Origin of the sequence: uncultured Thiohalocapsa sp. (assembly GCF_913063425.1) — a bacterium.
In the GTDB taxonomy this organism is placed as follows: domain Bacteria; phylum Pseudomonadota; class Gammaproteobacteria; order Chromatiales; family Chromatiaceae; genus Thiohalocapsa.
The window spans coordinates 171908-229578 of the sequence record NZ_CAJXYK010000001.1 but is presented as its reverse complement, the minus strand read 5'-3'; the positions used below and the strand labels follow the sequence as shown (position 1 = coordinate 229578).

Sequence of the window (57671 nt, the reverse complement as noted above, 5' to 3'; positions counted from 1 at the left end):
GGCCGACGCCGAAATCGTCGCGGAGCATCCGCGCCACCGCCGGCAGCCGCACCAGCATGCGTGCGCACCAGATGGCCGCGGCCTCGCGCTCACGCCGGGCGCGCTCGCGCCAGCCGGCGACATAGTCGGTGAGGTCAGGGTCGGCCGGATCGGCCGCGGGAGTGCGATCAGTGTGCATCATGGCTGCAAGCACGGCACAAGGCAGATCGGAAAACCGCAAGGTGGGTGAGCGAAGCGCTCATGGAAACACGCCGCTTGAACGTAACGGCTTCAACCCAGCCGCTTCGCAGCCGCTTGGTCCAACGCCCCATTGCGGAGGCTGAGAGCGGAGTGGTCCGCACAGCGGACCCTACCCCTTGGCGATGATGAAGCCCCCTGCGGCCATCAGGAGACCGCCGGCGGTTTTTTCTGGCGGCGCTCGCAAGCGCAAGGCCTTTTGCCATGGCCGCGAGCTTCGTTGCCGAGAGCGCGTAGATCAGCTTGACGCCGCCGACGGCTGCAATGGTTGTCACGACGATGACTGCGACGTCCAGCATCCGCAGCGCGGCCAGGTCGAGCAGCATCGGGAAGAGGCTCGCGTAGAAGAGGATGGCCTTGACATCGCCGAGCGTCAGCGCGAAGCCGGCGAGAAAGCTGGCCGTGAGGCTGCCCGTTCCCCGGCCGCTGAAGGCCGATTCTGTCGTCTTGTGCCCGGTCCTGAACAGCGAGACGCCGAGCCAGATCAGGTAGGCGGCGCCGAGGTACTTGAGCGCCATGAACAGGCTGCCCATGGCTTCGGCCGCCGCGGACAGGCCGAGGACGGTCAGCAGGATGAAGACCAGATCGCCGAGCACAATGCCCGCGGCGACCGCGGCGCCGTCAGCAATCCATGCTGTGGCCGAACGGGTGACGACCAATGCCACGCTGGCGCTCGGCGAGGCCGCGAGCAGCGCGAGGATGCCGAACAGCATCAAGGTCTCGATGATGCCCATCTTCGTGCGCGGAACACTGCGGGTAAGCTGCTGCCGGTGGCGGTCAGATCCGCTGGCGGTCCGGCTGCCAGGCGGCCTCCAGCTGCTTGAGCACGTCGCGGCGGCTGATGATGCCGATGAGCTTGCCCTGCTCCGTGACGGGCAGGCGGCGGAAGTGGCTGGTGGCGAAGCGCTCGGCGATCTCGGTGATGGGGGTGTGGGCTTCGACGGTGACGACGTCGGTCTTCATGAAGTTGGAGACCCGCCCGCCGTCCTCGCTGAAGTAGCCGGCGTCTAGGGCGACGTGCATGCAGTCGCGCTCGGTGAGGATACCGACGAGATTGCCCACCTGGTCCAGCACCGGGGCGCCGGAGATGCGCTCCTCCACCAGGATGCGGACGGCCTCGAGCACGTCCATCTCCGGGTGCAGGGTGATCAGGTGCCGTGACATGGCCTCTTTGGCGGTCTTGGATTCGAGCACGGGCGTGTCCTCAGGGCTGTGGGTGCGGGGCTGCAAGCTTAGACGCTGCTCGGGCGGTGTGCACGGGGTGGGCTGGGGAGCTGGGTCAGGAGTTGGTGCAACGCGGCCGGCATGGTGGAGGTTTCTCCAGGGAAAGAGGCGAGATCGCTTTGGTCAGCTGATTGCGGGTTGCGTGCGGTTCGCGGGTTTGACGCGGTGTGCCCGGAATGGAGCCGGGCAGCCGGCGGCCGACTGGAAGTCGGCGCCCCCAGGAGTGGGTCGACTGGGAGTCGGCGCCCCCAGGAGTGGGCCGACTGGGAGTCGGCGCTTCCGGTGCGCCTCAGTTGCGCTGGCTCGGGCAGGACCGGCCCGGGATGCGGCAGGCGCCGCCGCAGTCGGACTCGACGCCGGGAATCTGGTTCAGGCCGCCGCAGCTGCCGGTGATGCCGGGGCGACCGGCGAGGACCTTGAGGGCGAGGCCGGCGACGGCGAGGGGAAAGATGACCAGGGTGAAGAGGAGCTCGTGCATGGGCGTGGTGCTCTCGCCGGCTGTGACTGGATGTATTGGATCGACGGGTCTGATGGGCTGCGCCGCGGCGGCTGATGAAAGCCGGTCTACGGCAGCATCGACGGGCTCGGTTGCCACGCTTTGCCCACCTTACCCCGGTTCGCCACGGCTGCTGATCGAAGCCGGTGTACCGCAGCATCCACGCGAACGGTGGGCACGCTTCGCTTTGCCTACCCTGCGGCTCGGCCGACGTTACACCAGCGGCGCCGGGTCAGCCGCCGAAGTTGTCCAGCAGGATGTTGTCGTCCTCGACCCCCAGGCTGTGCAGCATGCCGATGACGGAGGCGGTCATCATGGGCGGGCCGCAGAGGTAGTACTCACAGTCTTCGGGGGTCGGATGATCCTTGAGATACTTCTCGAACAGCACCTTGTGGATGAAGCCCGTCTCGCCCTGCCAGTTGTCCTCCGGCTGCGGGTCGGAGAGCGCGATGTGCCATTCGAAGTTGTCGTGACCGCGGGCAAGCTCATCGAAGTCTTCCTGGTAGAAGATCTCGCGCTTGCTGCGGGCGCCGTACCAGAAGGTCATGGGCCGTTTGCTGTCGAGCCGTTTCAGCTGGTCGAAGATGTGGCTGCGCATGGGCGCCATGCCGGCACCGCCGCCGACGAAGATCATTTCCGCATCCGTCTCCTTGGCGAAGAACTCGCCGAAGGGGCCGGCGATGGTGACGGTGTCGCCGGGCTCGAGGCCGAAGATGTAGCTGGACATGATCCCCGGCGGCATCTCGGGGTGATCCGGCGGCGGGGTGGCGATACGCACATTGAGCATGATGATGCCCGCCTCGCCCGGATAGTTGGCCATGGAATAGGCCCGGGTAACGCGGTGCCTGGTGCCGGCCTCGAACCGCCAGAGGTCATACTTGTCCCAGTCGCCACGCAGGTGCTCGGGAATCTCGAAATCGCTGAACTTGAGGTGATACGGCGGGCATTCGATCTGGATGTAGCCGCCGGCGCGAAAGGCGACGTCTTCGCCCTTCGGCAGTTCCAGGATCAGCTCCTTGATGAAGGTGGATACGCTGCGGTTGGAGCGCACCCGGCATTCCCATTTGCGGATGCCGAACAGCTCCCGGGGAAGCTCGATGCGCAGGTCCTCTTTGATGGCCACCTGGCAGGAGAGCCGGTAGCCCTCCGCCGCCTCGCGACGGTTGATGAGGCTGGACTCGGTGGGCAGCAGCTTGCCGCCGCCTTCCAGCACCCTGACCCGACACTGACCACAGGTGCCGCCGCCGCCGCAGGCGGAGGGCACGAACAGCCCCGCCTCTGCGAGCGCGCCCAGCAGCTTCTGCCCGGCGCCGCTCGCGATGTCCCGTTCACCGTTGATGTCGATATGCACATCGCCCGAGGGCACCAGCAGGTTGCGGGCACCGAGGATGACCGTCACCAGCATCAGCACGACGGCGGTGAAGATCAGAATACCGAAGGAGAGCGTGAGCATGGATGGGTCTCCGCTGGCGCCCGCCGTCAACCGGGCGTGCTGTGGGTCTGTGTGCCGAATGCTGTTGTCGCCCACCGATTCACGGCCGCCGGAAATCGACCGCGCCGGCGGAAGGCCTGAAACACCCCTGCGTCATGATGGAGGTGACATGCATGCTCCAGAGCCCGGGCATGTCCCGGGCCATCCACCAGATACGCGTAGAACTGCACCGAAACGCGCTCGTACTCCGCCGGCACTGGCATCTGTTTACTCTCCCGTGCAGTCGACCGCTGCAATGCTCCCGTGTCGCCGGCGCCGCGTCAGATGCTGATGCCGGAGAACGACATGAAGGCCATGGCCATCAGCCCGGTGGTGATGAAGGTGATGCCGAGCCCCTGGAGCCCATCAGGCACGTCGCTGTACTTGAGCTTCTCGCGGATGCCCGCCAGCAGCACCAGCGCCAGCGCCCAGCCGAGCCCGGTGCCGAAGCCGTAGACGGTGCTCTCCGGCAGGTTGTAACCGCGCTCCACCATGAACAGCGAGCCGCCGAGGATGGCGCAGTTGACCGTGATGAGCGGCAGGAAGATGCCGAGCGCCTGGTACAGGGCGGGGAAGTACCGGTCCAGCGTCATCTCCAGGATCTGCACCATGGCGGCGATGACGCCGATGTAGGTGATGAGCCCGAGAAAGGACAGATCAAGATCGCTCAGGCCGAGCCAGCCGAGCGCCCCCTCCGCGAGCAGGTACTGGTGGATGACGGCATTCACCGGCACCGTGATGGTCTGCACCACGATCACCGCGAGCCCGAGGCCCAGCGCCGTCGTGATGCGCTTGGACACGGCGAGGAAGGTGCACATGCCGAGAAAGAAGGCGAGCGCCAGGTTCTCGACGAACACCGCCTTGAACAGCAGGGACAGGTAGTGCTCCATGAAAACAGCGTCCTCAGAGCAAGGCCGGCCGGGTGCGCGCTGCTGCGGCGGGCGCTGCCGGAGCCGGCGGGGGCATCGCGCTCGCGCTCATCCGGCCTCGGTGCGATGCACGATGTGGATGCGGTACTCGGGCTTCTCGATCTGCTGCGGGCGCCAGGTGCGGATGGCCCAGATCATGAGCCCGATGATGAAGAAGGCACCCGGGGCCAGCAGCATCAGGCCATTGGGCTCGTACCAGCCGCCGTCTTCCAGCAATGGCAGCACCTGCACACCGAGTAACGTCCCGGAGCCGAGCAGCTCGCGAATGGCGGCGACGGTGATGAGTATGGCGCTGTAGCCCAGGCCATGGCCGAGTGCGTCCAGGAAGCTCGGCCAGGGCGGATTCTTGGACGCGAAGGCCTCGGCGCGGCCGAGCACGATGCAGTTGGTGATGATGAGCCCGACGAACACCGATAACTGCTTGGAGAGCTCATAGGCGAAGGCCTGGAGCACCTGATCCACCACGATGACCAGCGAGGCGATGATGGTCATCTGGATGATGATGCGGATGCTGCTCGGCATGTGCTCCCGGATCAGGCTGATGATCACCGAGGCACCGACGATCACCGCCGTCAGCGCAATGCTCATGGTAATGGCGGGCCCCAGCTTGGTGGTCACCGCCAGCGCCGAGCAGATGCCGAGAATCTGCAGCGTGATGGGGTTGTTGTCGACGATGGGCTCGACGAGGAGTTTGGTGTCGGTGCCGTTCATGGTCGAATCCAGATCATGTTTCAGTGATCAACGGCGAGCGAGAGGACGGGCCGAGGCGTGCAGAAGTGCACTTCCATGCCAGCGCGGGCCGCAACTGCACTCCTGCACTCCTGCACTCCTGCACTCCTGCACTCCTGCACTCTCCACTTTCCCGCAGCTACCGCCCCAATTCATCCAACCGCGCCAGGAACGGTCCATATCCCTGCTCCCCGAGCCAGAAATCCATCAGGCTCTCGACGCCGTTGCTGGTGAGGGTCGCGCCCGACAGGCCGTCCACCTTGTACTCGGCATTGGGCGCGCTCGGGTCCACGCTGCCCTTGACCACCTCGATGACGGGCTCGCCGTCGGGGCCGATGACGGTCTTGCCGGGCCACTGGCCGAGCCACTTGGGGCTCGCCACCTCGCTGCCGAGGCCGGCGGTCTCGCGCTGCTCGTAGAAGGTGAGGCCCTTGGCGGTGCGACCGTCCGGTGCCAGCGCCAGCAGACCGTGCATGGTGGACCAGAGTCCCTGGCCGTAGACGGGCAGCACGATGGTTTGGAGCGCGCCGTCCTCACGCACCAGGTAGACGGGCATGCGATTCGGGCGGCGGCGGATGCCGCCGGGGTCGTATCCCAGGGCCAGGCTCTGCGCCGGGTCCTGCGCCGCCTCCCGGTAGGAATAGGTCGCCGCTGCGCCACCGTCGATAAGCTCGCCCGTATCCAGGTCCACGAGGACCGTCTCGATCTGCTCGAAGGCCTGCTCCAGACTCACGCCCGGGTCATCCAGCCCCGCCACCTTCACCACCTCCCGCCTCAGCTCCAGCGCAGCATTGCGCTCCTGCAGCGGGCGCAGGGTGACGGCCGTCGCCGACACCACCACCGAGCAGGCCAGGCACAGGGCTACGGCCACGGCCAGGGTCTTGCGCGGATCATCGTTGGGCAGGGCAAACACCGCCCGCAGCCGGCTGATCACAGCGTTGCTCATGCCAGGTCCCTCCGCCGCCGGCGCCGCACATTTGCCTGCACCACGAACCAGTCAATCAGCGGCGCGAACAGATTGCCGAACAGGATCGCCAGCATCACGCCCTCCGGATAGGCCGGGTTCAGCACCCGGATCAGCACGGTCATGAAGCCGATGAGGAAGCCGTAGATCCACTTGCCCGTCTCCGTCATGGACGCAGACACAGGGTCCGTGGCCATGAACACCAGGCCGAAGGCGACGCCCCCGAGCACCATGTGCCAATGCCAGGGCAGGCCGAAGGCGGGATTGGTCTCGCTGCCGAGGCCGTTGAACATGAGCGCCGTGGCGACGACGCCCAGGAACACCCCGGCCATGATCCGCCAGGAGGCGACACCGGTGAACAGCATGAAGGCGGCGCCGACGATGATGAACAGCGTGGAGGTGGCGCCGATGGAGCCCTGGATGGTGCCGAAGAAGGCACTCCACCAGGTGACGCCGGCGGCCTGGATGGCCTCCACACCGCCTTCCGCCGCCAGCATCAAGGGCGTAGCCCCGCTGAAGCCGTCCACCGCGGTCCAGACCCCGTCGCCCGAGATCTCGGCGGGGTAGGCGAAGAACAGGAAGGCCCGACCGGTGAGGGCGGGATTCAGAAAATTCTTGCCGGTGCCGCCGAAGACCTCCTTGCCGATGACCACGCCGAAGGACATGCCGAGCGCCACCTGCCAGAGCGGAATGTCAGGCGGCAGGGTCAGCGCGAAGAGGATGGAGGTCACAAGGAACCCTTCGTTCACCTCGTGATTGCGTACGGTGGCGAAGAGCACCTCCCAGAAGCCGCCGGCGGCCATGGTGACGGCGTAGATGGGCACGAAGTACACCGCGCCGTGCAGGAAGTTGTCCCACAGGCTCGCCGGGTCATAGCCACCGGCGCCGAGCAGCCAGAGCACCGCGCCGCGCCAGCCCGGGACCTCTTCCACGCCCATGGCCGCCATGGCCTGATTGGCCTGGAGCCCGATGTTGAACATGCCGAACAGCGTGGCGGGGATCACCGCGATCCAGACGAAGATCATCACCCGCTTCAGATCGATGCCGTCGCGCACGTGCGGCGCGCGGGCGGTGACCGTGGACGGCGTATAGAGGAAGGTGTCCATCAGCTCGAACACGGCGCCGAAGCGCTCCCAGCGCCCGCCGGGCTGAAAGTGCCGCTCCTGGCGGTCGAGAAACTTGCGTAGGCGCTGGCTCATGGTGGCAGAGACCCTGGCGTCAGAAACCGCTGTGTTTCAGTTCAGTGCAAAGGGGGCGAAGGGCCAAACAGGGGGCCAAAGGGGGGCCAAAGGGGGGCACAGGCACTCCGGCAGCGGGCGGAGCGCCGGGTCACTCGTGCTCGTGCCGGATCTGCTCCAGGTTGCGGCGCAGCGCCGGGCCGTAGTCGTGCTTGCCGCAGTCGACGAAGCTCAGCAGCGCCAGGTCCTCTTCATCCAGCTCCAGGGCGCCCAGGGCCTCGGCGGTCTCGATGTCGTTCACCAGCAGCGCCCGCAGCAGCTGGGTGGGCAGCAGATCCAGCGGCATGACCCGCTCGTAGGCACCCACGGGCACCATGGCGCGCGGGCTGCCGTGCAGGGAGGTGCCGAGGTCCAGGTCACCGTCGCCGCGGCGCGACCAGAACAGGTTGAGCGCGGAGTAGCGCCCGCGCCCGGGCATGATCCAGCCCAGCAGCGCCCGCTCGCGGTCCTCCGGCAGCACCGTCACCTGGTTGTGGAAGCGCCCCAGGTAGGCGCTGGTGCCCACGGCCTGGCGACCGCTGAGGGCCGAGCCCGAGATCACGCGGGCCTCGTGCGTGCCCTTGAGCTCGCCGCGGATCAGGTCATTGGTGCTGGCGCCGGCACGGGTACGCAGCACCCGAGGGTTGGCCACCATGGGACCGGCAAGGGAGATGATCCGCGTCGGGTCGAGGCGACCGGTGCGGAACAGCCGGCCCACGGCGATGACGTCCTGCCAGCCGATGTGCCATACCTGGTGCGCGAGGCTCGCCGGGCGCAGAAAATGGATATGCGTACCGGGCAGGCCGGCGGGGTGCGGCCCGGCGAACGCCGCAAGGTGCAGGTTCGCCACCGCGGGCAGATCGACCCCGGCATTGGGGCGCGTGCAGACATGCACCGGGCCGTCCGTCAGCTTGGCGAGCACCCGCAGGCCGTCGCCGAAGGCCGCGGCGGCAGTGCCGATGAAGGGCGTTGGGTCGGGCGCCAGCGGCTGCGTGTCCATGGCCGTGACGAAGAGCGCGTCCGGCTCCCGCCCAGGGTCGGCGATCATGCTGAAGGGACGGGTGCGCAGCGCGAGCCAGGCACCCGACGCGGTGAGGTTCTCGATGACCTGATCGCGGCTCAGGCCGTCCAGCTCATCGGCGCCGTAGGCGTTGAAGGTTTCCTGGTCGGCCCCGTCCGGGTCGTGCTCCGGGTCGTCCAGGCGGATGACGATGGTCTCCAGCACCCGCCGCGGGCCGCGGTGGATGGCCTCCACAACGCCGCTGCCGGGCGCCGTGCCCACCACCTGGCGGTAGGCCTTGCGGCGGGTGAGCGGCTGGCCGAGCCGCACCCGGTCGCCCTCCTCCACTTCCAATGTCGGCAGCCGTTTGGGGCCGCGCACGTCGAGGCCCACGTAGGCGACGTGGCCCACCGGCTGCGCCGGCTCCACGGCCGCCGCATCCGTGACGGGCGCGGGGGCACCACTGAGCGGAACATCGAGCCCCTTGCGGAGCCGGAAACCTTGGACTGGCGGCACAGCTGCCGCCGGAGTCTGCCCGGTACTACGTACAACCACCGTCAAAGTCCGACTGCATGACCGCAACACTGGCACTGTGCGCGGTTGGTATGGGGACATCGCGGTGAGCGACGCGGTGTCCGACACAACCGGCTCAGCACCTATTTGGACGGAACATAGCACAGCCGCCCGGGCAAAAGCGCGCGCACAAAACCCTGCGGAAAGCAGTGCTGAAGGGACGTGCCCAGCGCCCGGGTGGCCCGGGGGGCGCCGACAGCGGAGAGGTCGGCGGTGGCAAAAAACTGGGGCCGAGATCGTCAGCGTGCGGCGCGCCGCGGTTGGGAACGGCTAGCCCCCGGGGTCTGCGTCAGCGTCGATGCACGCCTGCATGTGCGCGCGGTGGGGTGCAAAGCCCTGGCGCTGCCAGAAGGCCATGGCGGCAGCATTGGCCACCATCACGCTGATCTCCAGCCGCTGCGCGCCGAGGGCTGCGAGGTCTGTCCGCAGCGTCTCAAGCAACCGGCGCGCCAGGCCGCGACGGCGCTGCGACTCCAGAACGTAAAGGCTGTCGATGACGGCGTAGCCCGCAAAGTCGGCGGGGGAGCACAGGCCACGCCGACGCCGCACGAGGCGCCGAAGCGCACGCCGCAGCACAAGCCCCAGCCGGACACGTGCGCGCACACCCCGGACCCGTGCGCCTGCTGCAGGCGGCGCGCGCAGGCGTCCCTGGACATAGCCCAGGATGGCGCCGTCCTGCTCCGCGACATAGATGCGCTGGCCGGGCGTGCGCAGCTGCGCGCTGGCCCAGGCGCTCCAGTCGACCCCCGATGCGAGCGGATAGCCACCCAAGCGCTCCTGCAAGGCCGCCTCGGCGGCGAGCATCGGCGCGAGCGCCGCTGCATCGCCGGGCCCGGCGCGGCGGATCACCACTGCGTCGTCAATACCGTTCACGACAGACGAGCGTCGCACCGGCACTCACCGCCGCGCCCCGCTGAAGCCCCCGGGACCCCGCCCGGTCGCCGCCACAGGGCGCATACCCGACCGTTCGCCTGGACACAGCAACGGCCCGTAACCCCACCGTTGCGGCGACTGGAGCACGCCGGAAACAATCGGGTAACGGCAACGAACCAACAAGGTGTTTCGCCAATGGCACTGACCCTCCAGACACGGCTCAAGGCCAATCCCGACGTCCTGGTCACCGAGCTCACGGACGAGGACGGCCGACCCGAGGCCGTGCTGTTGAACCTCGCGACCCACCAGTATTTCAGCCTCAACGCCAGCGGCATCCCGGTTTGGCACACCTGCCAGGCACAGGGGCCGCTTGCCGATGCGGTGTCGGCATTGACGGCCCGTTTCGAGGTGTCCCAGGAGCACGCCGAGGCCTCGGTGCTGCGCATGGCGGAGGCGCTCACCGCCGCGGCGCTGGCCGGACCGGTGGAGGATGCCCAAGCCTGAGCTGCGCGCATCCGGACACAGCCATCGGAGCCCGTCGACCGCTGTCGCCCGCACCTGTGTCCGCCACCCCCGGCCGTCGTGCCCCGATGGCGCCATCCACTCCCATTTCGACCATGCATCGGCTGATCACACAGCGGCGGCAGGGCACGCAACGGCCGACGCCGCATGCAGGGCCTCTGGCACGCCTGGGCAGGCGGCTCCGTCACTTCACCGGGCCAGGGGACGTCGCCACGTTTCTGGCGATGGGATTGGCGCTCGCCACCATGGGTCGCCGGCTCGCGCGGCATCCGCTCCCGGCGCTGCTGGACCGCGCCGGGGCGCCCACCGCACCAACAGACCACATGGTGCCAAGCCCCGCCGCATTGGCACGCGCGACCCGTCTGGCCCGTTATGCGGATTTCTGGCTCCGGAGCCTGCGCACGCACAACCCCTGTCTGCGCCGCTCGCTGGTGCTGTTCCCGCGCCTGCGCCGGGCCGGACTGCCGGTGGTGTTCTGTCTCGGCGTGCGCAATGACCGGCCCCTGAGCCCGGAGGAGCAGGTCACGGGCCACGCCTGGCTGGAGCTCGACGGGCGCGCCCTGTTCGAGCCGGAGGGGGTCGCGCACTATGTGCCCACCTTCCGTTATCCGGCCTCGGCGGTGTCCCCATCGAAGCGCAGGCCATGGGCCGCGAGCAACGACTCCAGCGCGGCGCCCTCGCCGAAGATGTCAGGCCCCGCATCCAGCCGGTAGGCCGGCGCCGTGCGGACCAAGGCGCCCAGCGCGGCCATCTGGGCACGCGCGTGCGCCCCGCCGCCCGCCGCGACCACGCCCCCGCTCGCCGGCAGCAGCGCCACCAATGCCGCCGCCGGCGACAGGCGCGCGAGTCGGCTGGCGCCGGCGACGACGCGGGGGAACAGCAGCGCCGCGGGCCGGCAGCTGTCCACCCGGCGCCCCGGCAGCAGTGCCTCCGGGTCGGCAAAGGCCTTGCCGGCTGCGGGTTTCGCCACGGCCCAGGACAGCCGCTCGCCGAGCACCGGATCGAAGGCAAAGCCCCGCGCGAGCCCGCTGAGGCGCGGCGCAGCCTCGTCGTGCAGCAGGATCAGGTCGTCCGCAAGCCAGCCCCAGCCGTGCTGGATCAGGCTGAGCGCGGCGCTGCTCTTGCCGCTGCCGGACTCACCGGCCAGCACCAGCCCGCGGCCCGCGCGGACCACGGCGCTCGCATGCAGCGCATAACGCCCCCGCGGGCGCAGGAGCCACGCCAGCGTGAGCAGCCAGGCCTCCTGCTGGAGCTTGAGCGGCGCCCGCCACCAGGTCTCGGCGAGGGCGAGCTCGGCGGCGCCGGTGGCCGGGTCGATGCGGCAGCGGGCGTGCGGCAGGTCCAGGCCCACAAGACCGTCGGGCAGTGCCTGCGGCCGGACGAAAATGAGGCCGTTGGCCGCCGGGGGCGGCGCCGTCGGCTCATCCCGCGGCGCCAGCGCAGCGATGCGCACACAAAGGGCAGGCGCGCCTCCCACGGGCGCCGGTGACAGGAGCAGAGCGCCCTCCAGCCAGGCCGTGACCTGCCGGGCCAGCGCAGCCGAGAGCGCGTCGATGCGCAGGGGCACACCCGCCACCGCCCCCGACCAGGACGCCTCCGCCGACCGAGCCGGCCCAGCGCGGGTGGCTGCGGCGAGCGCGGTCATTCCGGCTGTGTGATGTCGTACTTGCGCGGGTCGAACCGGAACTTCACCAGCGGGGGGCCGCCGTCCGCGGACGGGACCAGCTGTACTTCCGGCTCGTCCTCTCCGGACGCGGACGCAGCGCCCGGCTCGTCCGCGGTCTGCGGGGCGGCCGCGGTATCGCCGCTCGGGGCGGCCGCTGCCGGCTCCTCGGTCTGCGGCAAGGCTGTCTTGGCCGCTCGCCCGTCATCGCGGATGCTGATGTGCAGCACGTCGGGGACCACGAAGACCGCAGCGCTCGTGACGGCGGCGTCTCCGTCAGGTTCCGCCAGCACCACGAAGGCGACCTGGCCCGGCGTACCGAGCGCCCCGACCACCTCGTCCAGACTCACCGGCGCGAAGCCTGCCCCCGGCGGCACCAGGCGCGCGAGCTGCGAGCCGAGGGCCATGGCGTCATCCCGGGTGGGCGCACGGCGGAGGTCCAGCACAATAGCCGCCTTCCCCGGGTTGGCCGGGGTCCCCTGCGCCCGGGGTGCGTCACCGCCATTGGCAGCAGCAGGCCCTGCCACCACATGGATGCGACGGATGCGCACCTGCGCCGGGTCATCCGACCGCTCGGTGAGCAGGACGTAGGCGAGCCCCGCATGGCTGCGCAGCACCGAAGCGATGCGCCGCACCGACGTAAGGGCATGCGCGGGCGCGTCCGGCTGCTCCGGGTCCCGGCGATACTCGGCTGCCGCCAGCAGGGGCGCGAGATCCTGTGCCAATGCCTCCATGACGGCGCTTTGCCCGGCGCTCTCTGAGTCGAGCTCCCAGGCCCCGGCCGCCTCGGGCGCGGTGCCGGCCCACAGGGGCAGCGGCGCCAGCAGCATGGCGCAGGCCGCCGGCAGCAGACGGCGCAGCGCGGCGGGGCAGCGCCGCCGCGTCGGCGCCCGGTCCGAGAGCACCGGCGGTATGTCCGCCGTTCGCCCCTGGGCTGAACGTGTTGATGGCTTCATCCGTTCGACTCCGGCAGGCAAGTCCCCACTGCCTGTGCCGCGCCCACAAAGGCCCGGGGGGCGTGGGGCTCCGCAGCACCGGTGAGCGCTGCGAACCAGGGATGGTCCGGTTGCGCCCGGATCCAGTCCACGGCACCCACGTGCTTGGCGCAGTACCAGCAGGGAAAGTGATCGTCATCGCGCCAGTCGCCGTCGGCGGCGTGGGCGCGCTTCTGCGCTTTGAAGGCCTGGCGCCGTGCCGCGAGCGCCGCCAGGGCCTCGGCAAGGTCCATGCTGTGCAGGTCCGCCACGGTGGCCGCATCCGCGCCCTGAAAGCCCGACAGGTGGCAACAGAGCCCGAGCCGGCCCTGCCAGTCCAGGTTGAGCTCCAGATCCTGCAGCGGCGCACAGGGAAACAGGGCTTCGCGCCAGCCCCCGGGCGTGAAGCCCACGGGAAAGTCGCTGGCGGCCTGCAGTGCGTGCAGCTCCGCGTCCAGCGCCTTACGCGCCTCCGGCCCCATTTCCAGGTCGCGCGATGCCGGGTTCGGGTCGCTCATCAGGTGGCCGAAGCGCAGGCCGAGCGCGCCCAAGCCTTTTGCCAGCGCCACGGCCGCCTCGATCTCGCCGCGATTGTGGCGGGTCAGGGTCATGTTGAAGCTGAAGGGCAGGCCCCGAAGCACACAAGCACTGGCCGCCTGCAGCACCCGCCGATAGGAGCCGCGCCCCCGCAGGGCGTCGTGCGTGGCCTCCCGTGCGCCGTCCAGGCTGAAGGTGATCATGCCGAGCCGCGCGCGATGGCGCTGGAGTGTCTCCAGGTGCTTGGGCAGCGACCAGCCGTTGGTGACCATGGACCAATCGAGCCCAGCGCCGGCGGTGAGCCCGACGATGTCGGCAAAGCGACTGTGCAGCGTCGGCTCTCCTCCCGTGAACGAGAGATGGCCGATGCCGTTGGCTCGGGCCTGCGGCACCAGCCGCTCCAGGAGACCGAGCGGCAGTTCCGCACGGCCGCCGTGCCGACCGGACGGGCAGTGACCGCAGCGCAGGTTGCAGCGGTCCGTCAGCTCGACGACGAGCTTGACCGCCCGGCCCGCCGTGAGCGCCGGCCGCGTTTCCCGTGGTGCGACCTCGCCCGTCCGGTCGTTTGAACGCATGGGCTTTACAGCGGACCCGGGGGCGGCGGGAACTGGTCGACGTTGCTGAAGCTCCCGAAGGCGCCGGCAGTGACGTCGCGGAGGTCGCCGCGCGGCACCAGTTGCGGCTCGGCGAAGGTAAGGCGAGGCTCCTCGAAGGCCAATTTGGCTCCGGGCAGCGTCACGGCGCCGTCGGCTGACGGCGTTGCGTCGGTGGCATGGCTCTTGGTCATGGGTGACATCCTCTCAAACAGAGATTCACAGGAATTCCGGTGCCTGTGCCGGACGCTCAGGGCGAGCCCGGCCGCAGGCGCAACAGGGTCGCAATACGCCTGGTCCCGCCGCCCGGATTACGGGCAGGTGCAGTCGTAGTGGACGGTCAGCTCGTCGGGCAGCGGGTCGGTCTCGTACACGACACGCAAGGTATCGCCGCATGCGAGGAACGACGGCAGGGGATTGTATGAGGCGGGTACGGGCTCAACGGCCGTGATTCTCACCGACGGCTCCACCTCGATGTCGTAGTTATTGGCAGTCGCGGGGAAGGGTGCGTTGTGAGCGTCGATGTCAGCAGCGCCACCGCAGACGTCCACTTCCCCCTGTTCCGGCAGGAAGGTGACAGGCACCGTGGCCTGCCCAACCGGGTCGCGCCAGAAGTCGACGAAGAAGTAGAAGTTGTTGACCGTGGCCAGACCAATCACGAAGTCGACATCGACACACTCACCAACTGCCAGCGCCAGGTCGAGGTACTGACCATCAGCCGGAAAATCGACAATGGAGCCCACCCCAGCCGGATCTCCAGGCGCGCCGCCGGGACGACGGTTGAGCACGATGTTACCGCCGGTGATGTCTGCGGTACGGGATTCCAGACCGACACCCTGTGGGACGGCAACGTTATTAGGCCCGTTGCACACCACTGCTGTAAAAAAGAAACGCCCTGCGGGAAAGCCCGCACTCGCATTGGGCCTCGGATCGTAGAACTGGTCTTCCACCGTGGGCAGCGGCGGCATGAGCTGGTTGTTGACGAGCTCGCCGGTTTGCCCGAATGCTGCTGGTGCGCTGACACCAGCCACGGCCAGAAGCACGGCCCGGCTGATTCGCGAATCCACTGAGACTGGACACATGGCGTGATGATCTCCGTATGAACGACAAAATTGAAATGCCGAATCAAGCCGAGCCGTCGCGCACCCTCGCGCAGGTCATGGCTGCCGCTTGGCCTGCGCAGCCGCCCAGGCTGGCTATCTTAATACGCAGTGCAACATGCCAAGGCGGTGCTGTTGATCGGGGCCGACCCGATCAACACAGACGGTATTTCCTGGTAATATCGAAAGCGACGGTGTCGCGCGGGACGCACAGACCTGGACGGTGCGGTTACAAAGGCTGGGGGACTGCCGGAAGCGGCCTTAAGGGCAGTCACAGTCATAGGACACCGTGACGGCGTCGGGCAGCGCAGCGTTGTCGTAGACCGGCAGCGCCAAGCGCTCGTTCACGGTGCCGCACCCGATCGGCAGCGAATTACCAAACCAAAAACCAATGGGTGCCGGATCCAATCCGCCCTGCTCGATACGCACCGTGGCGTTTTCGATCGGGCGCGTGGCGAGGTAATAGATGTCCGGGCGGTCGGGGTTGCCGCGGTAGATGTCGATGCCCGCGGTGCCGTTGCAGACGCTCACGACACCCTCGTTCGGCGCGTCAGTGACCGGCACCAGGGCCTGGCCCAGGGGGTCCCGCCAGAAATCGACATAGAAGGAGAAGGGTGCGGTGGAGCTGAGTCCGATCAGATACGGAACCAGCACGCATTCGCCTGCGCCAAGGGAGAGGTCCGCGTAGCCCCCGTCGGCGGGGAAGTCGAGGATGGAGCCCGCGCCCGCCGGGTCACCGTCCACCGCGCCCGGGATCCTGTTCAGCAGCACGTTGCCGCCGGTCAGAGACTCGGTGCGCGATTCCAGGCCGGCCCCCTGGGCACCGGAGCCCTGGTTGTCGTTATTGCAGACCTGGGCCAGGAAATAGAAGCGCCCCGCGGGCCCGTCCGGTACCGGTGTGGGATCGAATGCCTGGCTCCCAATGACCGGTGGCGGCGGCATCAGGTCGGCGTTGACCAGGACCCCGGTCTGCGCCCCCACGCCAGGTGCGGCGAGACAGGCGACACTGAAGGCAAGCATTGCCGGGACGTGCTGCCGCGTCGTTGCTGACCACATGGCTTTGAACACTCCGTCGGGTCGGTGAAACAGGGCCTCACTGCCGCGGTCGCCGGCGGCTGCGCCGAGCACGCCTTGCGTGAGCGACGCGGTGCCCATGACACGGGCTAGTCCAACACGGAGCCTCTTTACTGTAGATCGGGGCAGACCCGATTTACACACACAGTGTTTCCCCGGGGCAGGCGCACTTCAGTGCGCCGACAGCAAGTGCCCGCCGGCGTCAGGTGTGGCGTCAGGTTTTCCGGGGCGGTGCGCGAGGGCTCGGGCGGAGAGGGGAACGCCGCGATCAGGTGCAGCACGGAGGCGCGGTCTGGTGCGGGCGGTCGCGGCCGGAGCGGTGTCCGACCGGGGCAAGCGCAGGCCTCAGCCGGCCTGCGCCGCGCCCGCACACCACTCATCCAGGGTGACGTTGACTGCGTCCAGGTCGGCAGCGAGCCGGGGCAACAGGCGCTCGGCCTCATCCAGGCGACCGTCGCGACCTGCTCTCTCCATGTCGGCCGCGAGCTGCTGCAGCGCCTCGGCGCCGATATTGCCGGCAGAGCCCTTGATTGAGTGGGCCCGGGTACGCACCGCTTCGGCATCGCCCGCGGGGATGGCGTCCGCCAGCTCCGCGTAGAGACCCCTGGAGCTCTCGACGAAGATGCCGGCGATCTCGCGGGCGATCTCCTCATCGTTATCGAGGCGCTCGACCATGGCCGCGATGCTGAACCGACCCTCGGCGGCTGCATCCGGCAGCGTCGCCGTCTCGGCTGGGGCGAATGGCGCGGGCGCTGCGAATGCAGGCTCCTGCGGCGGCTCGGGCGGGGCCGCGGGCGGCGGTGCGTCCGCGGCAGGCGCCCCCGGGGGATCGCCCGCGGACCGGGCAGCCGGGGCAGACCTTTCAGCACCGGCGGCGCTGGTTTGCTGCGGATCATCCGCCAGCAGGAAGGCCGCGAGGGTCCGGCCCAGGGTGTCGCGCTGCACCGGCTTGGTGACGAAGTCGTCCATGCCGGCCTCGATGCAGCGGTCCCGGTCGGCGGTGGAGGCATGCGCGGTCATGGCGATGATGGGCAGCCGGCGGCCGGTGCCCACCTCCAGGGCACGGAAGCGGCGGGTGGCCTCCAGTCCGTCCATGTCGGGCATCTGCACGTCCATGAGCACCAGGTCGTAGGGGATGAGCTGCAGCGCCTTGAGCGCCTCGCGGCCGTTGGCGACGGCGTCCGCGCGGTAGCCGAGCCGCTTCAGCATGGACAGCGCCACCTTCTGGTTGGTGGGATTGTCCTCGGCCACCAGCACGCGCAGCGGCAGGCCGGTCTCCGGTGCTTCCGCCGGGCTGGCGGCGGCGGCCGCCAGCTCGCCCGGGCGCTCGAACAGGCGCACCAGGAGCCGGTGCAGGACGTTGCGCTTCACGGGCTTGGTGAAGAAGGCGTCGAAGCCCGCCTGCTCCAGGGCCCGACCGTCGCCGCGCTGATCCCGGGACGAGAGCATCACCAGCTTTGGCTCGCCGTACTCGCCGCTGCGGCGGATCTCGCGGCCCAGGGTGAGACCGTCCACCACCGGCATCATCATGTCGAGCACGACGATGTCGTAGGCCCGGCTGGCGTCGCTGGCGGCGCCCAGACGCTGCTTGGCCTCGTCCGCCGAGCTGGCCTGATCGATGACGCAGCCGAAGGCCGTGAGGTATTCGTACAGCACGCGCAGGTCGGTGGCGTTGTCGTCCACGATGAGCACGCGCTTGCCCATCAGCACGTCGTCCGGAGCCGACACGGCCGCCTGCGCCCGCGGGTCCAGCAGGAAGGGGATCTCGCACCAGAACACCGAGCCACGCCCGGACGTGCTGTCGCAGCCGATGCGCCCGCCCATGAGCTCCACCAGCTGCTTGGAGATGGCGAGCCCGAGGCCGGTGCCGCCGAAGCGGCGCGTGGTGGTGGCGTCCACCTGGTAGAAGGATTGGAACAGCTTCGCCTGGCGCGCCTCGTCGATGCCGATGCCGGTGTCCGCCACCTCGAAGCGCAGCAGGCAGTGGCTGTCGTCCTCACCCGCATCCAAACGCTGCACGCCCACCGACACCTCGCCGTGCTCGGTGAACTTGATGGCGTTGCCGGTGAGATTCACCAGCACCTGGCGCAGCCGGCCTGCGTCGCCGCGCAGGCGCACCGGTATACCCTCCGGCAGCAGGCAGTTGAACTGGAGCCCCTTCTCGAAGGCCTTGAGCGCGAGCATGTCCGCGACTTCTTCGACGGTGGCGCGCAGGTCGAAGCCGGTGACCTCCAGCTCCATGCGCTTGGCCTCGATCTTGGAGAAGTCCAGGATGTCGTTGATGACGTCCAGCAGCGCCTCGCCGGAGTTGTGGATGGTCTCGACATAGTCGCGCTGCATGGCATTGAGGTCGCTGTCACGCAGCAGCCCGGTCATGCCGATGACGCCCACCATGGGCGTGCGGATCTCGTGGCTCATGTTGGCCAGGAAATCGCTCTTGGCCTGGCTCGCCGCCTCCGCCGCCTCCTTGGCGCGGCGCATGGCATCGGCGGCCTCGCGCCGCTCGGTGATGTCGCGGATGCTGCAGCGCAGGCCCATGTTGGTGCCGTCCGCGTCGAAGATGGGCTGACCGGAGATGACCGCCCAGGACAGGCTGCCGTCGCGGTGCAGGAGCCGGAACTCGTGCTCGCCGCCGTCGGCATCGAGCAGGCGCTGCACCTGCGCGCGGAAGGCATCCCGGTCGTCCGGATGCACCATGGGCAGCGGGTAGTCCGGCATGGCGAGACACTGCTCGACGGTATAGCCACTGACCCGCTGCACCGCCGGATTCACCCACAGCAGCTTGCCGTCCGGGTCGGTCCAGTCCTCCCAGTCGTAGGTATAGTTGGCGATGGCGCGGAACTCGCGCTCGCTGCGCCGCAGGGCCTCTTCAGCGCGGCGGCGCTCCGCCACCTCGCGATTCAGGGCAGCGTTCTTGGCCTCGATCTGGCGCTCGCGCAGGGCCGCCTCCGTGAGCCGCGCCTGCAGCGCCGCGGCGCCGAGATTGGCGCGGAAGACGATGGCCACACCGGCCAGCACCAGCGCCGCCAGCACGGCAATGGCCGACACCTGCACCCAGGGGTTGAGACCGCTGGCGACGGCATCCACCCGGTTCAGCTCGATGAGCTGGAACGGGGTGCCGGCCACGGGCACGGCAGAAACGAACACCGACAGGCCGGACTCCGGCAGCGTCAGGCGCAACGGCTCGGACAGATCCGGGATGGCTGCACCCGGGGCCGACTCCAGGTGGGCCAGCACCTCACGCCAGAGCGCGGAATCCTCGCCCCCCACGAGCCGGCGACCGGCATCGCCGCCCTCCACCAGCGCGAAGGCAAGGGCCTGCCCGGAGCCGCCCGCGTCCAGCAGGGCCGAGTGCAGCAGCCCTGGGTCGATCCAGGCCACGAGCTGCCCGGCATACTCGCCCTTGAACCGATACGGCACGGAGACCACGACCGCCGCCCCCGCCTCCAGCGTGCGCACCAGGCCGCCGCGCTCGTTGGGCCGCAGGCAGGCGCGCAGGTCGGGCTTGCCGGGCGCACCGTCCGAGCGCTCGCTCTGCGCGTCCACCAGCGCGGTGCCGGTGTCGTCCACCAGCACCAGGCGCTGGTAGATGGGCTCCCCGGCGACGCGCTTGCGGTCCATCAGGTCCGAGAACAGCTGCTCGATGGGGATCAGGCTCTGGTTGAGCCCGAAGCGCCCGCTCATGCCGAGCGCCAGATTCTCGAAATAGACCGATACCTCGCGCGCCCGGGCGAGGTTTTCCAGATCGCTCAGCTTCTCTTCAAAGAAGTACTCGATGGCCGTGCTGCGGCTCTCCGCCGCCTGGCGGATGCGGTCCACCAGGATCTCCTGAAGCCGTATGGCGTTGCGGTAGTTGTCCACCAGCAGATAGCCCATGAGGCCCACCAGCGCCAGGGCGGTGAGGACGGTCCAGAGGGCAAGCTGGCGCGGCTGTGCCGTATTCGCGGTGGCGTCGGTCATCGGCTCGCTGTGCTGTTTCGGGTGGCGCGGTGTTGGGCTTGGCGAGGAGTGCGGGCGCCGGGTGCGCACGACGGATGCGGGCTATGGGTGCGGGCGACAGGCGCGGGGACCCTGGCGATGTGCAGCCGGCGCTCCGCCCGGGTCGGATGCGGGATGCGACGCCGGCGTCGGGGCCCGGCGGCATGCGCCCGGAACCTGCGCACATTGTCCGATGCGCAGCGCCCCGCGAACGATGAACAGCGTCATAGTCCGCAGGGTCCGTGCAGCTCAGCCGGCTTACGCAGTCGCCGCCCGGCCGGCGTCAGTTGCCGGCGGCGATGAACTCGGGGAAGTAGTCCGCCACGAACGGGTAGTACTTCAGCGCCAGCGCATCGAAGCGCCCATCCGCCTTGAGCTCGGCCAGGTAGGTGTTGAAGGCATCGCGCAGGGCCGTGTCGTCACGCCGAAAGGCCGGTGCCATGTCCTGGGGCTCGCTCACCGGACCGATGACCTTGATCTGCCCCGGCCACTTCTGCAGCGCCACCAGGGCGTCCGGCACGTCCAGCAGCGTGAACTCGGACTCGTTGGCGAGCAGCGCCGGGGCGAGCTCGTTCAGCGTGCCGTCGAACAGCGAGATCTCGGCGCCGGTCTTCTCCATGTCGTACAGGGATGGGTCCAGGCAGGTATCCAGCTTACCGAGCAGTGTCTTGCCGTCCAGCACCGACTTGGTCTGCACGATGTCCTCCACCAGGCTGTTGGTGGGGCGGATTGGAGATACCGGCGAGTCCGCGCGGGACATGAGCCATACCTGCGTCGGGAAGGTGGGCTCGGCGAAGGCGACCACCTTCTCGCGCCACGGAATCACGGTCATGCCGTTGGCGATGACGTCGCCCCTGATGGGCACCTCGCCGATGATCTCGACCTCGCCCCCTTCCGCCCTGACCTCCTTGCCGGTCAAATCCCCGATGGCGCTGGACCAATCGGTCTGAACGTATTCATAATCCACGCCGAGCCATTCGGCGAAGCCCTGGATCAGCTCCACGTCCATGCCGTCTCCGGCACCGGTGACGAAGTTGGCGTAGGGGATGCCGAGGTGGCGCAGGACCCCGCGCTCCTGCACCGCCTCCAGGCTGCTGTCCGTCGCCGCCGGGGCCGGCCCGCACAGCAGCAGAGCCAGCGCCACCAGCGCAGCACGGGCCGCCGCGCCGGCCATCGGCAGCCGCGAGCGCCGCCGCGATTGCATGCATATCTTCATCCGATACCTCCAGCCAAATGCGTGTTGTTGCGAAATGTGCGGTCTTGTTGGGAGCCGCTCGTCACAGGCCGCAGCGACCAGGACACAGATCCGGGCCGGTGCTTGGCATTGTAGCGGAACAAGACGCCACGAAAGCCCGACAGACGGTGTTATTGGCCATTGTCAATCCGTTCAAGAGTGATTGCATTGTGCGGGCATTGAGTCTGCTCCTGCTGGCCTGCGCCGTCAGCGCATGCGCACCATCCCAGCAGCGTGTACTGCCGCCGGATGTGGACCAGCCGCCGCCCATGCTGCGCCCGGAGGCATTCAAGGCGCCGCCGCAACAGATGACGCGCCGCCTCACCACCGAGGAACAGCTCGCAGAGCTGCGCCGGCTGGAGGCGGAGACCCGCGTCGCCCCCACGCTCGGCAAGGGCGATATCCTGAGCGTTTCCGTGTACGACGAGCCGGACTTGAGCGTCACCGGCGTGCCCATCCGCCCGGACGGCAGGATCTCCTTTCCGCTCATCGGCGATGTGCAGGCCGCCGGCCGCAGCGTGGATGCGCTCGCGGACGCCATCACCGAGCGCCTCGCGCGCTTTGTCATCGCGCCGCGCGTGTCCGTCATCGTCACGGAGCTGAACAGCCTCAACTACACCATCAACGGCGAGGTCACTAAGCCCGGCGTCTACCCGCTGGTGACGGATGTGAGCCTGACCCAGGCCGTGGCCCGCGCCGGCGGCTTCAAGAAGGGCCAGTTCCGCTCCAGCTCCGTGGAGGTGGCGGACCTCTCCACCGCCTTCATCGCCCGGCAGGGTCAGGTGCTGCCGGTGGACTTCACGCGGCTCTTCCGCCAGGGGGACCTGCGCTTCGACATCGAGCTCCAGGACGGCGACTACATCAGCATCCCCTCTGGGCTGTCGAAGGAAGTCTACATCGTCGGCGAGGTGAACAAGCCCGCCCAGTTCGCCTTCCGCGAGGCCATGCCCATGTCCCGCTCCCTGGCGCTCGCCGAGGGCTTCACACGCGAGGCGGACCTGAGCCGGGTGCACATCGTGCGTGGTGCGCTGAGCAACCCGCAGCTCATCGTCGTCAATTTCAGGGACGTTCTGAATGGACGTGCGCAAGACGTGCAGCTGGAGCCGAACGACATCGTCTACGTGCCGCCCACCTATCTGTCGCAGTGGGCACAGATGCTGAACCAGATCGTGCCCACCATCACCGCGATCCAGACCGGCATCATCCTCAGCAACTCCGTCGGCAGCAGCGACGACGGCTGAGCATGGGCCTCACGCCCCGCCGCCGACTCGGGCCCGGCCCCGCGCTGCTCGTCGCGGTCGCCACATGGGGCGCGACGCTGCCGCCGGCGGCCGCGGACCCCGACGCCCGGCTGGGTGTCACGACGCCGCTGGGCCTGGATGTGGAGCAGGCCGCGGTGATGCAGGTGAGCCTGCCCGGGCAGGGTCCCGTCCGCGCCGTGACACTCCCCTCCCAGCGGGCCGTGACACTGCTGCTCACGGCGTCCGCGGACGCGCCGGCCGAGCTCGCCGCAGCGGCCATCCGCCTGCTCCGCCCCGACGGCAGCCGCGATGCGCCGAGCCGCATCGGCCGGGACCGCCAGGTCATCGGCTTCGATGCCGAGGCCCGGGCCATCGTCGGCACCCGGGTGCACCTGCTGTTCGACACGCCGCTGGGCACAGCGGCCGGCCACCGGCTGCTGCTGCCCGGGGACATGCCCGACATCCCGCTGCGCTGGCGAGCGGACCGGGTCACCGGCAGCATTCAGGCGAATCAGGTGGGCTATGCGCCTCACGCCCGCAAGCTCGCCTTCGCCGGCAACTGGCTCGGCAGCGCGGGCCCCATGCCGGTGGCCGCCAGCCGCTTCGAGGTGGTAGATGCGGACAGCGGGCGCCCCGTGCTCACAGGCCGGGCCGAATCCATCGCCGAGCACGACCCCTGGAGCGGCAACGGCCTGCTGCTGCTCGACTTCTCGGACCTGCGCGCACCCGGGCGCTATCGCATCCGGATGCCGGGGCTTGGCGTCTCGGACCCCTTCCGCATCGCGCCGGAGGTCTATGCACCGCTGTACCGCAAGGTGCTCCGGGTCTTCTTCCACAATCGCAACGGCATGCCCATCACCGCGCAGCATGCGGACCCGGGCCATGCCCGGCCCGAGGGCGGCGTGCCGGCGGCACTGGACGGCGTGCTGCACCCGTCTGTGCAGACCTCCAGGCTCGGCTGCGGCAGCCGCGGCTGCGGCCCGCGGCGGGTCACCGGCGGCTGGTTCGACGCCGGCGACTATGGGCAGTACGTCCCCAACGCCGCGCCCGTGTGGTACTACGTGGGCGCGGCGCTGGACCTCGCCCCGGCGCGCTTCGCGGACGGCGACCTCGGCCTGCCCGAGAGCGGCAACGGCGTGCCGGACGTGCTCGACGAGCTGGACTGGGGCATGCGCTGGCTGCTCGGCATGCAGGACACCGACGGCGGCGTGCACTTCCGCCTCGCAAGCCGGCGCTGGGACACGTCCCTGCCGCACCGGCTCACCGCGCCGCGGCTCATCGGCGTGCGCACCACCCATGCGACGGCATCATTCGCCGCCGCCGCGGCCATCTACGCCCGGCTCATGGCACCGCACGACGCGGCCCGGTCGCGCGCAGTGCTCGCCGCGGCCGAGGCCGCCCGGGACTTCATCGAGACCCACCCGCAGTGGCCGCCCGAGGGCGAGCGTTACCGCAACCCCGAGGGCATGCACGCGGGCGAGTACCAGGACGCGTCGGCCACAGACAACCGCCTCTGGGCCGCCGCCGAGCTGCTGCGCACCACCGGCGAGGATCGCTACCGGCGCGCCTACGCCCGGTTGGCGGACGGCGTCGAGATCGACCCCACCAACCCCGTCTCCTACGAACGGCAGACCATGGCGGCCTTCTGGGCCTACCTGATGGTGGACGGCACAAAGGACACGGATCTGGCGCAGCAGGCCCGCAGCGCGGTGCTGGAGGCCGGCCGCTGGCGGGCGCGCATGGCGGCACAGCACCCCTACCGCGCCCCGGTGCACCATTTCATCGCCTTCACCGGCTGGGGCAGCTTCGCCCTGTCCACCCGCGCCACACTGCCGTTGCTGCAGGCCTATGCCCTCTCGGGCGACGCGAGCCTGCTGGAGTGGGCCTGGCAGTCGCCGACACCGCAGCTCGGCGTCAACCCGCAGGCGCTTTGCTATGTCACCGGGTGCGGCGCACGCTCGCCGCGCTATCCGCTGTCCAAGCTCTCGCAGTACGATGCCGCAGCCGGGCCCTGAGCGGGCATCCCGGTGCTCGGCCCCCACTGGCACGTGCCCGCCGTCTCCCCACAGATGCGCAGCATCAATGCCGCCTATGTCCCGCCGAGCGAGCCCGACGGGCGCAAGCCCAGAGGGGATGCCGAGTACCGCGCCGCCTACCCGGTACTCAGGCGCTTCACGGATGCCGATTACCTGCCGCACATGGCGGAGCCCACCGTGGTGGACTACGCCCAGGTCGGTGTGGCCTATGGACTGTTGCGGCGGCCAGGCGTCGGCGCCGAGATCCGGGCGCGCTTCGATGAGCTCGACGGCGACTGAGCCGCGCGTGTCGGACCGGGCACTCGGGTCGGCACCACCGCTGGCGGCGCCGGGCACGGCGTCACGCAGCACGACCCTGCGGTCGACTTCCAGCTCGGGGCCGCCGAAGAACCGCTCATTCAGGCTGCCGGTGATGCTGACGCGGCCGCCCTGCTCGATGACCTGGTCGCCTGAGAGAAGCTTGCGGGCATCCGCGTCGCGGTCGCCCACCGCCGGAGCGACGGCAGCCGCGGGCCGACCGGCGGCGGCGCAGCTGTGGCCGCCGGCGGCCGCAGCGCCCCAGGGATGGCCCGCACGGCCTAAGCTTGAAGGAGAACCGCTCAGTCCCTGGGCCGCAGCCTTGGGCCCGGGTCGAGAACGCGCGAGTGATGGCTATGGCCGACTCCAAGCTCCCAGGCGCCAAACAGCCGCTGAACCGCCTCACGCCCGGTGGCAACGGCCCACCGCCGGCGCCCGAATGGCGCAGTTACGCACTCGCCGCCGTCGCCATCCTGCTGCTGGCGATGCTGCTGAACAACCTGGTGTCGGCGCCGCCGCACGAGCTCAGCTACACCGCGTTCAAGGAAGCGGTGCGCGACGATCGCGTGGCGGCGGTGACCTTCGACGGCGACCGCATCCGCGGTCGCTTCAAACCGGAGGCGGTTGCGCCCAACGACGCCGGCGAGCCGCGCGGCGTGGACATCGGCTCCCGCACCACGGGCGGGCCGATGCAGCGCACGGATCCGCCGGACGCCGAGCCCGCGCTGACGCCAGCCGCCAGCCCGTCGCGCTTCGTCACCGTCATGCCGCAGGTGGCTGGCCCCGGGCTCCTGGACCTGCTCGAGGAGCACGGCGTGGACATCGACGCCACCTCCGCCGACAGCGGCAGCTTGGCCCGGATGCTCATCGCCCTCGTGCCCTGGCTCTTGATTCTCGGGGTGTTCCTGTACGTCAGCTGGCGCATGCAGCAGCGCCTCATGGGCGGGGGCGGCGGCCAGCAGGGCGGCATCTTCGGCTTCGCCAAGTCAGGCGCCAAGCGCTTTCGCACCGAAGACGTCAAGGTGCGCCTGGATGATGTCGCCGGCCTGAAGAACGCCAAGGCGGACCTCGCGGAGATCATCGGCCACCTGGCGGACCCGCAGCGCTTCCGCGCCCTCGGCGCCAAGATCCCCAATGGTGTGCTGCTGGTGGGCCCGCCCGGCACCGGCAAGACCCTGCTCGCCCGCGCCGTGGCGGGCGAGGCGGGGGTGGCCTTCTTCAGCATCTCGGGCTCGGAGTTCGTGGAGATGTTTGTCGGTGTCGGCGCCGCCCGCGTACGGGATCTGTTCGACTCCGCCAAGCAGGCCGCCCCCTGTGTGATCTTCATCGACGAGATCGACGCCGTGGGCCGCTCCCGCGGTGCCGGCCTGGGCGGCGGCCACGACGAGCGCGAGCAGACCCTGAACCAGATCCTCGCCGAAATGGACGGCTTCGAGCCGCACGAGGACGTGGTGGTGCTGGCCGCCACCAACCGCCCGGACGTGCTGGACTCCGCCCTGCTGCGCCCCGGCCGGTTCGACCGCAAGGTCTACCTGGAGCTGCCGGACAAGGCCGCCCGCCGTGCCATCCTGGGCATCCACGCCAGAAAGATACCGCTCGCCGACGACGTGGATCTGGACCAGGTGGCTGAGCGCACCATCGGCTTCTCCGGTGCCGACCTTGCCAACCTCGTCAACGAGGCCGCCCTCCTCGCCGGTCGCCGCGAGCAGGAGCAGGTGGACATGGCGCTGTTCGCCGTGGCCCGGGACAAGATCGTCCTCGGCGCTGAGCGCGAGCAGGCCATCGGCGATGCCGAGCGCCGGCTCATCGCCGTGCACGAGTCCGGCCATGCGCTCATGGCCTGGCTGCTGCCGAACGCCGACCCGCTGGACAAGGTCACCATCATTCCCCGCGGCCAGGCGCTGGGCATCACCGAGCAGGTGCCGCGGGAGGAGCGCCATACCTACAAGCAGAGCTACCTGCGGGACCGGCTCGGCGTGATGCTGGGCGGGCGCATCGCCGAGAAGCTGGTGTTCGGCGAAGTCACCACCGGCGCCGAGAACGACCTGGAGCAGGCCACCGACCTCGCCCGCAAGATGGTGAGCCGCTGGGGCATGAGCGAGGCCATCGGCCCGCTGGCCTTCCCGCGCGGGCACGAGCACGTCTTCCTCGGCCGCGACATCTCCGCGGCGCCGAACTTCAGTGAGGACACCGCCCGGCGCATCGACCAGGAGATCAAGGCGCTGGTGGAGGATGTGGAGCAGGAGGTCCGGGGCCTGATGCGCAAGCACGAGGATGCGCTGACACACCTCGCCGCCCGCCTGCTCGAGGTGGAGACCCTGAGTCGCACGGAGATCGACGCCCTGTTGCGGGAGACGGGCGCGAAGCCCCCCGGCGCTCATCAAGCGGCAGCGAAGCCGAGCCGTCCGTCACGGCGCGCCATGCCGGTCTGAACGGCAAGCGCACCCCCGCGAAGGCCGGGCCGACTCGCCCACCATCGTTGCATGCGAACCCGCGTGCGTGGGCGATTCCGGGCAGAGCCGGAACCCGTCCCTGGCGCGCTCACCACACCTCGGCTGAGTGAATGCGCCAAAGCCCCCGACGCCGGGGCAGATCCCCCATCGTGAAGGGTGCACCCGCCGGCCTCGGCAACGGCTGCCGCCGGCCGGCGCCGTCGCCCGCCCCGCTCGCGACCAGAGCCGCCCGGCGGCGACCACAAGCCCTGTTGGCAGTATCCGCAACACCTGCCGTGATGCGTCCGAAGCGGCGCCGCAGAAAACCGGATTCCTTTTGTATTACCAGAACTTAGTAACGGTTTTGGCGGCACGGGCGTTGCTGCTCGTACAGCACATTCGCCCGCTGCACCGCGTCCGCCGGCACGCCAACGGCATGAGCTGCGGGCAGCGATACGCCGAGCCACAATCCCGCCAACCGGCGGCGACGGAGAACACCATGACCGAAGAATCCATGAAGAAGCGCAACCTGACGGGCCTCGCACTGCTGCTCGTCATCGCCTTGGGGCCGCTCGCGGCGCTGAGCTTCGGCAGCCGCTACGCCGACGAAGAGACCCTCGCCCGCGCCGAGGCCGGTGACCGCAACTACGACCCGCCCGGCATCTTCGCCGACAGTTACTTCGGCCTGCCCAAGCTCGTGGGGGCCGCAGCGCAGACGACGGTTTCAGACATCACCGAGCACGATGCGCTGTTCCAAACCTTCACGCAGGCCCTTGAGACGGCCGGCATGACCGAGGTCCTACAGGGGCCGGGCCCCCTGACCGTCTTCGCTCCGACGGACAAGGCCTTCCGCGACCTGCCGACGGCCGAGCGAGAGGCGCTGCTGAATGATCCGGGCCGGCTGGTGGACGTACTGAGCCGCCACGTGGTGCACGCAAAACTGTCCGCCACGGACCTGCTGCAACGGGATCAGGTGAAGACGCTCGGCGGCGAGACCATGCCGGTGAGCCGGGGCGGCACCGCCATTACCATCGGCGGCGCGGACATCGTCCAGTCCAACCTCGCCGCCGGCAACGGCGTCGTGCACATCGTGGATGCGGTGAACCTGTAACGCACCCGGACAGGGACGCCTGTCAGCCCGGGCGCAGCAGAGAGGGACTTCGCTCGCCGTCAGCTGAGGGCCATGCCCGGCTGCAGGCCATCGCGCCCGGCGACGGCCTGCATGCCGGGCGATTCGCCCCCCACAGACAAGCGCCGCGGGACGCGCTGAGACACGAGCGCCTGCCCATTCGGCTACAACGCCCGCGCTTCCGCGAGCCCGCGCAGATCACCCACCAGATCGCCACCGGCCGCACCCGCCTGATGCCGCGCCAGCATCTCCCGACCGAGCGCGAGCCAATGCGTCCGCCCCGTCTCGGCAACGCTCGCCAGCGGCTCGGTGTCACCGCCGGTGCGCCAGGCGTCGTAGGCCGTCGTGAGCCCCGGGAACAGGTGCTTGCGCATGTTGTTGAGGTTGCCCACGTAGAAGTGCAGCGCCGGGGCGTCGGCCTGCTCGGCGAGCCGCGGCAGCGTCACCAGCGCGTCCGCCAGATGATCCCGCACGGCACGGGCCGCAAGCTCCGCCGGGGTGCCCACGACGTCCGCGAGCATGGCGTTCCAGGCGGCGTCGTCCAGCAGGCGGCCCGCCTCGTACTCGCCCTGCTCGTGCAGCAGGGCGTTGTCGATCTCGCGGTCGGTCATGGCATCCAGCGCGCCTTCCAGGTCGGCGTCGAAGTCGTAGCAGGCAAAGGCACGCCCGAGGGCGTTGTCCGGGCGGTTCCAGCGCCAGCTCTCCAACTTCTCCCAGAGCATCCGTCGCAGCGATTCCCGGCGCAGGAAGATGCTGTCGCCGAGCGTCATGGCCGGCGGGGCGGCAAGGTCCCGCGCATACTCACCGGCTGCCACGTAGACGGTACAGTTGGCGCGGCTCACACGCTGCTCCAGCCGCCCGAGGAAGAAGTGCGGCTTGGCCCGGTTGCCGAGGCCGCTGCTGTAGACCAGTCCCTCTTCGCCGAGGGAGTCGTTGATGGCATCGGCGTCGAAGGGATCGTAGTCCCGGCCCCGGATGCTGAGCGGGCGCAAATCGGCATCCTCCAGTCCCTCCCAGAGCTGCTCGCGCGCCTGGAGCCAGTCGCCGACGGCGTCTTTGCCGAGCGGTGCGCCGTAGGGCAGCTTCTGCTCCCAGCGGTAGTATTCGCGCATCTTCATCAGATAGACGCAGAGGGAGTAGTCGCCGCCGTGGCGGGCGTCGGAGACGTGGCAGTTGTACTGCACCGCGGCGGTGAGGGTCTTGAGCTCGTTGGGGGTCATGACGGCAACCTCGATGGGCATGCGGCGGCGGACTGCTGCCGCCCGCGGGGCGCTGGGCTCGGGCACGCGGCACGCCATTCCTGAGTAAAACAGTCGGACAAAACGGTAGCAGCTCAGGCGCGCCCCGGCAACGGCCACCGCCCGCGCCAACCCCCGGCTCCGGCGCTTTGGGCGGCGGCGCCGTGCCCCCACCTGCTGAGCCAATCACAAGCCCGACACGACCGGAGTCAGAACCATCATGGCACTGCGTATCAAGAGCCATTGGCAAAACGAGGAGGTCGACCGCTCGCTGGCTGAGATCGGCGGCGCCATGGCCTTCATCGCCTTTCGCATCGCCACCGACAAGGCCATCACCCTGCATTGCGAGCGCTTCGTCTATCGAGACGACGCCCAGCGCATGCGGGTGATTCAGGAGTACGTGATCTTTCTGGTGCAGATCGCAGACCGCCTCGCCCACGGCCGGCTGGACGACGACCAGCGCCGGGAGCTCGTCACCGCCATGGCGCGCAAGTCCGTCGAGCACGTGCAGGACAACAGCCAGGACCTGATGGGGCCCGCGGACTATGGCACGCCCTTCATCCAGCGCCTCAACGAGCGCTCGGGCGAGTATGCGGAATTCAGCATGGACGACGAAGGCCCGTCCTACAGCTTCCTGCGTCATCTGGGCTTCGAGATCCAGCAGCTCATGGGTGAGCAGGACGAGAACCGCTGGGTCATCGACCAGGTCATGGACAAGGACGGCTGGGATGCCTACAAGCGCTTCGCCAAGGCCTTCCGGGATCTTTTCGAGTAGCCGGTGCGCCCGCCGCTCGGCCGCACCCTGTGACTCACCGTTCGGTGGCAATGCCCCGGCGGCCGGGGCAAATGCCCTGCTTGCTGAAGGCCTCAGGCGCAACCTGACCCGACCGACACGGCATGGATGCCGGAAGCACCCTGACTGCTGATCGGCATCCCACTTGCACCTCCCTCAAGCGTCAGCCCGAACGGCGGCCTAAGCGTCGGCGTCCGGGCTCAAGCTTCGCAACCAGCCACAGCAACGGGAGGCGCATTCATGCGAGCTACAACCGCAAGCACCCTGGCCCTGCTCATCGCAGCGGGCCTGACGCCACTGCCCGCCGCCGCGGCCGAGCCACCGGCGGCAGAGCCCAAATCCCAAGCAGCAGCCGCCCCCGGCGAGCGCCCTCACACGGAGCGCTCCGCACAACAGGGAGAGCATCGCAGCTTCAGCGGCCTGGTGATGCACCTGCGCGCCGTGCGCGTCGATGCGGGGGGCGAGCCCCGTCTCCTGGGCCGTGTCCTGCTGGATAACGGCCACCGGGTGCTGGCCGATTTCGGCACCATGTCGGCACAGGCCGACGCCGGCAAGGACCGGGCAGACCGACCTCAGGTGCAGCCCGGCCAACGTATCGCGGGCACTGCGAGCCTGGAGCGCCGCGGCGGCCCACCGCGGCTGGTGGTGGAACAGTGGCGACTGGTGGGCCACCGCTCCGACGCAGGCCATCCGGTGATGTTCGGGCATCCGCAGGTCCCAGGCCACCAGGGCATGGCCATGAATCCGAGCCGGCCCAACCGGCCCGGGCCCGTACAGCATCCGAGCTGGGTACAGCAGCCCGGCATGGGCTCGGGGCCGGAGATGAGCCGCGGCGGGCGTCCCACAGTGCCCGCAAGCGACGGACGGGCACTGAGCCGCGGCCTCACCGGCGACATGAGCCGACACACCGCGCCCGGCATGGGTCCGGGCATGATGAGCGCACGCCCTGATCCGTCGGGCCGCCGGAGCGCGGCGGACCGCCAGGGCACGGCAGGCGATGCCGCAAGCGCAGGCAGCCGCGGCACAGACATGAAGGTGATGCTCACAGGCACCGTCGTCAGCATCGGCGGCGACGGCACCGAGCAGGCGCCGGACAAGCCGGGCAACGTACAGGAAAGCGCCGAACAGCAACCTGGAGCGCCACGGCGCATCGGCGTCGCCACGCCAGGCGGGCGGGAGGTGCTCGCCGACCTCGGCCGCTCGCAGGCCGCCCGGGCGTTGAGCCTGGAGAGGGGGGATCAGGTGGTGCTGTACGGCAACGCGGGCATGGATGACGGCCGCCCGGTGCTGATGACCCACTATGCCGCCAAGCTGGTGACCCTGCCGCGGACGCACGGGCAGGACCAGGGAGACGGCGAGTCGGCGTCAGCAACCGAAACAGATCCACGCAGGAACACGCCGCGCGCGCGGATCACCGGCAGCTCCTCCTGACCCACCAGGGATGGGGCGGCCCGGCGGCATCGGCCCGATGCGCCGGGCCGGGCAGATGCGCCATCGCTGGCGATAACCCTGCCAGCGCGGCTTTGACAAGCACAATCGGCCGTTGCAGGGAGGGATCGGCCGCTGCGGTGGCGCGTGGACAGACACCATCGCCACTCGTGACGCGTCAGCACGCCGCTGTTCAGTATACCGTCCCCGTGATGTCCCCGTTTTAGTCTCCGGCGATCTGGTCGAGGTCGCGGCCGGTGAGCACGGAGTTGGGCTCGGTGCTGGTGGGGTTGCGCCTGGCATCGGCGCCGTCGTCGCGCATCTTGATGAGCAGCCACTTGGCTTGCTCCTCGTTGCCGCCCTCGATGCGCTTCAGCGCATAGCCGCCCGCGAGCTTCTCGCCGTGCAGCCGGACCTCCACCAGGCCGTCGTCCAGGCTGGCGACCATATCCTTGGGGTTGTCCTGCTTCTCCGCCCTCAGGTTGTCGTATCGCCCCTGATCCCAAACCAGCACCGTGCCGGCCCCGTACTCGCCCTCGGGTATCACGCCCTCGAAGTCGGCATACTCCAGCGGGTGGTCCTCTGTCCTGATGGCGAAGCGCTTCTCGGACGGGTCCGTGGACGGGCCCTTGGGCACGGCCCAGGACTTGAGCACCCCGCCCACTTCAAGCCGCAGGTCGTAGTGCAACGTCGAAGCGGCATGCTTCTGGATCACGAAGCGACCGCTGTCCTCGTCGTCGGATGCCGCGGCGTCGCCGGCGGGCTCGCCGCTCCTGCCGGTGTCCCGCTTGCCGCGGTAAGCGGCGAGCTTGTCATCATCATGCTTGCCCATGCGTGGCCTCCGCGTTGGCTTGAGACAGGGTCGAGAGACCCATTGACGCCCAAACTGAACGCAAAGTGCAGGCCATGCACCTCAGCTCACGCGCGACGACGGACGGGCCGCCGTCCGCTGCGTCGCCGAGATCTTCGGAGAGCGCAAATTAAGGTTACCGTCCCCGTTTTTCGTCGCCGTAATTGACCCTCAATTCCCCGATCAATCATGGTAATCGTAAGCGCTTTTCCAGCGCTTCCATCAAGAATCGTCTGGAACACGCCACAGCCAATCGGTAGGCTTTTGGGCTTCCGGATCTCTGTAACGCTTTGCACCAGAGGTATGCTTGTCTGACCTAGCACCTGCTTGCAGCCCAGTTACTCGTGCGAGGTTGTAGTCCTGATATGCATTCGACGACGGGTATAAACTCGGCGCTGAAGGACGCGGCACGGGATCAGCGCGCCTCCGATCTGGGACATGTAGAGAATCTCTTCCCGTCGCTTCTCGCATTTCCTGTTGCACGCTCCTTCACCAGCAAGGATGTCAGCAACCCGGCGTCCACCGCAGGTCCAGGGTATAGGGATGCTCCCCGGCCGGCTCCTCCGGCGGCGGGTCGATGTCGCCGGGTGTGTGGCCCATGACGCGGAAGCGGGCGATGCGCCGGCCCTCGGCCTCGTAGCTGTTCACCGGGAAGCGCTCCTCGGCGCGGCCGCCGGGGTGGTCGACGTAGTAGGTGCAGCCACCGAGGCTGGCCTTGTTCCACAGGTCGACCAGGTCGAACACCAGCGGGTTGTGCCGCGGGATGGTGGGGTGCAGACCAGAGGGTGGTGCCCAGGCCTTGAAGCGCACACCGGCCACGTACTCGCCACGCCGGCCGGTGGGCCGCAGCGGCACGCGGCGGCCATTGCAGGCGAGCGCGTGACGCTCGCCGAGCATGCCGTCCACCTTCACCTGCATGCGCTCCACGGAGCTGTCGACGAAGCGCGCGGTGCCCTGCGCCGTCACCTCCTCGCCCAGCACGTGCCAGGGCTCGATGGCGCCGCGCAGTTCCATGCGCACCCCGTTGGCGGCGATCATGTCGCCGTAGTGCGGAAAGCGGAACTCGAAGAAGGGGTCGAACCAGGCGGGGTCGAAGGGATAGCCGGCGCGCTGTAAGTCGCAGATGACGTCCTGGAAGTCCTGGCGCACGAAGTGCGGCAGCAGGAAGCGATCATGCAGCTCGGTGCCCCAGCGCACCGGCGCCCGGCTGTAGGGCTGCTGCCAGAAGCGCGCCACCAGGGCTCGCAGCAGCAGCATCTGAGCAAGGCTCATGCGCGCGTGCGGCGGCATCTCGAAGGCGCGGAATTCCACCAGGCCCTGCCGGCCGCTGGCCGAGTCCGGCGAGTAGAGCTTGTCGATGCAGAACTCGGTGCGGTGGGTGTTGCCGGTGACGTCCACCAGCAGGTTCCTCAGCACCCGGTCCACGATCCAGGGCTCGCGCTCGCCGGCGCGGCCCTTCGGCATCTGCTGAAAGGCGATGGCGAGCTCGTAGAGGCTGTCGTCCCGGGCCTCGTCCACCCGCGGTGCCTGGCTGGTGGGGCCGATGAAGGTGCCGGAGAAGAGATAGGACAGGCTCGGGTGGTGCTGCCAGTAGGTGACCAGGCTCTGCACCAGGTCCGGGCGGCGCAGCAGCGGGCTGTCCGCCGGGGTCGGGCCGCCCAGGGTGACATGGTTGCCGCCGCCGGTGCCGGTGTGGCGGCCGTCGAGCATGAACTTCTCGGTGCCGAGGCGGCTGAGGCGGGCCTCCGCGTACAGGATGTCGGTGTCGCGCACCAGCTCGTCCCAGCTGAAGGCCGGGTGGACGTTGACTTCGATGACGCCCGGGTCCGGGGTGACCGCGAGCTTGTTGAGACGATGGTCCCGTGGCGGCTCGTAACCCTCGATGATGATCGGGAGGCCCGTCTCCGCGGCGGTGTCCTCCAGACAGTGCACCAGGTCCAGCCAGTGCTCCAGGTGCGTCACCGGCGGCATGAAGCAGTACAGCCTCCCCGCGCGCACTTCGATGCACAGTGCGGTGCGGATGAGCGCGGGCGGGTAGTCGTCGGGCAGCGTCGCCTGCTCCGAGAGTGCCTGGCGGTGGTCCTCCGTCAGTGGCGCGCGACCATAGCGGCGGGCCGTCTGCTCCGGGCGCTGGCCCTGCTCCTGGAATGCCTCCCGGGGCTGGTCCGGCTCCGTGATGCGCCCGTAGCGGCGGGCGATTTCATCGCCTTTGGCGTCATAGCGCGGTGCCAGCGCAGCCACCGGCTCGAAGGGATCGCGCTCCGGGTGTGTGTCCAGATCCGCATCCGGCACATACGGCAGCGCCTCCAGCGGCAGCCGAAAGCCCATGGGCGAGTCGCCGGGGATCAGGAACAGGTTGCCGTCGCGCAGGCTCCATTTGCCGCTCACCCAGCCGCCCCCCTGCTCGCGTGTGGGCAGGCCCGCCCAGCGCAGCGGCAGCGCAAAGCCCACGGTGCGGTCCAGACCCTGGCTGAACACCCGCGCCAGCCGGGCGCGCTCCACGGGGTCCTTCAGCTTGCTGTCGAAGGGGTCGACATTGACCGGCAGGCGGGACTCCTTCCACAGGTAATAGAAGACGTCCTCGTGCGCCGGCTGCGCATGCCCGGGCTCCACCCCGAGCTTGTCCGCCAGGGTGCGGATGAAGCGCTCGGCATCCGGCGGCGCGTGGCCGGCGCTGTCCTTTTCGCTGCCCAGCAGGCTTGCGTCGGTCCAGACGGGCTCGCCGTCCTTGCGCCAGTAGCAGGACAGCGCCCAGCGCGGCAGCTGCTCGCCGGGGTACCACTTGCCCTGGCCGATGTGCAGCATGCCGCGAGGTGCGAAGCGGCGCTTGAGGCGCAGCAGCAGGTCTTCCGCCAGCGGCTTCTTGGTGGGCCCCAGCGCGGCGATATTCCACTCCGCGCCCTCCATGTCGTCGATGGAGACGAAGGTGGGCTCGCCGCCCATGGTGAGCCGCACATCGTGCGCGTCGAGCTCGGCGTCGATCTGGTGCCCCAGGCCCTCGATGGCCGCCCACTGCTCCTCGGTGTAGGGCTTGGTGACCCGCGGGTCCTCGTGGATGCGCTTGACCCGGTTGTGGAAGTAGAAGCTCACATCGCACTTGTCCGTGGCGCCGGTGATAGGCGCCGCGGAGATGGGGTCCGGCGTGCAGGCGAGCGGGATGTGGCCTTCGCCGGCGAAGAGCCCGGAGGTGGGGTCGAGCCCGATCCAGCCCGCGCCCGGCACATAGACCTCCGCCCAGGCGTGCAGGTCCGTGAAGTCGCGGTCGGTGCCGCTCGGGCCGTCCAGGGACTTCACGTCCGGCGTCAGCTGTACCAGGTAGCCGGAGACGAAGCGCGCCGCGAGGCCCAGGTGGCGCAGGATCTGTACCAGCAGCCAGCCCGAATCCCGGCAGCTGCCGCGGCCGAGCCGCAGCGTCTCCTCGCAGGTCTGGATGCCGGGCTCCATGCGAATCACATAGCCGATGTCCTCGTTCAGCTTCTTGTTCAGGTCCACCAGGAAGTAGACCGTCTCCCGCGGCGTGCGGTCGACGCCGGAGAGCCACTGCTTCATGAGCGGACTTTCCTCCTTGACCTCCAGATACGGAAACAGCTCCTTGGTCAGCTGGTGGTCGTAGCCGAAGGGATAGCTGTAGGCGTACTCATCGACGAAGAAGTCGAAGGGGTTGATGGTCACCATCTCCGCGATGACATCCACCTCCACGGACAGGGTCCGCGCCTTCTCGGGAAACACCAGCCGCGCCAGATAGTTGCCGAACGGGTCCTGCTGCCAGTTGAGGAAGTGCTGCTCCGGCTCGACGCGCAGCGAGTAGGAGCGGATGGGCGTGCGGCTGTGCGGCGCCGGGCGCAGCCGGATGGTATGCGGGCCCAAGCTCACCGAGCGGTCGAAGCGGTACTCGGTCTTGTGGTTGATGGCGACGAGGATGGACATGCGGGGCGGGCTCCGGGACTGCCGACAGGAGAGGCTCGATGGCGCGTACTCTAGCGCCGTCGCGTTGTGCCGCGCAGCAAAAATCGGTCCGACGTGACGACGGCGAGTGGCGCCCCAAAGAACGGGGACGGTATACTTAACTCACAAGACACCTGCGGCGCGGCCGACATGATGCAGTCGGCCAAGGCAACAGTGCATCAGCGCTCAGGCGCTGCGGCGGTGTGGCCGGAGCCAGGGGCGCCGATCAGCCCTCCTACCCGATCCCCGATCCACTGGAACATCACATACAGCCCCGGAATCAGCAGGATGCCGATGAGGGTGGCCGCCAGCATGCCGCCCAGCACCGTGAAGCCCAGGTGCACCCGGGCGTTGGCGCCGGCGCCGGTGGCCAGCACCAGCGGCAGCAGGCCGACGATGAAGGCAAGCGCGGTCATGAGTACGGCGCGGAAGCGCATCCGGGCACCGGTGCGGGCGGCCTCATACAGGCTCATGCCCGCCTCGCGCTGCTCCTTGGCGAACTCGACGATGAGGATCGCGTTCTTGGCGGCGAGGCCGATGAGCAGCACGAAGCCGATCTGGGTGTAGAGGTTGTTGTCGAGCCCAACGGCCCAGAGCGCCGCCGCACCGCCGAGCAGCGCAACAGTGACCGACGCCAGCACCGAGAAGGGGATGGCCCAGCTCTCGTAGAGTCCCACCAGGAACAGGTAGCCGAACAGCACCGCCAGCGCAAAGATGGCGATCTCGCCGCCCGCGGTCTGCTGCGCCTCCTGGTAGGACATGGCGGTCCAGGCCAGGGCGTAACCGTCGGGCAAGGACTTCTGGGCAGCGGCCTCCATTGCGCGCATGGCCTCGCCGGTGGAGGCGCCCGCCGCCGGGTTGCCGTTGATCTGCGCCGTCAGGAACTGGTTGTAGCGGAAGATCAGGTCCGCGCCCAGCTCCTCACGGACGCTCGCCAGCACCGACACCGGCACCATGGCACCGTTGCTCGCGCGCACGTAGGTGCTGCCGATGTCGTCCACCGTGCGCCGGGCGTCCTGCTCCGCCTGCACGTTGACCTGGTAGGTGCGGCCCAGGTAGGTGAAGTTGTTGACGAAGCTGGTGCCGAAGGTGGCCTGCAGGGTCTGGAAGAAGGTGGACACGGGCACGTCCAGGTATTCCGCCTGGGTGCGATCAAGGTCCAGGAACACCCGCGGCACGTCGGCGCTGAAGGTGGAGCGGGCGATGGCGATCTCCGGCGCCTGATTGGCCTCCGCCAGCAGCCCGTTCAGCACCTCCGTCAGCTCCTGCGACGACTGCCCGCCCAGCGCCTCCAGCTGTGCCGTGAAGCCGCCCGCGTTGCCGAGCCCGGGGATGGGCGGCGGCGGGAACAACAGAATATTGGCCCCCGGGATGGCGTCCAGCTCGCCCTTGAGCTTGCCGTAGAGCCCGCGCAGCCGCGTCTCGGGGGTCGTGCGCTCGTCCCAGGGCTCCAGCACGATCACGGCGAGCGCGGAGTTGGACGACGCCGAGCTGGTGAGCAGGCTGTAGCCGGCAACCGTCAGCACATCGGCGACGCCCTCGGTGCCCGCCGCGATCTGCCGCAGGCTCTCGACCACCTTGGCCGTGCGCGGCAGCGACGCACCGCTCGGCAGGCTGATGTCCGCGAACAGCACGCCCTGGTCCTCGTTGGGCAGGAAGCCGTCCGGCAGCCGGTCCAGCACGAAGACGGCCGCCGCACCCACGGCCACCACCAGCACCCCCGCCAGCGCCGCCCGCCGGGCCAGCAGCCCCGCCACGGACACGTAGCCGTCCCGCGCCTTGCCGAGGCCCTTGTTGAACCAGGCGAAAGGCCCGCGCTTGGGCGCCTTCGGCTCGCCCAGGAACAACGAGGTCAGCACCGGCGAGAGCGTCAGCGCGTTGATGGCCGAGATGGCCACGGCGGTGGAGATGGTCACCGCGAACTGCCGGAACAGCTCGCCGGAGATGCCCGGCAGAAAGGCCACCGGCGCAAAGATCGCAAACAGCACCAGGGTGGTGGAGACGATGGGCCCGGTCACCTGCCGCATGGCCTTGAGCGTGGCGGCGCGGCGGTCCAGCCCCTCCTCCAGCATGATGCGCTGGACGTTCTCCACCACCACGATGGCATCGTCCACCACCAGCCCGATGGCCAGCACCACCGCGAACAGACTCACGGTGTTGGCCGAGAAGCCCACCGCCAGCAGCACAATGAACACGCCGATGAGCGACACCGGGATGGTCACGGCCGGCACGATGGTGGCCCGCAGATCCTGCAGGAAGATGTACACCACCAGCAGGACAATCACAGCGGTGATGGCGAGCGTGAACAGGATCTCCTCGATGGACGCCTTCACGAACAGCGTCGAGTCATACATCACCTTGGCCGCGACGCCCGACGGGAAGCGCTGCTCCAGGCGCGCGAGCTCCGCCTTCACGCGCTCCGCCACGTCCAGCGCATTGGCGCCCGGGGCCTGGTAGATGGCCACGGCCGCCGTGGGCTCGCCGTTGAAGCGGCTGCTGCTGCTGTAGGACGCGGAGCCCAGCTCCACGCGGGCGATGTCGTCGATGCGCACGACGCTGCCCTCGGCCCCTGTGCGCACCACGATCTGGCCGAACTCGTCCGGCTCCTTCAACTGCCCCTTGGCGACGATGGTGGTCTGGAAGGCCTGATCGTCCGGGATCGGCGGCCCGCCCACCTGCCCGAGCGCGGCCTGGATGTTCTGCTGCTGGATGGCATTGATCACGTCCTGTGGCGCAATGCCGAGCGCCGCCATTCTGGCCGGGTCCAGCCAGATGCGCATGGAGTAGTCCTCGGCGCCGAACTGGGTCGCCTCGCCGACGCCATCCACGCGCGCCAGCTCGTCCTGCACGTTGATGGTCGCGAAGTTGGACAGGAACAGCGAGTCCCGGCTCTCATCCGGCGACGAGACCGTGATGACCAGCAGCAGGTTGGTGGACTCCGCCTGCACCGTCACGCCCAGGTTCTGCACCTCCGCGGGCAGCTTGGCCAGCGCCTGGGAGACCCGGTTCTGGGTGTTGACCTGGGCGATGTCCGGGTCCGTGCCGACCGCGAAGGTCACTGTCAGGCTGTAGGTGCCGGCGCTCGAAGCCGTCGACGACATGTACAACATGTCCTTGACGCCGTTGACCTGCTCCTCGATGGGCCCGCCGACGGTGTCCGCGATGGTTTGGGCATCGGCGCCGGGATAGGTGGCGCTCACCACCACCACCGGCGGCGTGATGGGCGGATACTGGGCGACGGGAATGGCGCGCAACGCCAGCACGCCCGCCACCACCAGCACGATGGACACCACAGCCGCGAGCCGCGGGCGCTCGACGAAGACCTGGGAAATCATGGTCAGCCCCCGTTGCCGGCAGCGGACGGGCTCTCGCCGGTGGCGGCAGCCGACCCGGCAGTACCATCCCCATTCGCAGCGCCGGCGTCGCGGCTGGTCTCAGTCCCGCCGTCGCCGTCGGTCTCACTGCCGCTTTCGCTGCCGCTGTCGCCGTTGGAGGCAGCGCCGGAGCCGGCATCGCGACCGGAGCCGGACGCAGCCCCATCTGCCCCGCTCGGCTGCACCGTCATGCCGGGCTTCACCTTCTGCAGCCCCGAGACGATCACCAGCTCGCCGTCCGTCAGACCCGAGGTCACCGCATAGCCGCCGTCCACCCGCGGCCCGAGCTGTACCTTGCGCAGCTGCACCCGGTCGTCCCCGTCCACCAGGTAGACCTGCGCACCGCTGCGGGTGCGCTGCACCGCCGCCGCCGGCACCACCGGCAGGGGCTCCTTGTCGGCGGCGTGCACGACCACGGTGATGAACTGCCCCGGCAGCAGCACGCCGCTCGGGTTCGGGAAGTCCGCGTAGATGGCGATGGTGCCGGTGGCGGCGTCCACCTGATTGTCGGCGAAGGCGATCTTGCCCGGCTTGTCGTACTTTGTGCCGTCCGGCAGCACCAGTTCCGGCACAAAGGCCGCGCGCGCCTCCGCGGTGGTGGAGGCGCCCACCTTGTCCTGCAGCCGGATCAGCTCCGCGCTCGGCACCGAGAACACGGCGCGGATGGGGTCCAGCTGGGCGACGGTGGCGAGCGTGCCGGTGGAACCGTTGACGAGATTACCTTCGGTGACGGCGGTGGCACCGATGCGCCCGGCGATGGGGCTCGCGATGGTGGTGTAGCCCAGGTTGATCTTCGCGTTGTCCACCGCTGCCTGGGCCTGCTGCTCGCTGGCCTTGGCCTTTTGCACGTTGGCCTGGGCCTCGTCCCGGGCGGCCTTGGCCTGGTCGAAGGCGGTCTGCGAGGTGTCGCCCTTCTTGATCAGCGCCGACTGGCGCTCGAAGTCCGCCTGCTTGTCCTCGAGCGCCGCGGCGGCGGCCAGCGACTCCGCCTGCGCCGCGGCCAGCTGGCCTTCGGCGTTCTCCAGGTCGGCCTTGTACTGGTCCTGCTCGATGCGGTAGAGCACCTGGCCCTTGTCCACCATGGAGCCCTGCTGGAAGGCCACGTCTTCCAGGAAGCCCTCCACCCGCGCCTTCAGGTCCACGGACTGGATGGCCCGGATGTTGCCGATGAAGCGCGCGCTCTTGTCCACCGCCTGGGTTTCCACGGCGGCCACCACCACGGCCGGCGGCGGCTTGGCGCCCTCGCCCTCAGGCGCTTGGGCGGCGGCCGGCGGGGCGACGCCCACCAGCAATGCCAACAGGACGATACGCCGACTGGGGAGCCGGCAGCGAACCGACGGGAAAGTGGATGGGTGCTGCGCGCTCGTCGTCATAGTGACAGAGTCCAATGTTTTAGTCATGCGCCGGCGGTTTGCACAGACCCGCGCGTTGCGGAATGCACTGACCGTTTCTAAACTGTACGCCATGTTACACCAGCGAAGGTGTATACCAATGCGCACAAACATCGTTCTGGACGACGACCTGGTGCAGGAGGCGATGGTCGTATCCGGCGCCAAGACCAAGCGTGAGGTGGTGGATCGCGCGCTCCGGGAGATGGTGGCCCGGGCCAGGCGACGTGATCTGATGGACCTTTACGGCTCGGACGGCATCGACCCGGACTACGACTACAAGCGTGCAAGGGCCGGAGACCACTGAGCTTGCACCTCGTCGACACATCCGTCTGGATCGACTTCTTCCGGGCGCATGACACACCGCCCGTTCGCCGGTTGAAGACACTCCTTCAGCTGGGCGCCGATGTCTGCATTACCGCGCAGATCCTTCAGGAGATTCTTCAGGGCACGCGCGACGAGGCGCAGTTCGAGAAGTATCTTGAGTATTTTTCGAGCCAGCCGATCCTGCACCCCCGGGACGCGGTCGACTGCGCGATCGCCGCCGCCCGCATTGACTTCGACTGCCGACGACGCGGCCTGACGGTGCGCTCATCCAACGACTGCGTCATCGCGCAAGTCGCGCTGGAGCACGACGCGCTCCTGCTGCATGACGATGCCGATTTCAAGCATATGGCCGAGGTTGTGACGACCCTGCGGCAAGCATCCAGCTGATGGCTAAACGGGCTCCGGATAGAAGGCCCGATCCAGCAGTTCATCCAGCGCATACGGACAATCGGCGGGGAAGCTGGTCAGCGGCAGCCCGGTTTCGGCCGCCGCGAGGTCCGTCGCCAGTGGATAGGCCTCCGCGACAGCATCGGCCAGCTTGGACTTCAGACCGGGGTGCTTGCGCAGCAGATACTCCAGCGCCAGACGCTGCTCGATGATGGTGCTGCGCCAGCTCCTGCCCTCGAATTCCGCTCACCGCTCCGAGAGCTGCCGATACTGAAACTGCCATTTGAGCAGGTACGCCAGCAGCACACGCAACCGGTTCACCAATTCATGCTGCTGGCTTTTCCCCAGATCGGACAGCTCCTCGATGAGGTGCTCCACGTCCAACGCCGCGAAGCGCCCGGCGCGCAGCAGCTCCGCCGTCCGCTCCGCCCAGGCGGCGTAGTCTTGGTCATACAGTCGACTGAGATCCTGCATCGCCCCGTCACCTCAGAGAAATGCCCCGCCCGCTCAGGCCCAAGGCGGCGCACCGCGTTGTGCAGCGTCGCATTCTGCATCTCAGCGCCCGTGCGGGCGGCAGACCAACGCCATGCCGGTGCGCGTTTCATCGGCGCGGCGTGGACGCCGCGCCCACAGCGGCCGGCGGCTGTCTATTTCACCTTCATCCCCGGCTCCGCACCGGCATCCGGGCTCAGGATGAAGATGTCCTTACCGCCCGGCCCCGCCGCCAGCACCATGCCCTCGGACACGCCGAAGCGCATCTTGCGCGGCGCGAGGTTGGCGACCATCACCGTGAGCCGGCCTTCCAGGTCCGCTGGGTCGTAGGCCTTGCTGATGCCGGCGAAGACATTGCGGGTCTCGCCGCCGCCGAGATCCAGCGTGAGCTGAAGCAGCTTGTCGGCGCCCTCCACCGGCGCGGCCCTGGCGATGCGTGCGATGCGCAGGTCCACCTTGGCGAAGGTGTCGAAGTCGATGGTCTCCGCGATGGGGTCCTTGGCGAGGTGGCTGCCGCCGGACGCCGTGTCGCCGCCCTGCCCGGCCGCCGGCTGACCGGCCGTCTGCGCCTGGGCCGCCGCCAGGTCCTCCTTCGAGGCTTCCAGCACCGCTTCGATGTGCTTGGGCTCGACCCTGGTCATCAGCGGCTTGAACTTGGCTATCTCGTGCTCCAGCAGCGGCTCGGACAGCACATCCCAGGTGAGCGGCTCGATCTGGAGGAACTGCTCCGCCGCCTCCGCCGTGCCCGGCAGGATGGGCTTGAGCCAGCCGATGAGCAGCCGGAACAGGTTCAGGCCCTGGGTACAGATGCCCTGGAGCTCGGCCTCGCGGCCGTCCTGTTTGGCCACCACCCAGGGCGCCTGCTCGTCGATGTACTGATTCGCCCGATCCGCGAGCGCCATGATCTCCCGCACTGCGCGGCTGAATTCCCGGCGCTCATAGGCCTCGGCGATGCCCTGTCCGGCCGCCGCGAATTCCTCGAACAGCCCGGGCTCCGGCAGCTCGGCGCCCAGCCGGCCGCCGAAGCGCTTGGTGATGAAGCCCGCGGTGCGGCTGGCGATGTTCACCACCTTGCCGACGAGATCCGCGTTCACCCGGGCCTGGAAGTCGTCCAGGCTGAGATCGATGTCATCGACGCCGGGGCCGAGCTTGGCCGCGAAGTAGTAGCGCAGGTACTCCGGGTTCAGGTGATCCAGATAGGTCCGCGCCTTGATGAAGGTGCCGCGGGACTTGGACATCTTCTGCCCGTCAACGGTGAGGAAGCCGTGGGCGAAGATGGCGGTGGGCGTGCGGAAGTCCGCGCCGTGGAGCATCGCCGGCCAGAACAGGGCATGAAAATAGATGATGTCCTTGCCGATGAAGTGATACAGCTCGGCGGGGCTGTCCTTGCCCCAGAAGTGGTCGAAGTCGAGCCCGGCGGCACGCCCCCGCTCGCCCTCGCACAGCTGCTTGAAGCTCGCCATGTAGCCGATGGGGGCATCCAGCCAGACGTAGAAGAACTTGCCCGGATGGTCCGGGATCTCGAAGCCGAAATACGGCGCGTCCCGGGAGATGTCCCATTCCCTGAGCCCCGCTTCGAACCACTCGTCGAGCTTGTTGGCCACCTGTTCCTGCAGCCCGCCGCCGCGGGTCCATTCCCGCAGCATGGGCTCGAAGTCAGCGAGGCGGAAGAACAGATGCTCGGACTCGCGCTCCTCCGGCACGGCGCCGGAGACCACGGAGCGCGGGTTTTTCAGCTCCGCCGGCGAATAGCTGGCGCCGCACGCCTCGCAGTTGTCGCCGTACTGGTCCGCGGCGCCGCACTTGGGGCATTCGCCTTTGATGAACCGATCCGGCAGGAACATCTGCTCCACCGGGTCGTACGCCTGGTGGATGGTGCGCGCCGTCACATGGCCCTTGTCGCGGTTGCGCTCATAAATCAGCGTGGCGCAATACCGGTTCTCGTCCGAGTGCGTGGAGTGGTAGTTGTCGAAGCCGATGCGGAAGTCTGCGAAATCCGCCTTGTGCTCCTCGGCCACGCGCGCGATCAGCGCCTCGGGCGTGATCCCTTCCGCCCGCGCCTTCAGCATGATGGGCGTGCCGTGGGCGTCGTCGGCGCAGACGTACCAGCAGTTGTGCCCGCGCAGCTTCTGGAACCGCGCCCAGATGTCCGTCTGGATGTACTCCACCAGATGGCCGATGTGGATGGGCCCGTTGGCATAGGGCAGCGCGCTGGTGATCAGGATGTCGCGGCGCTGGTAGGCGCGCGCGGGGCTGGCAGGCTCGGATGTGGTCATGGTCTGGCGCTTGGGAGCAGTCGTGAGCGGCGCACGCGGCATGGCGGCGCCCGCCGGAAAGCTCTGCATTATCGGGGAAGCGGAGACCACCGGGAAAGGCGGGTCGCCAACCCGGACCCCACCGCCGCGGCCGGTGCCCCGCGCTGAGGGGCGCCGACTCCGGACTAGGCGCCGAGCAGCCCGCCGCGCTGCCGACTCATGAGCTCCTCCACCCGCGCCGCGAGCCGCGCGATCTGCGGCCAGTCGTGGGTGACGATGTCCTGCGCATGGGCGAGGTTGTTGCGCAGGGACTCGAGATCCCGCATCACGCGCTTGGCCGCACCCTTGGTGGGCAGGCCGAAGGCGGCACGCTCCTCTTCGTCCTCCATGACGATCTGCGCCTTGTCCGAGAGCTGAAGGCAATCCGCCAGGTCCACGTGCTGGCCGCGGCGACGCCGCTCGCTGAGCAGCGTCTCGGCCTTCTTGAGCCGGCCTTCGGACAGGAGCCGCGTCCAGCTGCCGTCCGCCCAGCGGCTGCGGATGCGCTCCCCCAGCTCCAGCTCGATGAGCGTGATGATGCCGAACAGCCACATGCGCACAATGGGGCTCTGCATGTCGCCGCGGGTGATGACGCCGGCGACGTCGCCCATGGCGGTGACGAAGCAGAAGTCGTAGCGGGTCAGCACCCGGACCACTTCCGACAGGGACGCATCCGCCCGCAGCACCTGCGCCGGCGCGAAGGCGCGGAGCGCGTCCGCCGGGTCCAGGTCCCGCCGGTAATCCGGACGCACGTAGCCGATGCAGACGCCGTCCCGGCGCAGGCCCGCCACCTCAAGCTCAGCCGCCCGCACCTGGCCGAGCAGCTCCGCCGCCGGCCGCTCGGCGTCGAAGGACCGCAGCGGCAGTGCGATCTCCCGGGCCGTGAACGCAGTGGTGAACAGCCCGAGGCCATGGCGCTGCGCCAGACTCAGCTCCATCGGCGACCGCCAGCTCTGATCGTCCGGGGTGCTTTGCGGCGGCTCCGGCAGCCCCAGCCGGCGCGCGCAATCTGCAACGGTCTTCTGCGCCCGGCGGTAGAGCGCGGGTTCGCCGTCGTCCAGCACCTCCAGCAGCGCGGCGGCCTCCGTCAGGTAGACGCGGGCGAAGCGTGGGTCGTGGGCGCAGATGTCCCGGCAGTTGTCGATGAGGTCCGCGAGCTTGATGGTCTTGGCGCGCTGCGAGGCCCGCGACGTGTGCTGGCGGTCGATGGCCTTGCGGATGTCGCGGTTGCCGTCGCTCGGGCTGCTCACGTCCGTCAGGTCCGCCACCAGCGCCCGCACGCTGGCGCCGAACGCCCGCTCGATGTCGCCGAAGGTGGCGGGCGTGTCCTCCACCGTGTCGTGCAGCCAGGCGGCGGCGAGCATCTCCGGGTCGTCGGAGACCTCCGCCACCAGGCCGGCGACGGCCTTCAGGTGCTCCTGATAGGGCTGGTGGGTGTACTTGCGCCGCTGGTCGATGCGCTGGTGCGCGTCGGTGGCGAAGGCGCGGGCTTGTGCGACGAGATCGGTCATGGGCTCGGTTGCAGCTCGGGCCCGCGGTGGATGCGCTGCGCTGATCCACCCGCCACCCGGCATGTTGCGCTTATCTTGGACCGTTACACATGGGCTCGGTTGCCGCATCGGCGCGGGCCGGGCAAGCGGGCGCTCTCACCGCGCTCCGGCGCACCTTCACCACCGCTCCGGCAGCTTGCGCTCCAGCACGAAGCGCTTGCCCTCGGTGGAGATGTAGCCGCCGGTCTTGAGGTCACCGACGATGCGGCTCACCATCTCCCGCGAGCAGCCCACCCGGTCTGCGATCTGCTGTTGGGTGAGCGGCGGCGTGATGAGCCGGCCCTGCTCATCCTGCGCCTGCTCCGCCAGCACCTTGGCGATGCGCCCGTAGACGCTGAGCAGCGCCAGGTCACTGGCGGTGTCCGTCAGCTCGCGGACCTGGCGCACCAGGTGGCGAATCAGGCCCAGGGCCACCTCCGGGTGCTTGGCCAGGAAGTCCTTGAAGACGGCACCCGTGAGCAGCCGCACATCGCAGTCCGTCAGCGTCTCGACGGACGCCGTGCGCGGTGAGTCGCCGAGCAGCGCGAGCTCGCCGAAATGATCGCCGGGGCCCAGCTCCCGCAGCAGGATCTCGCGGCCCGCATCGTCCGCGACATAGACCTTGGCGCGCCCCTGCTCCAGCACGTACAGCGTCGAGGACTCGTCGCCCTTCTCGATGATGACGGTGCGCTTCTGGTAGTGCTTGCGCTTGGTCTGCTGCTCCAGCGTGGCGAGGGCATCGGCGTCGAGGTCCGCAAACAGCGGAATCTGGTCGAGCATGGCGTGGGCATCTCCGCTGGTTACAAGGCCCGCGGTCGGCGGGCCGGGCAGGCACGCCCACTTGTATAACATCCTGCGCAGGCGTGCGAGCCGTGGTCGGCCACCGCGGCCTCGGAAACCCTGTCCAACGGTGCCTCGCAACCGAAACGGGTGGCGGGCCTTGGTTATACTGGCGCGCTTCAGATGCACGCGCGCCGCGCCCTCCGCCACCCCGCCGCCCGAGACCGTCATGCTGGACAAGACCTACGACCCCCATCGCATCGAAGCCCAGTGGTATCAGCGCTGGGAGGACGCCGGCTGGTTCGCGCCGCGACTGGACGGTGACGCCGGCGCCTACTGCATCATGATCCCGCCGCCGAATGTCACCGGCAGCCTGCACATGGGCCACGGCTTCAACAACAGCCTCATGGACGCGCTGATCCGCTACCACCGCATGTGCGGCGACCAGACCCTGTGGCAGCCGGGCACGGACCACGCCGGCATCGCCACACAGATGGTCGTCGAGCGCCGGCTGGAGGCCGAGGGCAAGACCCGCCACGACCTGGGCCGCGACGCCTTCATCGACCGCGTCTGGCAGTGGAAGGCGGAATCCGGCGGCACCATCACCCGCCAGCTGCGGCGGCTCGGGTCCTCGCTGGACTGGCAGCACGAGCGCTTCACCATGGACGAGGGGCTGTCCAACGCCGTGCGTGAGGTCTTCGTGCGGCTGTTCGAGGAAGGGCTGATTTATCGGGGCAAGCGGCTCGTGAACTGGGACCCGGTGCTGCACACGGCGGTGTCGGACCTGGAAGTCATGTCCGAGGAAGAAGCCGGGCACATGTGGGACATGCGCTACCCCCTCACCAACGGCACCGGGCATCTCACGGTGTCCACCACGCGCCCGGAGACCATGCTCGGCGACTGCGCCGTGGCCGTGAACCCGGAGGACGAGCGCTACCGGCACCTCATCGGCGAGCTGGTGGAGCTGCCGCTCACCGGCAGGCGCATCCCCATCATTGCCGACGAGCACGCGGACCCGGAATTCGGCACCGGCTGTGTCAAGATCACACCGGCGCACGACTTCAACGACCACGCCGTCTGGACCGGCCACCGCGACGAGCTGCAGATCGCCGATCAGCCCCACGGCGGCCTCATCAACATCTTTACGCCGGACGCCGCCATCCGCGCCAACGAGCCCGACGAAGACGACCTCATCCCCGCCGCCTACATCGGCCTGGACCGCTATGAGGCCCGCAAGCGCATCGTCGCGGACCTGGAAGCCCGGGGCCTGCTCGCGGGGGTCAAGGACCACAGGCTGATGGTGCCCCGGGGCGACCGCTCGGGGGCCGTCATCGAGCCCTACCTCACCGACCAGTGGTACGTGAAGATCGGCCCGCTGGCGGCGCCCGCCATCGAGGCGGTGGAGAGCGGGCGCATCCGCTTCGTGCCGGACAACTGGAAGAACACTTACTACGAGTGGATGCGCAACATCCAGGACTGGTGCATCAGCCGCCAGATCTGGTGGGGCCACCGCATCCCCGCCTGGTACGACGCCGAGGGCAACGTCTACGTCGGCCGCTCCGAGCAGGAAGTCCGCGACCAGCACAACCTGCCCGCGGATTTCGCGCTCACCCAGGACCCGGACGTGCTGGACACCTGGTTCAGCTCGGCGCTCTGGCCCTTCTCAACCCTCGGCTGGCCCGAGGACACGGAGCGGCTCAAGACCTTCTACCCCACGTCGGTGCTCATCACCGGCTTCGACATCATCTTCTTCTGGGTCGCCCGGATGATCATGATGGGCCTCAAGTTCATGGGCGACGTGCCCTTCCGCGACGTCTACATCCACGGCCTGGTGCGGGACGCCCAGGGCGAGAAGATGTCCAAATCCAAGGGCAATGTGCTGGACCCCATCGATCTCATCGACGGCATCGAGCTGGAGCCGTTGGTGGAGAAGCGCACCCGCGGCATGATGCAGCCCCGGCTCGCCGAGAAGATCGCCAAGCAGACCCGCAAAGAGTTCCCCGAGGGCATCCCCGCCTTCGGCACCGATGCGCTGCGCTTCACCTTCGCAGCGCTCGCCACCACCGGCCGCGACATCAAGTTTGACCTCGGCCGCATCGAGGGCTATCGCAACTTCTGCAACAAGCTCTGGAACGCCTCCCGTTACGTGCTGATGAACACCGTGGGAGCGGCTTCCAGCCGCGACGAGCACGCCGGTCGCGGCAAGGATGCCGCTCCCACAGACATCGCGCTCAGCGCAGCGGACCGCTGGATCACAGCCAAGCTGAACGACACCATCACCCAGGTGCGCGAGGCCATCGACGGCTACCGCTTCGACCTCGCCGCCCAGGCCATCTACGAATTCACCTGGAGCCAGTTCTGCGACTGGTATCTGGAGCTGGCCAAGCCGGTGCTCACGGGCGCGCACGCGAGCGATGCCGCCAAGCGCGGCACCCGCCGGACCCTGGTGCAGACGCTGGAGACGCTGCTGCGGCTCGCGCATCCCTTCATGCCCTTCATCACCGAGGAGATCTGGCAGAAGGTGAAGCCGCTCGCGGGCGAGCCGGCTGGATACGGGGGCGAGACCATCATGCTCGCCCCCTACCCCGTCGCCGATGCCGACGTGGACGATCCGGCCGCGGTGGCGGAGATGGAATGGGTGCAGCAGTTCATCCTCGGCGTGCGCCGCATCAAGGGCGAGATGAACATCCCTCCCGGCAAATCCCTGCCCGTGCTGGTGGCCAACGCCAGCGCCCAGGACCGCGCCTGGATCGAGCACGCCAGGCCCTACCTGGACTTCCTCGCCCGCACCGAGTCCATCAGGGTGCTGGACGACGCCTCCGACGCCCCCGAGTCCGCCATTGCCCTGGTGGGCGACATGAAGCTCCTGATCCCCATGGCCGGCCTCATCGACAAGGCGGCTGAGCTGAAGCGCCTGGAGAAGGAGATCGCCAAGCTCCGCGGCGACATCGAGCGCATCGAGGGCAAGCTCGCCAACCCCAACTTCGTCGACAAGGCGCCGGCGGCGGTGGTGGCCAGGGAGCGCGAGCGGCTCAGCGACCAGGGCGCCGCGCTGGCGCAGCTGGTGGCGCAGCAGACCAAGATCGCGAATCTATAACAGTCCGACCATGCGGCTCAGCGCGGAACAGGTGACCATCATCAAGCAGGTCGTCGCGGACAGCTTCGGCGACGGCGTCGAAGCACCAGCCGGGCATCCTGTCCGGCCGGCAACGCCGAAGGCTGCGGCGCTGATACTCAGTCCGCCCCGGGGCCGATGGCCGTGAACATGAAGGCGCGGGAGTCCCGCTTGCCGGTGTGGGCGTCGCGGGTCTCGATGGTGAAGCCCTTGGGGCCGTTCACCTCGTACACCTGGAACACCGGCGACTGCTGACTGCTGCTGACACAGCTGCCCGTGATGGCCGGCTGTGCGGTGAAAGTGCCGGGGTCGAACAGGATGTCGTAGAAACCGGGCTCGGACTCTTCGGACACGCGGAAGTCACCGGAGCCGGACTGGACGTTGCCGTCCTCGTCCACGTAGCCCCAGACGATCTTGGTTGCCATGGCGTTGCTGCCTCTCGTGCATGGATACGCGTCGCGGCGGGGCTTCCCCTACCGCGGCCAATATGGTAACCACGCCGACCCAGCCGGGGGCATGCGCAAGCGCAATCGGGGCGCATGGAGCCGCTTTGGCGCCGCCGGCAGGATGGACGCCGGGGCCAGCCGGCGCCCTTGCGCGCTGCATCCCGTCACCCGCATCCCACGACGGTGCCCGCGGCCTGCCCCCCGCCATGCGCGGCGGGTATCATCCCGCCCCGTGATTCAGCCAGCCGCCTTCAGAGGAATTCATGCTGCACTTCGACAGCGACAGCGGTCAGCCCCTGCCGCCTCGGGGTGCCGCCCGCGGCCTGACCGTCAGGTCCCGGCAGCTGCTGCACCGGTCTTCTGACCGCGTACAGCGCAGCATTCGGGCCGGCGGCACCCGATGAGCACCGGCATCGGCGACGGGTGGCTCGTCCGGCTCGACGCCTGGCTCAGTCTGGTACGCATGCCGCTCCTGTTCACGGCCTGGTCCAATGTCATCGCCGCCCATCTGATCGCCACCCTGGGCAGCCCGCACTGGCGGCTGCTGGGGCTCCAGCTCGCCATCGCCAGCTGTCTGTACTGGGCGAGCATGATCCTGAACGATTGTTTCGATCAGGCGCGCGACCGCGAGGCCCACCCGGAGCGCCCGCTGCCCTCCGGGCGCATCGCGCCGCGCTCGGCCTGGACCGCCGGCATCGGGCTGATGGCGCTCGGCCTGCTCTTGGGTCTGCTCGCGGGCCCGGGACCACTGCTGCTGACGCTGCTGCTCGCCGTCGTCATCCTGGCCTATGTCGGCGGCCTCAAGCATCGGCCCTCCGGCCCGCTGTTCCTCGCACTGGCCCGCTGGCTCAACTGGCTGCTCGGCCTGAGCGCCGGGCTGGTGCTGATCCCGGAGCTGCTGCTGGCGCTGCCGGTGCTGCTCTACACGCTGGCACTGGCGCTGCTGCACCGGGCCGGGCTCGCCGCCAGCCGCCGCGCCGTGCGCTGGGCAGTGATTCCGCTCGCGCTGGCGCTGGCTGCGACCCTGGGGCTCTATCCGCTCGGCATCCTCACCGACCCCTATGCGCTGGCGCTCACCGCCGTCGGCGGCGGCCTGCTGCTGCGTCGCCTGCTCCGCCTGATGGACGACCCCACCCGCGCCCGGGTGCGCGCCAGCGTCGGCTTCATGCTGCTGTGCATGATCCCGCTGGACGCGCTGCTGCTCGCCGGCGACGGCCAGCGTCTTGCCGCCGTGCTGCTGCTGCTCCTGCTGCTGCCCATCTGGCTCCTGGGCTATCGCGTACCGCCGAGCTGAGGGCGGGACACCGGGGCAGCGGCAGCGATCGATCTCCGCGGCGCGGGTGAAATGCCGCCCGGCCGCAACCAACTTCCCCACACAACCGCGGCTACGTCAGGCAATCCATGACCGACACCACACCCAACGTCGACGCGTCCGAAATCCACAAATTCGAGGAGATCGCCTCCCGCTGGTGGGACCCGGAAAGCGAATTCAAGCCCCTGCACGAGATCAACCCGCTGCGCCTCGGCTATGTGCAGAGCCACGTCAAGCTCGCCGGCAAGAAGGTGCTGGACGTGGGCTGCGGCGGCGGCATCCTGGCAGAGTCCATGGCCACCGCCGGTGCCTCTGTCACCGGCATCGACATGGGCGAGGAGCCCCTGCGCGTGGCCGAGCTGCACACATTGGAGACGGGCGTGGAAGTGGACTACCGCCAGACCACGGCCGAGGCCCTGGCCGAGGAGATGCCGGGCGCCTTCGACGTGGTCACCTGCATGGAGATGCTGGAGCACGTGCCGGAGCCGGGCTCCGTGGTGGACGCCTGCGCCCGCCTGGTGCGCCCCGGCGGGCACGTGTTCTTCTCCACGCTGAACCGCAACCCGAAGAGCTATCTCTTCGCCATCATCGGCGCCGAATACCTGCTGAACCTGCTCCCCCACGGCACCCATGACTATGCGCGCTTCATCCGCCCGGCGGAGCTGGACCGCTGGGTGCGGGCAACGGACCTCCGCATCGTCCAATTCGCCGGACTCACCTATAACCCGGTGACGCGCGTCTACCGCCTGGCGCCGAAGGATATCTCCGTCAATTACATGGCAGCCTGCCGGCGGCCGGCGCACGGCTGAGCCCGGCACCGCTGCCGTGCGACAGCGCGCGGCGGCAGGGCAGCGCGTCTTGTACCCGCCCCGTTGACAGAGCCGCCGGGGGAAAGACACCAGCCGGCTCCCGCCGCGCGGCTCGATCTGTGATGTCCTACTCCTCCAGCACGTGCAGCCTGTAGGAGATCACCTGCTCGCTGCCGCTGGTGCATCCGGTCGCGGTCCATTCGATGGTGTGCGTGCCGGGTGCGAGCTTGTGCACGAACAGATAGTACCCTTGCTCGGCGCACGGGCTGAGCACCCATTCCGGTATTTCCTCAATCGCGTAGCCGAGCAGCGCCAAGACGTTCTCCGGGGGCATCTGCACGTTGAACACGGGTGACCCGCTCAGCTCGCGGCCCGTGAAGAACCGGGTCGGATTCGCCACCTTGCGACCGTCGATCCAAACCTCGATGTCCGCGGGCTCCGTACAGGCCGCCATTGAGCGGGCGAATTCCTCGGTCCGCTGCTCCGGCGGGTCGGTGAGGAAACCGAGCCAGGCATTGTTGATCAGCGGGAAGAACAGCGCCTTGCCTGCCGGTATCTCGCAGGTTCGTTCCACAGGCACGCCAAGCCACGTGCCGCTCAGGAACCAGACGTCCCCGATCTGGCGCTCGGCGCAACTGGCGCCCGTGTCATCCAGGAGCGGACTCACGTCCCCCGGTACGCCGAGCACCCATTGCCACCAAGCCGCCGCCCAGCGCCCGTAACTCTGCCCCGCGGGTTGCGACCCGATTGGTGCAATCACCGGTTTTCCCCCGGCGTCCGCGGCCACCGGCGCGGGCAGACCAATGAGCGCCGCTGCCATGACTAATGAGAGAACATGGATACGTGCGTGCAACATCGCGGATACTCCTGTCGCAAAAGATGAGATCCGGAAGCCCCATCGCGGACTCCATTGAGACATAATCGCTGGCGGGACAACTTCATCTCATTGAGCCTCACGACAGCTTCGCCCAGGATACCTGCAAAATGCATAGGCCCTGTACAACACCATAGCTGCTCGCTGGCCAATAGCCCGGAAACGAGTAAAAATGGGGCCCCACGCAGCAATCGCTGTTTGCCGGCCCGACTGCGAGCTCATCCAATTCCCGACACATCGCTCACAGCAGATCGGTCTGCGCCGATCACCGGTAACGCACAGCGGGGCGGGTGGCTTGAGATAGCCTGTGCGGCGCTGCATTGTCGGGTGCTGGAGCGTACGGGCCCCAGCCCGGCTCGACCGCAAGCACCGTGGGGAGCGGACAAGATTGCACCAAGCCGATTACGCAGCCGTCCTTTTCGACCTTGACGGCACCTACGCCGACACCGCCGCCGACATGGGTGCGGCGCTGAACCAGCTGCTGGCGCGCCATGGCCGCCCGCCGCTGCCGCCGGCGCTGATCCGCCCGCACGTCTCGCACGGCGCCCGCGGCCTGCTGAAGCTCGGCTTCGACCTGACACCGGAGGACCCGGCGTTCGCCGCGCTGCGGGCCGAGTACCTCGCCCTCTACGCCGCCGACATCTGCTGCCATACGCGACCCTTCGACGGCATGGAAGCCCTGATCCAGCGGCTGCTGGACCAGGGCCTCGCCTGGGGCATCGTCACCAACAAGCCGGGCTGGCTGACGGAGCCGTTGCTCGCGGCCATGGACCCCCGGCCCACCCCGGCCTGTGTGGTGAGCGGCGACACCGCAGCCCGCCCCAAGCCGCACCCGGACCCGCTGCTGCACGCCTGCGCACTGCTGGGCCTGGACCCTGCCCGCTGCTGGTACGTGGGCGACGATGCCCGGGACATCCTGGCCGGGCGTGCCGCCGGCATGGCCACCCTCGCCGCCGGCTGGGGCTATCTCGGCACGGAAAGCCATCCGCGGGAGTGGGGTGCGGACGGGCTCGCCGAGCATCCGCTGGCGGTGCTCGACTGGCTCGCCGGCGACCGCCCACCGACAGCCCCGCCGTCGCGTCCACCCCGGGCCGCCTGAGCGCAGCCGCCGGGGCGCTCCCTGCACCGCCAGCGCCCGTCATTGCCTTGCCGTTTCCGTCCTACTGCCCGCCGCCATGACTGCGTCCGACACCCCAGCCGGCAGCGCCGACTGGCTGTTTCCCAACCGGGCCACGCCGCCCGGCTCCAGCCTGTACTACGCCGTGCGCTTCGCTCCCGCCGAGCGGCGCGACGCCTTGGCGGCGCTCGCCGGCTGGCGGCACGCGGTGCGGGCCATCCTGGACGAGGTCTCGGACCCGGGCGTGGCCCGCCTCAAGCTCGACTGGTGGCGGGACGAGATCCGCCGCACCCTGGACGGCGCCCCGCGCCACCCACTGAGCCATGTGCTGAGGGCGGCGCTTGACGCCGGCAACTCAGGCGAGGCACTGCCGGCGGCGCCCTTCCTCGCCATGGCCGACGGCGTGGAGCAGGCGCTGCGCCGCCAGCGCCCGGCGGACACGACGGCCCTGCGCGCCGTCGACGCACACGACTTGGGCGCCCTCTTCGAGCTCATGGCCCGCGCCCACGGCGAGCGTGATGCGGACACACTCACCGCCGCCCGCCGCGCCGGCGGCTGGTGCGCCGGCGTGCGCCGGCTGCGGGATGCGGGCCTGCTCCTGCGCCGAGACCGCACCGTGCTGGCGACGGGTGCCGTCACCGCCGCCGGGCTCAGCCACGAGGCCCTGGCCGGTACCGAGCACCGCCATCGCCTGCCCGATCTGCTGGCGCCGGAGGCCGCGGCGCTGCGCAGCGAAGCGCCGACTCTGCCGATGGCCGGACTGCCCCGGGCGCTGCGCATCCAGCAGCGCATCCATCAGGCGCTGCTGGACGAGCTTCAGCGCAGCGGGCTCGCGGTGGTGGATCAGCGCATCGGGCTGACGCCGCTGCGGAAGTTCTGGATTGCGTTCCGGACGGGGTGAGAGGGCGACGGGAGAACTGCGTGGCGGGTGGTGCCTGGCGCGACGACAGGATCGACGGCGCTCGCCCCGTGGTGTGGCCGCAGATCGCCCCGGTTGCATGCGCCTCCCGGGTTGGAGGCGCCCCGTCGCCGCACTTCGCACGCCGGCCTTCGCAGGCGCCGCACGGCTGCTAGAATCCACAGCCAACCAGTCGGACAAGACGCAAGCCCCGAGACCCCCTCACCCATGGATATCCTGCTCGCCAACCCCCGCGGCTTCTGCGCCGGCGTGGACCGCGCCATCGACATCGTCGAGCGCGTGCTGGAGCTGTTCGGCCCGCCCGTCTATGTGCGCCACGAGGTGGTGCACAACCGCTATGTGGTGGAGGACCTCAAGGCCCGCGGCGCCGTCTTCGTGGACGACATCGGACTGATGCCGGAAGGCGCCGTCTGTGTCTTCAGCGCCCACGGCGTCTCCCAGGACGTGCGCGCCCAGGCCACCGAGCGGGGGCTGCGGGTGTTCGACGCCACCTGCCCCCTTGTGACCAAGGTGCACCTGGAGGTGGCCCGGCACTGCAAGGCGGGCTTTGATGTGGTGCTCATCGGTCACCGCGGCCATCCGGAGGTGGAGGGCACCATGGGCCAGTGCGCCGCCGACGGCGGGCGTATGCATCTGGTGGAGGACCTGGACGACGTCGCGGCGCTGCAGGTCCTCGACCCCGACAGGGTCGCCTATGTCACCCAGACCACGCTGTCGGTGGACGACACCGCCGGCATCATCGACGCGCTGCGCGAGCGCTTCCCGAAGCTGACGGGCCCGAAGAAGAGCGACATCTGCTACGCCACCCAGAACCGCCAGGACGCGGTGCGGGACCTGGCCGAGCGCGCCGACCTGGTGCTGGTGGTGGGCTCCACGACGAGCAGCAACTCCAACCGTCTGCGGGAGCTGGCCGAAAAGCATGGCAAGCCCGCCTACCTCATCGACGGCGCCGACGACATCCGCCGCGAGTGGCTCACCAATGGCGCCCGGGTGGGCCTCACCGCCGGCGCCTCGGCACCGGAGCTGCTGGTGGAGCAGGTGATCCAGCGCCTCAAGGACTGGGGCGCCGGGGCCGTGGAGGAGCAGTCCGGCATCCGCGAGAACGTCACCTTCGCATTGCCCAAGGAGCTGCAACAAGCCACAGGCCCCGCCGGCTGAGCCGCGCGCACCCGCGCCGCGTCAGCCCACGACCGTCCCCGGCAAGCCCTTCGACGCCCAAACCAGGCCTTACCGACACCCGTATGAGCGACACCACAGGCTCCGACATCCTCGTCATCGGCGGCGGCGTCATCGGCCTGATGACCGCCCGCGAGCTCAGCGCCGCAGGCGCCGCCGTCACCCTGGTGGAGATGGGCGACACGGGCCAGCAGGCGAGCTGGGCCGGCGGCGGCATCCTCTCGCCGCTCTATCCCTGGCGCTTCGCCGGGCCGGTGACGGCGCTGGCCCGCTGGAGCCAGCAGGTCTACCCGACGCTCTGCACCGAGCTCTTCGAGACCACCGGCATCGACCCGGAGTACAGCACCAGCGGGCTCCTGATCCTGGACCCGGAGGAGCACGCCGACGCGCTGGCCTGGGCCGCAGCCGAGCAGGTGCAGATCGACACCCTGACCCAGGCCCAGATCACGGAGAAGGAGCCCGGGCTGCAGACGGACGTGCGCGAGGCGCTCTGGCTCGGCGAGATCGGCCAGATCCGCAACCCCAGGCTCACCAAGGCCCTGCGCACCGCCATCG

47 protein-coding genes and 1 pseudogene (2 of these 48 running past the window's edge) are annotated in these 57671 nt (G+C 69.2%); 18 read left to right on the top strand and 30 right to left on the bottom strand.

Going from position 1 to position 57671, the window contains the following annotated elements:
• The 11 genes from QZ607_RS00925 to QZ607_RS00875 all read right to left on the bottom strand — a co-directional run.
• Positions 1 to 178: the start of a nucleotidyltransferase domain-containing protein gene (locus QZ607_RS00925; RefSeq protein ID WP_295878571.1), read on the bottom strand. Its footprint begins 221 nt before the window's first position; the window shows 178 of its 399 coding nt (coding positions 1-178); its start codon is at positions 176 to 178; the stop codon falls past the left edge of the window.
• A complete protein-coding gene (locus tag QZ607_RS00920; protein WP_295878568.1) occupies positions 168 to 971 on the bottom strand; it encodes a LysE family translocator in 804 nt (267 codons plus the stop codon). The genes QZ607_RS00925 and QZ607_RS00920 overlap by 11 nt, the downstream gene beginning before the upstream one ends.
• A gap of 43 nt (positions 972 to 1014) precedes the next feature.
• Positions 1015 to 1431, bottom strand: a complete 417-nt coding sequence (locus tag QZ607_RS00915) for a CBS domain-containing protein (RefSeq protein ID WP_295878566.1) — start codon at positions 1429 to 1431, stop codon at positions 1015 to 1017.
• Positions 1432 to 1750: 319 nt separating this feature from the next.
• Positions 1751 to 1939 (bottom strand): hypothetical protein, encoded by a 189-nt coding sequence (locus QZ607_RS00910; RefSeq protein ID WP_295878564.1) that lies wholly within the window; start codon positions 1937 to 1939, stop codon positions 1751 to 1753.
• Between the two features lie 250 nt (positions 1940 to 2189).
• Positions 2190 to 3410, bottom strand: coding sequence for an NADH:ubiquinone reductase (Na(+)-transporting) subunit F (gene nqrF / locus QZ607_RS00905; RefSeq protein WP_295878562.1), 1221 nt, complete (start codon positions 3408 to 3410; stop codon positions 2190 to 2192).
• Positions 3411 to 3709: 299 nt separating this feature from the next.
• Positions 3710 to 4318, bottom strand: coding sequence for an NADH:ubiquinone reductase (Na(+)-transporting) subunit E (nqrE, locus tag QZ607_RS00900; protein ID WP_295878560.1), 609 nt, complete (start codon positions 4316 to 4318; stop codon positions 3710 to 3712).
• A gap of 87 nt (positions 4319 to 4405) precedes the next feature.
• A complete protein-coding gene (locus tag QZ607_RS00895; RefSeq protein ID WP_295878557.1) occupies positions 4406 to 5068 on the bottom strand; it encodes an NADH:ubiquinone reductase (Na(+)-transporting) subunit D in 663 nt (220 codons plus the stop codon).
• A 157-nt stretch (positions 5069 to 5225) separates the two neighbouring features.
• Entirely contained in the window at positions 5226 to 6032 is an 807-nt protein-coding gene (locus tag QZ607_RS00890; protein ID WP_295878556.1) for a Na(+)-translocating NADH-quinone reductase subunit C, read from the bottom strand.
• Entirely contained in the window at positions 6029 to 7249 is a 1221-nt protein-coding gene (locus tag QZ607_RS00885; protein ID WP_295878555.1) for an NADH:ubiquinone reductase (Na(+)-transporting) subunit B, read from the bottom strand. Before QZ607_RS00885 ends, QZ607_RS00890 begins: the two co-directional genes overlap by 4 nt.
• A gap of 130 nt (positions 7250 to 7379) precedes the next feature.
• Complete coding sequence (locus tag QZ607_RS00880) at positions 7380 to 8783, bottom strand: Na(+)-translocating NADH-quinone reductase subunit A (protein ID WP_295878553.1); 1404 nt, start codon at positions 8781 to 8783, stop codon at positions 7380 to 7382.
• Between the two features lie 327 nt (positions 8784 to 9110).
• The gene (locus QZ607_RS00875; RefSeq protein ID WP_295878551.1) at positions 9111 to 9713 is read right to left on the bottom strand and encodes a GNAT family N-acetyltransferase; all 603 of its coding nucleotides are present in this window, start codon (positions 9711 to 9713) and stop codon (positions 9111 to 9113) included.
• A 195-nt stretch (positions 9714 to 9908) separates the two neighbouring features.
• On the opposite strand from QZ607_RS00875, the gene QZ607_RS00870 reads away from it, so the two are divergent.
• Positions 9909 to 10217: a PqqD family protein gene (locus QZ607_RS00870; RefSeq protein ID WP_295878550.1), complete on the top strand. Its 309-nt coding sequence runs from the start codon at positions 9909 to 9911 to the stop codon at positions 10215 to 10217.
• A 113-nt stretch (positions 10218 to 10330) separates the two neighbouring features.
• Complete coding sequence (locus QZ607_RS00865; RefSeq protein WP_295878547.1) at positions 10331 to 10948, top strand: lasso peptide biosynthesis B2 protein; 618 nt, start codon at positions 10331 to 10333, stop codon at positions 10946 to 10948.
• Here the strand turns inward: QZ607_RS00865 and QZ607_RS00860 are convergent.
• The 8 genes from QZ607_RS00860 to QZ607_RS00825 all read right to left on the bottom strand — a co-directional run bounded on the left by QZ607_RS00860 (position 10840) and on the right by QZ607_RS00825 (position 21370).
• The gene (locus QZ607_RS00860; protein WP_295878544.1) at positions 10840 to 11802 is read right to left on the bottom strand and encodes a hypothetical protein; all 963 of its coding nucleotides are present in this window, start codon (positions 11800 to 11802) and stop codon (positions 10840 to 10842) included. The genes QZ607_RS00865 and QZ607_RS00860 overlap by 109 nt on opposite strands.
• Before the next feature lie 74 nt (positions 11803 to 11876).
• Entirely contained in the window at positions 11877 to 12854 is a 978-nt protein-coding gene (locus QZ607_RS00855) for a hypothetical protein (protein ID WP_295878542.1), read from the bottom strand.
• Complete coding sequence (locus QZ607_RS00850) at positions 12851 to 13984, bottom strand: radical SAM protein (protein WP_295878541.1); 1134 nt, start codon at positions 13982 to 13984, stop codon at positions 12851 to 12853. The genes QZ607_RS00855 and QZ607_RS00850 overlap by 4 nt, the downstream gene beginning before the upstream one ends.
• A 5-nt stretch (positions 13985 to 13989) precedes the next feature.
• Complete coding sequence (locus tag QZ607_RS00845; protein ID WP_295878539.1) at positions 13990 to 14196, bottom strand: hypothetical protein; 207 nt, start codon at positions 14194 to 14196, stop codon at positions 13990 to 13992.
• 117 nt (positions 14197 to 14313) lie between these two features.
• Positions 14314 to 15045, bottom strand: coding sequence for a hypothetical protein (locus tag QZ607_RS00840; RefSeq protein WP_295878537.1), 732 nt, complete (start codon positions 15043 to 15045; stop codon positions 14314 to 14316).
• A 318-nt stretch (positions 15046 to 15363) separates the two neighbouring features.
• The gene (locus QZ607_RS00835) at positions 15364 to 16257 is read right to left on the bottom strand and encodes a hypothetical protein (RefSeq protein WP_295878534.1); all 894 of its coding nucleotides are present in this window, start codon (positions 16255 to 16257) and stop codon (positions 15364 to 15366) included.
• A gap of 264 nt (positions 16258 to 16521) precedes the next feature.
• Positions 16522 to 20136, bottom strand: a complete 3615-nt coding sequence (locus QZ607_RS00830) for a response regulator (RefSeq protein WP_295878531.1) — start codon at positions 20134 to 20136, stop codon at positions 16522 to 16524.
• 301 nt (positions 20137 to 20437) lie between these two features.
• Positions 20438 to 21370, bottom strand: a complete 933-nt coding sequence (locus tag QZ607_RS00825; protein ID WP_295878529.1) for a transporter substrate-binding domain-containing protein — start codon at positions 21368 to 21370, stop codon at positions 20438 to 20440.
• Between the two features lie 197 nt (positions 21371 to 21567).
• Between QZ607_RS00825 and QZ607_RS00820 the strand changes: the two genes are divergently transcribed.
• The 5 genes from QZ607_RS00820 (at position 21568) to QZ607_RS00800 (ending at position 28505) form a co-directional block, all read left to right on the top strand.
• On the top strand, positions 21568 to 22629 hold the full coding sequence (locus QZ607_RS00820) for a polysaccharide biosynthesis/export family protein (RefSeq protein ID WP_295878528.1): 1062 nt from the start codon (positions 21568 to 21570) through the stop codon (positions 22627 to 22629).
• Between the two features lie 2 nt (positions 22630 to 22631).
• Positions 22632 to 24644 carry a glycoside hydrolase family 9 protein gene (locus QZ607_RS00815; RefSeq protein ID WP_295878526.1) on the top strand — a complete coding sequence of 671 codons (2013 nt, stop codon included), beginning with the start codon at positions 22632 to 22634 and terminating at the stop codon, positions 24642 to 24644.
• Between the two features lie 12 nt (positions 24645 to 24656).
• Positions 24657 to 24944 carry a hypothetical protein gene (locus QZ607_RS00810; RefSeq protein ID WP_295878524.1) on the top strand — a complete coding sequence of 96 codons (288 nt, stop codon included), beginning with the start codon at positions 24657 to 24659 and terminating at the stop codon, positions 24942 to 24944.
• 374 nt (positions 24945 to 25318) lie between these two features.
• Positions 25319 to 27394, top strand: coding sequence for an ATP-dependent zinc metalloprotease FtsH (gene ftsH / locus QZ607_RS00805; protein ID WP_367268133.1), 2076 nt, complete (start codon positions 25319 to 25321; stop codon positions 27392 to 27394).
• 499 nt (positions 27395 to 27893) lie between these two features.
• Positions 27894 to 28505, top strand: a complete 612-nt coding sequence (locus QZ607_RS00800; RefSeq protein WP_295878522.1) for a fasciclin domain-containing protein — start codon at positions 27894 to 27896, stop codon at positions 28503 to 28505.
• Positions 28506 to 28687: 182 nt separating this feature from the next.
• On the opposite strand, the gene QZ607_RS00795 is transcribed toward QZ607_RS00800, so the two are convergent.
• Positions 28688 to 29764, bottom strand: coding sequence for an Sfum_1244 family protein (locus QZ607_RS00795; RefSeq protein WP_295878521.1), 1077 nt, complete (start codon positions 29762 to 29764; stop codon positions 28688 to 28690).
• Positions 29765 to 29981: 217 nt separating this feature from the next.
• Here QZ607_RS00795 and QZ607_RS00790 point away from each other — a divergent pair, with 217 nt between their 5' ends.
• Together QZ607_RS00790 and QZ607_RS00785 are read left to right on the top strand one after the other, a co-directional pair.
• Positions 29982 to 30536, top strand: coding sequence for a hypothetical protein (locus tag QZ607_RS00790; RefSeq protein WP_295878520.1), 555 nt, complete (start codon positions 29982 to 29984; stop codon positions 30534 to 30536).
• Between the two features lie 258 nt (positions 30537 to 30794).
• A complete protein-coding gene (locus QZ607_RS00785; RefSeq protein ID WP_295878519.1) occupies positions 30795 to 31985 on the top strand; it encodes a hypothetical protein in 1191 nt (396 codons plus the stop codon).
• A 220-nt stretch (positions 31986 to 32205) separates the two neighbouring features.
• Here QZ607_RS00785 and QZ607_RS00780 read toward each other — a convergent pair whose 3' ends face one another.
• From QZ607_RS00780 to QZ607_RS00765, 4 genes are all read right to left on the bottom strand, one after another.
• Positions 32206 to 32814, bottom strand: a complete 609-nt coding sequence (locus tag QZ607_RS00780; RefSeq protein WP_295878517.1) for a DNA polymerase ligase N-terminal domain-containing protein — start codon at positions 32812 to 32814, stop codon at positions 32206 to 32208.
• A 522-nt stretch (positions 32815 to 33336) separates the two neighbouring features.
• The gene (locus QZ607_RS00775) at positions 33337 to 36759 is read right to left on the bottom strand and encodes a DUF2126 domain-containing protein (protein ID WP_295878515.1); all 3423 of its coding nucleotides are present in this window, start codon (positions 36757 to 36759) and stop codon (positions 33337 to 33339) included.
• Positions 36760 to 36956: 197 nt separating this feature from the next.
• Entirely contained in the window at positions 36957 to 40112 is a 3156-nt protein-coding gene (locus tag QZ607_RS00770; protein ID WP_295878514.1) for an efflux RND transporter permease subunit, read from the bottom strand.
• A gap of 2 nt (positions 40113 to 40114) precedes the next feature.
• Complete coding sequence (locus QZ607_RS00765) at positions 40115 to 41524, bottom strand: efflux RND transporter periplasmic adaptor subunit (RefSeq protein WP_295878512.1); 1410 nt, start codon at positions 41522 to 41524, stop codon at positions 40115 to 40117.
• Positions 41525 to 41642: 118 nt separating this feature from the next.
• Between QZ607_RS00765 and QZ607_RS00760 the strand changes: the two genes are divergently transcribed.
• Together QZ607_RS00760 and QZ607_RS00755 are read left to right on the top strand one after the other, a co-directional pair.
• Positions 41643 to 41846, top strand: coding sequence for a type II toxin-antitoxin system VapB family antitoxin (locus QZ607_RS00760; RefSeq protein ID WP_295878510.1), 204 nt, complete (start codon positions 41643 to 41645; stop codon positions 41844 to 41846).
• A 2-nt stretch (positions 41847 to 41848) separates the two neighbouring features.
• Positions 41849 to 42253 (top strand): PIN domain-containing protein, encoded by a 405-nt coding sequence (locus QZ607_RS00755; protein ID WP_295878508.1) that lies wholly within the window; start codon positions 41849 to 41851, stop codon positions 42251 to 42253.
• Between the two features lie 3 nt (positions 42254 to 42256).
• On the opposite strand, the pseudogene QZ607_RS00750 reads toward QZ607_RS00755, so the two are convergent.
• The 4 genes and pseudogenes from QZ607_RS00750 to QZ607_RS00735 all read right to left on the bottom strand — a co-directional run bounded on the left by QZ607_RS00750 (position 42257) and on the right by QZ607_RS00735 (position 47348).
• Positions 42257 to 42727, bottom strand: a pseudogene (locus tag QZ607_RS00750) (DUF29 domain-containing protein).
• Between the two features lie 173 nt (positions 42728 to 42900).
• Entirely contained in the window at positions 42901 to 45021 is a 2121-nt protein-coding gene (gene metG, locus QZ607_RS00745; RefSeq protein WP_295878507.1) for a methionine--tRNA ligase, read from the bottom strand.
• A gap of 164 nt (positions 45022 to 45185) precedes the next feature.
• Entirely contained in the window at positions 45186 to 46550 is a 1365-nt protein-coding gene (locus tag QZ607_RS00740; RefSeq protein WP_295878505.1) for an HD domain-containing protein, read from the bottom strand.
• 156 nt (positions 46551 to 46706) lie between these two features.
• Entirely contained in the window at positions 46707 to 47348 is a 642-nt protein-coding gene (locus QZ607_RS00735) for a Crp/Fnr family transcriptional regulator (RefSeq protein WP_295878503.1), read from the bottom strand.
• 229 nt (positions 47349 to 47577) lie between these two features.
• Between QZ607_RS00735 and QZ607_RS00730 the strand changes: the two genes are divergently transcribed.
• Positions 47578 to 50445, top strand: coding sequence for a valine--tRNA ligase (locus tag QZ607_RS00730; RefSeq protein WP_295878501.1), 2868 nt, complete (start codon positions 47578 to 47580; stop codon positions 50443 to 50445).
• 137 nt (positions 50446 to 50582) lie between these two features.
• Here the strand turns inward: QZ607_RS00730 and QZ607_RS00725 are convergent, their stop codons facing one another.
• Complete coding sequence (locus QZ607_RS00725) at positions 50583 to 50888, bottom strand: hypothetical protein (protein ID WP_295878498.1); 306 nt, start codon at positions 50886 to 50888, stop codon at positions 50583 to 50585.
• A 421-nt stretch (positions 50889 to 51309) separates the two neighbouring features.
• Between QZ607_RS00725 and QZ607_RS00720 the strand changes: the two genes are divergently transcribed.
• Both QZ607_RS00720 and ubiG read left to right on the top strand, forming a co-directional pair.
• Positions 51310 to 52203: a UbiA family prenyltransferase gene (locus QZ607_RS00720; RefSeq protein WP_295878497.1), complete on the top strand. Its 894-nt coding sequence runs from the start codon at positions 51310 to 51312 to the stop codon at positions 52201 to 52203.
• Between the two features lie 107 nt (positions 52204 to 52310).
• Complete coding sequence (gene ubiG, locus QZ607_RS00715) at positions 52311 to 53030, top strand: bifunctional 2-polyprenyl-6-hydroxyphenol methylase/3-demethylubiquinol 3-O-methyltransferase UbiG (RefSeq protein WP_295878496.1); 720 nt, start codon at positions 52311 to 52313, stop codon at positions 53028 to 53030.
• A gap of 127 nt (positions 53031 to 53157) precedes the next feature.
• Here the strand turns inward: ubiG and QZ607_RS00710 are convergent, their stop codons facing one another.
• The gene (locus QZ607_RS00710; protein WP_295878495.1) at positions 53158 to 53886 is read right to left on the bottom strand and encodes a hypothetical protein; all 729 of its coding nucleotides are present in this window, start codon (positions 53884 to 53886) and stop codon (positions 53158 to 53160) included.
• Between the two features lie 406 nt (positions 53887 to 54292).
• Here QZ607_RS00710 and QZ607_RS00705 point away from each other — a divergent pair, with 406 nt between their 5' ends.
• The 4 genes from QZ607_RS00705 to thiO all read left to right on the top strand — a co-directional run.
• Complete coding sequence (locus QZ607_RS00705; protein WP_295878494.1) at positions 54293 to 55003, top strand: HAD family hydrolase; 711 nt, start codon at positions 54293 to 54295, stop codon at positions 55001 to 55003.
• 76 nt (positions 55004 to 55079) lie between these two features.
• Positions 55080 to 55922: a squalene/phytoene synthase family protein gene (locus QZ607_RS00700; RefSeq protein WP_295878492.1), complete on the top strand. Its 843-nt coding sequence runs from the start codon at positions 55080 to 55082 to the stop codon at positions 55920 to 55922.
• A 225-nt stretch (positions 55923 to 56147) separates the two neighbouring features.
• Positions 56148 to 57098 carry a 4-hydroxy-3-methylbut-2-enyl diphosphate reductase gene (gene ispH / locus QZ607_RS00695; protein WP_295878490.1) on the top strand — a complete coding sequence of 317 codons (951 nt, stop codon included), beginning with the start codon at positions 56148 to 56150 and terminating at the stop codon, positions 57096 to 57098.
• An 83-nt stretch (positions 57099 to 57181) separates the two neighbouring features.
• Positions 57182 to 57671: the 5' portion of a glycine oxidase ThiO gene (thiO, locus tag QZ607_RS00690; protein ID WP_295878488.1), read on the top strand. It continues 614 nt past the right edge of the window; 490 of the gene's 1104 nt are visible here — the first part of the coding sequence; its start codon is at positions 57182 to 57184; its stop codon lies beyond the right edge, outside the window.

What these genes read in the sequence shown, in the direction of transcription:
- QZ607_RS00920 (WP_295878568.1), bottom strand. Translation starts at nt 971, where the DNA reads ATGGGCATCATCGAGACCTTGATGCTGTTCGGCATCCTCGCGCTGCTC.
- QZ607_RS00910 (WP_295878564.1), bottom strand. Translation starts at nt 1,939, where the DNA reads ATGCACGAGCTCCTCTTCACCCTGGTCATCTTTCCCCTCGCCGTCGCC.
- nqrF (WP_295878562.1), bottom strand. Translation starts at nt 3,410, where the DNA reads ATGCTCACGCTCTCCTTCGGTATTCTGATCTTCACCGCCGTCGTGCTG.
- nqrE (WP_295878560.1), bottom strand. Translation starts at nt 4,318, where the DNA reads ATGGAGCACTACCTGTCCCTGCTGTTCAAGGCGGTGTTCGTCGAGAAC.
- QZ607_RS00895 (WP_295878557.1), bottom strand. Translation starts at nt 5,068, where the DNA reads ATGAACGGCACCGACACCAAACTCCTCGTCGAGCCCATCGTCGACAAC.
- QZ607_RS00890 (WP_295878556.1), bottom strand. Translation starts at nt 6,032, where the DNA reads ATGAGCAACGCTGTGATCAGCCGGCTGCGGGCGGTGTTTGCCCTGCCC.
- QZ607_RS00885 (WP_295878555.1), bottom strand. Translation starts at nt 7,249, where the DNA reads ATGAGCCAGCGCCTACGCAAGTTTCTCGACCGCCAGGAGCGGCACTTT.
- QZ607_RS00870 (WP_295878550.1), top strand. Translation starts at nt 9,909, where the DNA reads ATGGCACTGACCCTCCAGACACGGCTCAAGGCCAATCCCGACGTCCTG.
- QZ607_RS00865 (WP_295878547.1), top strand. Translation starts at nt 10,331, where the DNA reads ATGCATCGGCTGATCACACAGCGGCGGCAGGGCACGCAACGGCCGACG.
- QZ607_RS00855 (WP_295878542.1), bottom strand. Translation starts at nt 12,854, where the DNA reads ATGAAGCCATCAACACGTTCAGCCCAGGGGCGAACGGCGGACATACCG.
- QZ607_RS00850 (WP_295878541.1), bottom strand. Translation starts at nt 13,984, where the DNA reads ATGCGTTCAAACGACCGGACGGGCGAGGTCGCACCACGGGAAACGCGG.
- QZ607_RS00845 (WP_295878539.1), bottom strand. Translation starts at nt 14,196, where the DNA reads ATGACCAAGAGCCATGCCACCGACGCAACGCCGTCAGCCGACGGCGCC.
- QZ607_RS00835 (WP_295878534.1), bottom strand. Translation starts at nt 16,257, where the DNA reads ATGGGCACCGCGTCGCTCACGCAAGGCGTGCTCGGCGCAGCCGCCGGC.
- QZ607_RS00830 (WP_295878531.1), bottom strand. Translation starts at nt 20,136, where the DNA reads ATGACCGACGCCACCGCGAATACGGCACAGCCGCGCCAGCTTGCCCTC.
- QZ607_RS00825 (WP_295878529.1), bottom strand. Translation starts at nt 21,370, where the DNA reads ATGAAGATATGCATGCAATCGCGGCGGCGCTCGCGGCTGCCGATGGCC.
- QZ607_RS00815 (WP_295878526.1), top strand. Translation starts at nt 22,632, where the DNA reads ATGGGCCTCACGCCCCGCCGCCGACTCGGGCCCGGCCCCGCGCTGCTC.
- ftsH (WP_367268133.1), top strand. Translation starts at nt 25,319, where the DNA reads ATGGCCGACTCCAAGCTCCCAGGCGCCAAACAGCCGCTGAACCGCCTC.
- QZ607_RS00800 (WP_295878522.1), top strand. Translation starts at nt 27,894, where the DNA reads ATGACCGAAGAATCCATGAAGAAGCGCAACCTGACGGGCCTCGCACTG.
- QZ607_RS00795 (WP_295878521.1), bottom strand. Translation starts at nt 29,764, where the DNA reads ATGCCCATCGAGGTTGCCGTCATGACCCCCAACGAGCTCAAGACCCTC.
- QZ607_RS00790 (WP_295878520.1), top strand. Translation starts at nt 29,982, where the DNA reads ATGGCACTGCGTATCAAGAGCCATTGGCAAAACGAGGAGGTCGACCGC.
- QZ607_RS00785 (WP_295878519.1), top strand. Translation starts at nt 30,795, where the DNA reads ATGCGAGCTACAACCGCAAGCACCCTGGCCCTGCTCATCGCAGCGGGC.
- QZ607_RS00780 (WP_295878517.1), bottom strand. Translation starts at nt 32,814, where the DNA reads ATGGGCAAGCATGATGATGACAAGCTCGCCGCTTACCGCGGCAAGCGG.
- QZ607_RS00775 (WP_295878515.1), bottom strand. Translation starts at nt 36,759, where the DNA reads ATGTCCATCCTCGTCGCCATCAACCACAAGACCGAGTACCGCTTCGAC.
- QZ607_RS00770 (WP_295878514.1), bottom strand. Translation starts at nt 40,112, where the DNA reads ATGATTTCCCAGGTCTTCGTCGAGCGCCCGCGGCTCGCGGCTGTGGTG.
- QZ607_RS00765 (WP_295878512.1), bottom strand. Translation starts at nt 41,524, where the DNA reads ATGACGACGAGCGCGCAGCACCCATCCACTTTCCCGTCGGTTCGCTGC.
- QZ607_RS00760 (WP_295878510.1), top strand. Translation starts at nt 41,643, where the DNA reads ATGCGCACAAACATCGTTCTGGACGACGACCTGGTGCAGGAGGCGATG.
- metG (WP_295878507.1), bottom strand. Translation starts at nt 45,021, where the DNA reads ATGACCACATCCGAGCCTGCCAGCCCCGCGCGCGCCTACCAGCGCCGC.
- QZ607_RS00740 (WP_295878505.1), bottom strand. Translation starts at nt 46,550, where the DNA reads ATGACCGATCTCGTCGCACAAGCCCGCGCCTTCGCCACCGACGCGCAC.
- QZ607_RS00735 (WP_295878503.1), bottom strand. Translation starts at nt 47,348, where the DNA reads ATGCTCGACCAGATTCCGCTGTTTGCGGACCTCGACGCCGATGCCCTC.
- QZ607_RS00730 (WP_295878501.1), top strand. Translation starts at nt 47,578, where the DNA reads ATGCTGGACAAGACCTACGACCCCCATCGCATCGAAGCCCAGTGGTAT.
- QZ607_RS00725 (WP_295878498.1), bottom strand. Translation starts at nt 50,888, where the DNA reads ATGGCAACCAAGATCGTCTGGGGCTACGTGGACGAGGACGGCAACGTC.
- QZ607_RS00720 (WP_295878497.1), top strand. Translation starts at nt 51,310, where the DNA reads ATGAGCACCGGCATCGGCGACGGGTGGCTCGTCCGGCTCGACGCCTGG.
- ubiG (WP_295878496.1), top strand. Translation starts at nt 52,311, where the DNA reads ATGACCGACACCACACCCAACGTCGACGCGTCCGAAATCCACAAATTC.
- QZ607_RS00710 (WP_295878495.1), bottom strand. Translation starts at nt 53,886, where the DNA reads ATGTTGCACGCACGTATCCATGTTCTCTCATTAGTCATGGCAGCGGCG.
- QZ607_RS00700 (WP_295878492.1), top strand. Translation starts at nt 55,080, where the DNA reads ATGACTGCGTCCGACACCCCAGCCGGCAGCGCCGACTGGCTGTTTCCC.
- ispH (WP_295878490.1), top strand. Translation starts at nt 56,148, where the DNA reads ATGGATATCCTGCTCGCCAACCCCCGCGGCTTCTGCGCCGGCGTGGAC.